General features: G+C 74.2%; 45 protein-coding genes and 3 riboswitches. Of the genes, 19 read left to right on the forward strand and 26 right to left on the reverse strand.

Features of this window, described 5'->3' with window-relative positions:
* Positions 1-1,297, reverse strand: a 1,297-nt coding sequence (locus IH44_RS41255; protein ID WP_030461265.1) for a choice-of-anchor A family protein, incomplete at its 3' end; no start/stop codon positions are given.
* Positions 1,298-2,017: 720 nt separating this feature from the next.
* Here IH44_RS41255 and IH44_RS0121355 point away from each other — a divergent pair.
* Positions 2,018-2,938, forward strand: a complete 921-nt coding sequence (locus tag IH44_RS0121355; protein ID WP_030461266.1) for a lytic polysaccharide monooxygenase — start codon at positions 2,018-2,020, stop codon at positions 2,936-2,938.
* 251 nt (positions 2,939-3,189) lie between these two features.
* Positions 3,190-4,809, forward strand: coding sequence for a cellulose binding domain-containing protein (locus tag IH44_RS0121360; protein WP_030461267.1), 1,620 nt, complete (start codon positions 3,190-3,192; stop codon positions 4,807-4,809).
* Between the two features lie 106 nt (positions 4,810-4,915).
* On the opposite strand, the gene IH44_RS0121365 is transcribed toward IH44_RS0121360, so the two are convergent.
* Positions 4,916-6,442 (reverse strand): MFS transporter, encoded by a 1,527-nt coding sequence (locus IH44_RS0121365; protein WP_030461268.1) that lies wholly within the window; start codon positions 6,440-6,442, stop codon positions 4,916-4,918.
* Positions 6,443-6,752: 310 nt separating this feature from the next.
* Between IH44_RS0121365 and IH44_RS0121370 the strand changes: the two genes are divergently transcribed.
* Positions 6,753-7,463: a TetR/AcrR family transcriptional regulator gene (locus IH44_RS0121370; RefSeq protein ID WP_035955877.1), complete on the forward strand. Its 711-nt coding sequence runs from the start codon at positions 6,753-6,755 to the stop codon at positions 7,461-7,463.
* Positions 7,464-7,742: 279 nt separating this feature from the next.
* Positions 7,743-9,059 carry a carbohydrate-binding protein gene (locus tag IH44_RS0121375; protein ID WP_081967029.1) on the forward strand — a complete coding sequence of 439 codons (1,317 nt, stop codon included), beginning with the start codon at positions 7,743-7,745 and terminating at the stop codon, positions 9,057-9,059.
* Positions 9,060-9,221: 162 nt separating this feature from the next.
* Here IH44_RS0121375 and IH44_RS0121380 read toward each other — a convergent pair whose 3' ends face one another.
* Both IH44_RS0121380 and IH44_RS0121385 read right to left on the reverse strand, forming a co-directional pair.
* On the reverse strand, positions 9,222-9,713 hold the full coding sequence (locus tag IH44_RS0121380) for an ATP synthase F0 subunit B (RefSeq protein WP_030461271.1): 492 nt from the start codon (positions 9,711-9,713) through the stop codon (positions 9,222-9,224).
* A 98-nt stretch (positions 9,714-9,811) separates the two neighbouring features.
* Complete coding sequence (locus tag IH44_RS0121385; RefSeq protein WP_030461272.1) at positions 9,812-10,327, reverse strand: DinB family protein; 516 nt, start codon at positions 10,325-10,327, stop codon at positions 9,812-9,814.
* A gap of 245 nt (positions 10,328-10,572) precedes the next feature.
* Positions 10,573-10,678: riboswitch (ZMP/ZTP riboswitch) on the forward strand.
* A 31-nt stretch (positions 10,679-10,709) separates the two neighbouring features.
* Between IH44_RS0121385 and IH44_RS0121390 the strand changes: the two genes are divergently transcribed.
* The 4 genes from IH44_RS0121390 to IH44_RS0121405 all read left to right on the forward strand — a co-directional run bounded on the left by IH44_RS0121390 (position 10,710) and on the right by IH44_RS0121405 (position 14,290).
* Positions 10,710-12,158 (forward strand): glycine hydroxymethyltransferase, encoded by a 1,449-nt coding sequence (locus tag IH44_RS0121390; RefSeq protein ID WP_030461273.1) that lies wholly within the window; start codon positions 10,710-10,712, stop codon positions 12,156-12,158.
* Between the two features lie 250 nt (positions 12,159-12,408).
* Positions 12,409-13,140 carry a tyrosine-protein phosphatase gene (locus IH44_RS0121395; RefSeq protein ID WP_051817153.1) on the forward strand — a complete coding sequence of 244 codons (732 nt, stop codon included), beginning with the start codon at positions 12,409-12,411 and terminating at the stop codon, positions 13,138-13,140.
* A gap of 117 nt (positions 13,141-13,257) precedes the next feature.
* Positions 13,258-13,539: a pyrimidine/purine nucleoside phosphorylase gene (locus IH44_RS0121400; protein ID WP_030461275.1), complete on the forward strand. Its 282-nt coding sequence runs from the start codon at positions 13,258-13,260 to the stop codon at positions 13,537-13,539.
* A 142-nt stretch (positions 13,540-13,681) separates the two neighbouring features.
* Positions 13,682-14,290, forward strand: a complete 609-nt coding sequence (locus IH44_RS0121405) for a hypothetical protein (RefSeq protein WP_030461276.1) — start codon at positions 13,682-13,684, stop codon at positions 14,288-14,290.
* Between the two features lie 130 nt (positions 14,291-14,420).
* Here IH44_RS0121405 and IH44_RS0121410 read toward each other — a convergent pair whose 3' ends face one another.
* Together IH44_RS0121410 and IH44_RS0121415 are read right to left on the reverse strand one after the other, a co-directional pair.
* Positions 14,421-15,746 (reverse strand): MFS transporter, encoded by a 1,326-nt coding sequence (locus tag IH44_RS0121410; RefSeq protein WP_081967030.1) that lies wholly within the window; start codon positions 15,744-15,746, stop codon positions 14,421-14,423.
* A 119-nt stretch (positions 15,747-15,865) separates the two neighbouring features.
* Positions 15,866-17,203 (reverse strand): MFS transporter, encoded by a 1,338-nt coding sequence (locus IH44_RS0121415; protein WP_107066587.1) that lies wholly within the window; start codon positions 17,201-17,203, stop codon positions 15,866-15,868.
* Between the two features lie 442 nt (positions 17,204-17,645).
* A riboswitch (cyclic di-AMP (ydaO/yuaA leader) is annotated at positions 17,646-17,813 on the forward strand.
* Between the two features lie 3 nt (positions 17,814-17,816).
* Between IH44_RS0121415 and IH44_RS42950 the strand changes: the two genes are divergently transcribed.
* A complete protein-coding gene (locus IH44_RS42950) occupies positions 17,817-19,073 on the forward strand; it encodes a transglycosylase family protein (protein WP_051817148.1) in 1,257 nt (418 codons plus the stop codon).
* 22 nt (positions 19,074-19,095) lie between these two features.
* Here the strand turns inward: IH44_RS42950 and IH44_RS0121430 are convergent, their stop codons facing one another.
* From IH44_RS0121430 to IH44_RS0121440, 3 genes are all read right to left on the reverse strand, one after another.
* Entirely contained in the window at positions 19,096-20,310 is a 1,215-nt protein-coding gene (locus tag IH44_RS0121430; protein ID WP_030461279.1) for a CapA family protein, read from the reverse strand.
* 167 nt (positions 20,311-20,477) lie between these two features.
* On the reverse strand, positions 20,478-21,392 hold the full coding sequence (locus tag IH44_RS0121435; protein WP_030461280.1) for a diiron oxygenase: 915 nt from the start codon (positions 21,390-21,392) through the stop codon (positions 20,478-20,480).
* 208 nt (positions 21,393-21,600) lie between these two features.
* Positions 21,601-22,560, reverse strand: coding sequence for a pseudouridine synthase (locus tag IH44_RS0121440; RefSeq protein WP_030461281.1), 960 nt, complete (start codon positions 22,558-22,560; stop codon positions 21,601-21,603).
* Positions 22,561-22,694: 134 nt separating this feature from the next.
* Between IH44_RS0121440 and IH44_RS0121445 the strand changes: the two genes are divergently transcribed.
* Together IH44_RS0121445 and IH44_RS0121450 are read left to right on the forward strand one after the other, a co-directional pair.
* Positions 22,695-25,811, forward strand: a complete 3,117-nt coding sequence (locus IH44_RS0121445) for a SpoIIE family protein phosphatase (protein WP_232795036.1) — start codon at positions 22,695-22,697, stop codon at positions 25,809-25,811.
* Positions 25,812-26,037: 226 nt separating this feature from the next.
* Positions 26,038-26,445 carry a hypothetical protein gene (locus tag IH44_RS0121450; protein ID WP_030461283.1) on the forward strand — a complete coding sequence of 136 codons (408 nt, stop codon included), beginning with the start codon at positions 26,038-26,040 and terminating at the stop codon, positions 26,443-26,445.
* 64 nt (positions 26,446-26,509) lie between these two features.
* Here the strand turns inward: IH44_RS0121450 and IH44_RS0121455 are convergent, their stop codons facing one another.
* From IH44_RS0121455 to IH44_RS0121465, 3 genes are read right to left on the reverse strand one after another with little or no spacing between them, the layout of a single operon-like run.
* Positions 26,510-27,289 carry a 3-oxoacyl-ACP reductase gene (locus tag IH44_RS0121455; protein ID WP_030461284.1) on the reverse strand — a complete coding sequence of 260 codons (780 nt, stop codon included), beginning with the start codon at positions 27,287-27,289 and terminating at the stop codon, positions 26,510-26,512.
* Positions 27,286-28,662: an aldehyde dehydrogenase gene (locus IH44_RS0121460; protein ID WP_030461285.1), complete on the reverse strand. Its 1,377-nt coding sequence runs from the start codon at positions 28,660-28,662 to the stop codon at positions 27,286-27,288. The genes IH44_RS0121455 and IH44_RS0121460 overlap by 4 nt, the downstream gene beginning before the upstream one ends.
* Before the next feature lie 38 nt (positions 28,663-28,700).
* Entirely contained in the window at positions 28,701-30,059 is a 1,359-nt protein-coding gene (locus IH44_RS0121465) for a glutamine synthetase family protein (protein ID WP_030461286.1), read from the reverse strand.
* Between the two features lie 277 nt (positions 30,060-30,336).
* On the opposite strand from IH44_RS0121465, the gene IH44_RS0121470 reads away from it, so the two are divergent.
* On the forward strand, positions 30,337-31,215 hold the full coding sequence (locus IH44_RS0121470; RefSeq protein ID WP_030461287.1) for a GNAT family N-acetyltransferase: 879 nt from the start codon (positions 30,337-30,339) through the stop codon (positions 31,213-31,215).
* Positions 31,216-31,308: 93 nt separating this feature from the next.
* On the opposite strand, the gene IH44_RS0121475 is transcribed toward IH44_RS0121470, so the two are convergent.
* Entirely contained in the window at positions 31,309-32,676 is a 1,368-nt protein-coding gene (locus IH44_RS0121475) for an acyltransferase (RefSeq protein WP_081967032.1), read from the reverse strand.
* A 285-nt stretch (positions 32,677-32,961) separates the two neighbouring features.
* Positions 32,962-33,134: riboswitch (M-box (ykoK) riboswitch) on the forward strand.
* A gap of 613 nt (positions 33,135-33,747) precedes the next feature.
* Here IH44_RS0121475 and IH44_RS0121480 point away from each other — a divergent pair.
* The 3 genes from IH44_RS0121480 (at position 33,748) to IH44_RS0121490 (ending at position 37,026) form a co-directional block, all read left to right on the forward strand.
* Positions 33,748-35,115 (forward strand): magnesium transporter MgtE N-terminal domain-containing protein, encoded by a 1,368-nt coding sequence (locus IH44_RS0121480; RefSeq protein WP_030461289.1) that lies wholly within the window; start codon positions 33,748-33,750, stop codon positions 35,113-35,115.
* Positions 35,112-36,506, forward strand: a complete 1,395-nt coding sequence (locus IH44_RS0121485; RefSeq protein ID WP_232795037.1) for an NRAMP family divalent metal transporter — start codon at positions 35,112-35,114, stop codon at positions 36,504-36,506. Before IH44_RS0121480 ends, IH44_RS0121485 begins: the two co-directional genes overlap by 4 nt.
* A 187-nt stretch (positions 36,507-36,693) precedes the next feature.
* On the forward strand, positions 36,694-37,026 hold the full coding sequence (locus IH44_RS0121490) for a DUF2087 domain-containing protein (RefSeq protein WP_081967033.1): 333 nt from the start codon (positions 36,694-36,696) through the stop codon (positions 37,024-37,026).
* Here IH44_RS0121490 and IH44_RS0121495 read toward each other — a convergent pair.
* The 4 genes from IH44_RS0121495 to IH44_RS0121510 form a co-directional block, all read right to left on the reverse strand.
* Positions 37,008-38,153 (reverse strand): serine hydrolase, encoded by a 1,146-nt coding sequence (locus tag IH44_RS0121495; RefSeq protein ID WP_051817150.1) that lies wholly within the window; start codon positions 38,151-38,153, stop codon positions 37,008-37,010. The genes IH44_RS0121490 and IH44_RS0121495 overlap by 19 nt on opposite strands.
* Before the next feature lie 610 nt (positions 38,154-38,763).
* Positions 38,764-40,869 carry a xanthine dehydrogenase family protein molybdopterin-binding subunit gene (locus tag IH44_RS0121500; RefSeq protein WP_030461293.1) on the reverse strand — a complete coding sequence of 702 codons (2,106 nt, stop codon included), beginning with the start codon at positions 40,867-40,869 and terminating at the stop codon, positions 38,764-38,766.
* Entirely contained in the window at positions 40,866-41,870 is a 1,005-nt protein-coding gene (locus tag IH44_RS0121505) for a xanthine dehydrogenase family protein subunit M (RefSeq protein ID WP_030461294.1), read from the reverse strand. Before IH44_RS0121505 ends, IH44_RS0121500 begins: the two co-directional genes overlap by 4 nt.
* Positions 41,867-42,454: a (2Fe-2S)-binding protein gene (locus IH44_RS0121510; RefSeq protein WP_030461295.1), complete on the reverse strand. Its 588-nt coding sequence runs from the start codon at positions 42,452-42,454 to the stop codon at positions 41,867-41,869. Before IH44_RS0121510 ends, IH44_RS0121505 begins: the two co-directional genes overlap by 4 nt.
* A 310-nt stretch (positions 42,455-42,764) precedes the next feature.
* Between IH44_RS0121510 and IH44_RS0121515 the strand changes: the two genes are divergently transcribed.
* Positions 42,765-44,564, forward strand: coding sequence for an acyl-CoA dehydrogenase (locus IH44_RS0121515; protein WP_030461296.1), 1,800 nt, complete (start codon positions 42,765-42,767; stop codon positions 44,562-44,564).
* Between the two features lie 20 nt (positions 44,565-44,584).
* Here IH44_RS0121515 and IH44_RS0121520 read toward each other — a convergent pair whose 3' ends face one another.
* Entirely contained in the window at positions 44,585-45,613 is a 1,029-nt protein-coding gene (locus IH44_RS0121520) for a DUF6777 domain-containing protein (RefSeq protein ID WP_051817151.1), read from the reverse strand.
* A 723-nt stretch (positions 45,614-46,336) separates the two neighbouring features.
* Between IH44_RS0121520 and IH44_RS0121525 the strand changes: the two genes are divergently transcribed.
* A complete protein-coding gene (locus IH44_RS0121525) occupies positions 46,337-47,692 on the forward strand; it encodes a streptophobe family protein (RefSeq protein WP_063759659.1) in 1,356 nt (451 codons plus the stop codon).
* A gap of 7 nt (positions 47,693-47,699) precedes the next feature.
* On the opposite strand, the gene IH44_RS0121530 is transcribed toward IH44_RS0121525, so the two are convergent.
* The 4 genes from IH44_RS0121530 to IH44_RS0121545 form a co-directional block, all read right to left on the reverse strand.
* Positions 47,700-49,559 (reverse strand): M1 family metallopeptidase, encoded by a 1,860-nt coding sequence (locus tag IH44_RS0121530; protein ID WP_030461299.1) that lies wholly within the window; start codon positions 49,557-49,559, stop codon positions 47,700-47,702.
* Between the two features lie 123 nt (positions 49,560-49,682).
* Positions 49,683-50,660: a serine/threonine-protein kinase gene (locus IH44_RS0121535; protein ID WP_030461300.1), complete on the reverse strand. Its 978-nt coding sequence runs from the start codon at positions 50,658-50,660 to the stop codon at positions 49,683-49,685.
* 4 nt (positions 50,661-50,664) lie between these two features.
* On the reverse strand, positions 50,665-51,162 hold the full coding sequence (locus tag IH44_RS0121540; RefSeq protein WP_030461301.1) for a hypothetical protein: 498 nt from the start codon (positions 51,160-51,162) through the stop codon (positions 50,665-50,667).
* A gap of 3 nt (positions 51,163-51,165) precedes the next feature.
* Entirely contained in the window at positions 51,166-53,550 is a 2,385-nt protein-coding gene (locus IH44_RS0121545; RefSeq protein ID WP_030461302.1) for an FHA domain-containing protein, read from the reverse strand.
* 145 nt (positions 53,551-53,695) lie between these two features.
* Here IH44_RS0121545 and IH44_RS0121550 point away from each other — a divergent pair, with 145 nt between their 5' ends.
* Positions 53,696-53,974: a hypothetical protein gene (locus tag IH44_RS0121550; RefSeq protein ID WP_030461303.1), complete on the forward strand. Its 279-nt coding sequence runs from the start codon at positions 53,696-53,698 to the stop codon at positions 53,972-53,974.
* A 179-nt stretch (positions 53,975-54,153) separates the two neighbouring features.
* Here the strand turns inward: IH44_RS0121550 and IH44_RS0121555 are convergent, their stop codons facing one another.
* Genes IH44_RS0121555 through IH44_RS0121565 form a run of 3 tightly spaced genes read right to left on the reverse strand, consistent with a single transcriptional unit; the run spans position 54,154 to position 55,210 of the window.
* Positions 54,154-54,462, reverse strand: coding sequence for a dsRBD fold-containing protein (locus IH44_RS0121555; RefSeq protein ID WP_232795038.1), 309 nt, complete (start codon positions 54,460-54,462; stop codon positions 54,154-54,156).
* The gene (locus tag IH44_RS0121560; RefSeq protein ID WP_030461305.1) at positions 54,459-54,638 is read right to left on the reverse strand and encodes a hypothetical protein; all 180 of its coding nucleotides are present in this window, start codon (positions 54,636-54,638) and stop codon (positions 54,459-54,461) included. The genes IH44_RS0121555 and IH44_RS0121560 overlap by 4 nt, the downstream gene beginning before the upstream one ends.
* 59 nt (positions 54,639-54,697) lie before the next feature.
* Positions 54,698-55,210: an HD domain-containing protein gene (locus IH44_RS0121565; protein ID WP_030461306.1), complete on the reverse strand. Its 513-nt coding sequence runs from the start codon at positions 55,208-55,210 to the stop codon at positions 54,698-54,700.
* A gap of 217 nt (positions 55,211-55,427) precedes the next feature.
* Here IH44_RS0121565 and IH44_RS0121570 point away from each other — a divergent pair, with 217 nt between their 5' ends.
* Positions 55,428-56,060, forward strand: a complete 633-nt coding sequence (locus IH44_RS0121570) for a uridine kinase (protein WP_030461307.1) — start codon at positions 55,428-55,430, stop codon at positions 56,058-56,060.
* Between the two features lie 91 nt (positions 56,061-56,151).
* Here IH44_RS0121570 and IH44_RS0121575 read toward each other — a convergent pair whose 3' ends face one another.
* Positions 56,152-56,943, reverse strand: coding sequence for a DNA-formamidopyrimidine glycosylase family protein (locus tag IH44_RS0121575; protein ID WP_030461308.1), 792 nt, complete (start codon positions 56,941-56,943; stop codon positions 56,152-56,154).
* Positions 56,944-56,979 lie beyond the last annotated feature (36 nt).

Genomic DNA, 56,979 nt, shown 5'->3' on the forward strand with positions numbered 1-56,979 from the left:
CGGTGAGGGGGAGGGCGGGGTTGGGGCCGGTCGCGGGGAGTTCGCCGCCCGGGCCGGTGGGGGTCGGGACGGGCAGGGTGGTGGAGGGGCTGGGCGAGGGGCCGGTGCTGGGGCTCGCGCTGGCGGACGGCGAGGGGCTGGGTGCCGGGCTGCCGGTGGGGCTGGGCGTGGGGCTGGGCGAGGGGCTGGTGTCCTCGCAGGCGATGGCGGCGTCGAACGGCCAGTAGTGCAGTTCCCCGGCGACCACCGACGTGCCGTGGACCAGCGGCCCGGCGTCGTAGGCGCGGGCGATGACGTCGCCCTCGATGTTGGAGGCGTTGAGGTCCTTGAGGTGGGCGCTGGGCGCGTAGATGGTGCCTTCGAGGGAGTCGCCGCTGGACATGGTGAGGTCGGTGGCGTCGGGGAAGTCCCACAGCACGTACGGGGCCTGCGGTCCGCTGATGCCCGCGGTGTTGGGGTTGTGCCAGTCGAACACACCGTTCTCGGCGGTGGTGTCGGTGACGATCAGCAGCGGGGTGTCCTTGGTGGGCTGGTTGTGGAAGTTGATCTCGCCGAGGGCGTTCATCTGCTGGCCCGTCAGGTGCAGCACGTTGGTGCGGCCCGGGGTGAGGGTCAGGTGGCCGGTGGTGCCGGGCGGGTAGGGGCCGTCGGGCAGCGGGTGGCCGGCGTCGTCGAGCAGGGTGACGTTCTGCGCGCAGCCGGCCATCACCCGGGCCCGTTCGCGGAAGACCTCGAACGCGGTGGTGAAGTCGATCAGGCCGGGGGCCGGTCCGACCGAGGCGGTGGGCTGGTGCAGCGTCATCTCGATCCGCGGCACCGAGTTGTGGGCGGTGCCGGCGGCCACCACCTGGGTGTTGACCTGGGCGTTGTTGGCGTCCCGGTCGACGGCGAGCGAGCCGGTCATGTCGCCGATCTTCGTGTAGCCGCCGCTGAGCACCTTCAGCACGCCGTCCGGGGAGCTCCCGGCGTAGTCGATCCGGCCGCCGACCACCAGCGCGGCGGGCTGGTCGTCGCCGGGGGCGGTGAAGGTGCCGGGGTTGTGCAGGCTGACGTTGTAGCCGGAGCCGAAGGAGAGGTTCCCGCCGGTGGCGACCGGGCCTTCGGCCTCGGTGCTCCCCAGCGTGGTGTCGTGCTCCACGAAGGCGTTGTAGCCGAGGTTCCCCTCGACCGGGTTTCCGATCGAGGCCCGCTTGGATCCGGCCGCTGCGGCGGTCGGCGACAGCAGGGCCGGGGCGAGCAGAGGGGTGGCGGCGAGGCCGAGGGAGAGGGCCGCGAGGGCGAGGGGGCGTACGGGCATAGCGGGAGATTAGGCAGACGAAACGGTCGATCCGGCACCGCCACGCGGCACCCCTCGGACGGCTGCACCCACTTGACGTAGCGTCGGCAACTCCCCGCACCGGGGCCGCGCCGCCTGCCGGACGGACGCCGACCGAACGCCAACCGAACGCCGGACGGATACCGGACGGACGCGCTCGGCGGGTTCCCGGCCGTCTCGGAGCCGGCCCTCAGGAGCCCCGGCACCGAGCGCCCCCACATGCCACGCACCGCAGCCGACGGCCCGCCCCCAGCCCGTCCCCCACCGCCGTCCGGCTTATCGCAGCATTATCCGCGGCTTGGATTCTGCCTAACCTTCCCGCCCGCCACCTGCGCCGAAGCGCCCCCGGACGCCCCGCACCCACCCCCGGACGCGCCCCGACCGACGCCCCGGCGGCCCGCCGCCGACGCCCGGCGAGCAGTGTTTTCCCCGCCGTTCCGGGGCCGCCGCCGATCGGCCGGAACCTGACGTCACGCCAGGTCGGCACCGTCGGACGGACAGTGACGGTGGCCGAATGCCGCCATTCGCCAACTGCTCCCCGTTGGCCGACACTTGTCAATTGGTATAGGCCAATCGTAGCCTTCGGACGGCTCGTGGTGTGCCGGGTCCACACCACACCGTCCCGGGGTCGCTCCCCGTGGCTCGCGGGCAGACGTGCCCGTTTTTCCCCCACGATCGGCCCGACCTTTCCCGAGGAGAACCATGTCTTGGTCCCGCCGTCTGCTCGCCGCCTCCGCGGTGGGCGCGGGTGCCCTGGTCGCCACCACCGTCGCCGCCGGCACCGCCAACGCGCACGGCGCCATGTTCGGCCCGCCCAGCCGCATCGCGGCCTGCTACGCGGAAGGCCCGGAGACCCCCAAGTCCCAGGTCTGCAAGGACCTCGTCGCGGACAGCGGCACCCAGCCGCTGTACGACTGGAACGAGGTCAACATCGCCAGCGCCAACGGCCAGAGCCAGCAGATCATCCCGGACGGCCACCTCTGCTCGGCCAACCGCGACAAGTACCGCGCCCTGGACTGGGCCCGCACCGACTGGCCGGCCACCTCGGTGGCGGCCGGCGCGAAGACCTTCGACTTCCGGGTCACCGCGCCGCACCAGGGCACCATGAAGCTGTACCTGACCGGCGCGGGCTACGACCCCACCAAGCCGCTGAAGTGGTCCGACCTGGACCTGGCGAACCCGGTCGCGGTCTACGACACCGCCCGCACCTCGGACAACGGGTACTACCACGTCAACGTGAACCTGCCGCAGCGCACTGGCCGGCAGCTGGTCTACATGGTGTGGCAGCGCTCGGACAGCCCCGAGGCGTTCTACGGCTGCTCGGACCTCGACTTCGGCTCCACCACCGCCGCGGCCGCCGCCCCGCCGGCCGCGAACGCCCCGTCCGCGCCGACCCAGGCGCAGCTCGACGCGGGCGCGGCCCGCTCGACCGTCTCGCACCACGGCCACGGCGGCGACCTCACCGCCGCCGAAGCGGTGGTGGCCTCCTCCGGCACCGTCGCGGTGGACCGGCCCGGCCAGGACAACCTGCTGCTCGGCCTGGCCGGCGCGGGCCTGCTGGCGGCCACTGCCTCGGGCGCGTACCTGGCCCGCCGGATGCGCGGCACCGCCGTCTCCGCCTGACGGCCCATGGACGCCTGACTTCGGGTCAGGCGGGCGGCGCGGCCCCCTCCCCCACGTTTCGGGGGCCGCGCCCTCCGTCGTCCGATGGCTCCCCCATGGCCTTAACTGCTCCTGATTGAACCGTCAACTCCTTGTAAAACCACAGGACTTGACCTTGACGGCCCGGATTGGTCTGGACCATCTTGAGTGCGCCCCACGCACTCCGTGCCCGGCCCCCACCCATCCCCCACACCGTCAAGGAGGACTCGCCCATGAGGCGCGTCACCCTCTCCCTCGCCGCCGCGGCGGCGTTGATCGCCGCCCCGCTGGGCGCCACCGCCGCCGGTGCGGCAGGCGTCTCCGGCCTGACCGCCGACTACGCGGTCACCCAGAGCTGGTCGAACGGCTTCCAGGCCACGTACACCGTGACCAACCACACCAACGCCACCGTCAACAGCTGGTCGCTCTCCTTCGACCTGCCGACCGGCGAGAGCGTCTCCAGCCTGTGGAACGGCACCCTGAGCTCGACCGCCACCCCGACCGGCACCCACTACACGGTGACCTCGCCGAGCTGGGCCGCTCCGCTCACCCCCGGCGCCGCCGCCCCCGCGGTCGGCTTCGGCGTCACCACCGGCGCCACCCAGAGCGCCCCCGTCAACTGCACGATCAACAACCAGCCGTGCGCGGGCGCGCCCGCCGACACCGTCGCGCCGTCCGTCCCCGGCAGCCCGCACTCGACCGGCACCGGCCCGGGCAGCATCACCCTCGGCTGGACGGCCTCCACCGACAACACCGCGGTGGCCGGCTACCACGTGTACGAGGGCACCACCGCGGTGGCCACCGTGACCGGCACCTCCGCCACCGTCCGCGGCCTGCTCCAGGGCAGCAGCCACACCTTCACCGTGACCGCCTTCGACGCGGCGGGCAACGAGTCGGCGGCCTCCGCGGCCGTCACCGCCACCGCGGGCACCGGCACCAGCGCGGGCACCGCCGCCCCCTACGTGGACCTCGGCGCCTACCCGACGCCCAGCCTGCCCGCGCTCTCCGCCGCCAGCGGCATCAAGGAGTTCTCGCTGGCGTTCATCATCAACGGCAGCCAGCCGTGCACCGCCAGCTGGTTCGGCGCCTACGACCCGGCCACCGGCTGGAACAAGGCCGACATGGACGCGATCCGGGACGCGGGCGGCGACGTCCGCCCGTCCTTCGGCGGCGCCAACGGCACCGAACTCGCCCAGTCCTGCACCACGGTGGCCGCGCTGGCCGCGCAGTACCAGAAGGTCGTGGACGTCTACGCGCTCGACCGGGTCGACTTCGACATCGAGGGCACCGCCGTCACCGACCACGCCTCGGTCGACCGCCGCTCGGCCGCGCTCGCCCAGGTCCAGGCCGCGCAGCGGGCCAAGGGCCGCGACCTGAAGGTCAGCCTGACCCTGCCGGTGCTGCCCAGCGGCCTCACCGCGGACGGCGTCTACATCCTGCAGTCCGCCAAGAACGCCGGCCTCTCGGTCGACCTGGTCAACGTGATGGCGATGGACTTCGGCGACTGGGCCGCACCGAGCCCGGCCGGCAAGATGGGCGCCTACGCGATCCAGTCCGCGCAGTCCACCCAGGCGCAGATCCGCTCGGTGTGGACCGACCTGACGGACGCCCAGGCGTACGCCAAGGTCGGCGTCACCCCGATGCTGGGCCAGAACGACACCGCCTCCGAGGTGTTCGGCCTCACCGACGCCCAGCAGCTGGTCTCCTTCGCCCAGCAGAACCACCTCGGCGAGCTGGCCTTCTGGGAGATGACCCGGGACGCCAACGCGTGCACCGGCTCGCTGCCCAAGTGCACCAACGTCCCGCAGACGCCGTACCAGTTCTCGAAGCTCTTCGCGGCCTACCAGGGCTGATCCTCCGTCCTTCCGCGGGGCGCGTCCCCGCGCGGGAACGGGGCCGGTGGCCCCGGAGCGCACTGCTCCGGGACCACCGGCTCCGCACTTGCGCCCCGACGGGGCGTCAGGCGGGCTGGTGCTCGCCCTCCTTGCGGAGCGCGCCCTCCTCCCCGGGGCCGCCGTCCTCGCCGCCCTCGCCGCCCTCGTGCTCGGGGCGACCGTGCATCGGCAGCAGGAAGATCGCGGCGAAGACCACCACCAGCAGCCCGACCTCGGCCCACAGGGTGACCTGCTCGGCACTGGCGAAGTCCGCGCTCTTCAGCCGCTCGAAGAAGACCGTGCCCAGGATCGCGCTGCCCAGCGCCGCGCCGAGCTGCTGCACGGACGTCAGCGTGCCGGAGGCGGAACCGGTCTCGTGCGTCTCGACCGAGGCCAGCACCATCCCGAAGAACGGGGCCATCACCAGGCCCATGCCCAGGCCGCTGACCGCCAGCGAGGGCACCATCTCCCAGGGCGTCACTCCGGCGCCCTGGCTGTGCAGGGTGTACATCAGGCCCAGCACGCCGGCCAGCATCACCACCAGGCCCGCGTGCATCACCTTGCGGCCGTACTTCTGCAGCGCCTGGGCGGCGCCGAACGCGATCACCATGCCGATCGAGGACGGGATGCCCGTCAGGCCGGACTTGAAGGCGCTGTAGTGCAGGCCGAGCTGGGTGTACAGGCTGAACGTCAGCCAGAAGCCGGTCATCGCGGTGAAGAAGACCAGGCCGAGCGCCATGCCGCCGCTGAAGCCGCGCTTGGCGAACAGGCTGGGCTCGACCAGCGGGTCCGCCCCGGCGGCCTTGCGGCGGGCCTCGTACCAGCCGAACAGGCCGAACACCGCCACGCCGACCGCCAGCAGCGCGAACGCCCACAGCGGCCAGTCGTGCTCGCGGCCCTGGACCAGCGGGTAGATGACCAGCGCCGCGCCGAGGGCGGCCAGCAGCGCGCCGAGCAGGTCGAGCCGGACGGTCGGGCCGTGGCCCTGGGCGGGCAGGAAGACCCGGCCGCCGACGAAGGCGAACAGGCCGAGCGGGATGTTGATCAGGAAGATCATCCGCCAGCCGGTGCCCCCGAAGTCCGCGTCGATCAGCCAGCCGGCCAGGATCGGGCCGCCGACCGTCGACAGGCCCATCACCGGGCCGAACATGCCGAAGGCCGCGCCCTGCTCCTTGGGGGAGAAGATCTCCTTCATGATGCCCAGGCCCTGCGGCAGCATCACCGCGCCGAGCAGGCCCTGGAGCACCCGCGCGGCGACCAGCTGCCAGGGCTCCTGGGCCAGGCCGCAGGCGAGCGAGCCGAGGGTGAACCCGGCCGCGCCGATCATGAACATCCGGCGGCGCCCGAAGATGTCGCCGAGCCGGCCGCCGGTGATCAGGCCGATGGCCATCGCCAGCGTGTACGCCGCGCCGAGCCACTGGATGGTGGACTCGCCGCCGCCGATGTCCGCCCGGATCGCGGGGGCGGCGATGTTGGTGACCAGGGAGTCGAGCAGGTCCATCACCTCGGCGGCGAGGATGACGAACAGCGCGACCCAGCGCCACCGGTAGGGTTCGGCGGCGCCGCCGCCGGAGGGCGGTGCCGATGTCGTGGGGCCGACCGCGTCGGTCATGACAGCTCCTGTTTGCTACCAGGCGCGGTGGACGGGGGCCGCGCGATTGAACGGTGTTTGCTTGGACGAACACTGTTCTACGAGTCGAGCGGCGTTCCCGTCAAACGGATTAACCCTGATTTCCCCCTTACTCCTCCCCTACTCCTCCCCCACCTCCACCCCGACCCCCGTCCGCCCTCGCCCCTTCCGCACCCGCCCCCAGCTGCGCCGATCCCCCGCCGGACGGTGATCGCTTCGCACCCGCTTCGAACGGCGTTCGTCCGGAGTACGATGATCGCCGGTGGAACGTTCAGCGAAAGCAGGTGGCCCGATGCCCGCGCAGATGCCCGAGAACCCGTGGCACAAGCCCCGCAAGGCCGAGCCCCGGCAGCCGCTCAGCCGCGCGCTGATCGTGGAGACCGCGGTCCGGGTGCTGGACACCGAGGGCCTGTCCGGGGTGACGATGCGCCGGGTCGCGCAGGAGCTGGGCACCGGCCCGGCCTCGCTGTACGCGCACGTCTCCAACAAGGAGGAGCTGCTCGACCTGGTGCTGGAGCGGGTGGTCTCCGAGATCCGGCTGCCCCGCCGCCCCGAGCCGGCCCGCTGGAAGGAGCAGGTCACCGAGATCTGCTTCGAGGCGCAGCGGGTGCTGACCTCCCACCGGGACGTGTCGCTGGTCTCGCTGGGCAACATCCCGCTGGGCGAGAGCCAACTGGCCGTCACCGAGTTCCTGCTCGACCTGCTGCTCCGGGTCGGCCTGCCGCCCCAGGTGGCGGCCTGGGCGCTGGACGGGCTCGGCCAGCTGATCGACACGGACGCGTACGAGGCGTCGGTGTACGCGGAGCGGATCGCCCGCGGCACGGACATCGGCGAGTACTTCGGGCAGCTGCACAGCTACCTGGAGGCGCTCCCGGAGGACCGCTTCCCGAACCTCCAGGCGATGGCGGACACCATGGTGACGGGCGACGGGGACGAGCGCTACGCCTTCAAGATCGAGGTGTTCCTGCGCGGCCTGGAGTCCTACCTCCCGACCGGGAACTGACCCCGCCCGCACGCCCTCGCTCCACCCCTCCCCGCCCTCCTGACGTCCCGTCAGCGAATCCACGACACCTGCCTTGACCTGCAATTTACCGGCATTTGACCGCCCCATGAACCGCTCCGCCGCGGCTCCGGCCGGAAGGGTTGACGGCCGCCCGGCACAGGTCTATACCAGTGGCAGTCACGTCAACCTCGGCTAGGTACCCGACCGTTGGCCCGGCCGCGCACCCCCACTTCCGCGCGTCCGGGCTGCCGTCCTCGCCGCCTCCTGGAGAGGTCCTCGATGGAACGCGCACTTCCCCCACACCCCCCTGCCGACACCCCCGCCGCCACCGCCCCGGTGCGGCACCGCCGTCCGCGCCGCGCCGTCGCGGTCGCGCTGTCCGTGTTCGGCCTGCTGGCCGGCGGCGTCTCCGCGATCGCCGCGTCCGGCTCCGCCAGCGCCGCGACCACGGGCGGGCTCGGCTCCAACTGGTACGCCTCCGCGCCGTACCTGATGCCGGAGGACAACAGCCCGCCGGACGCCGCCGCCGTGATGGACGCCACCGGCCAGAAGGCGTTCCAGCTCGCGTTCATCCTGGCCCAGGGCAGCACCTGCAGCCCGTCCTGGGGCGGGACGTCTTCGATCGACACCGACACCACGATGCCGGCCGTCATCCAGACCATCCGCAACAAGGGCGGCGACGTCTCGGTGTCGGTGGGCGGCTACGGCGGCACCAAGCTCGGCCAGACCTGCGGCACCCCGGAGGCGACCGCCGCCGCGTACCAGAAGGTCGTCACCAAGTACAACCTCAAGGCGATCGACTTCGACCTCGAGGAGCCGGAGTACGAGAACACCGCCGCCATCCACAACGAGATCGGCGCGGCCCGCATCCTGCAGCAGAACAACCCGGGGATCTACGTCTCCATCACCACCGCGGGCACCAACGCCGGCACCGGCTGGTTCGGCACCCAGATGCTGCTGGAGGCGAAGTCCCAGGGCTTCACCCCGAACAACTACTCGATCATGCCGTTCGACGGCGGCTTCAGCGGGGCGGCGGCGCAGACCGACGCGCTGGTGAAGTTCAACCAGATCCTGCAGAGCACCTTCGGCTGGAACGAGGCCACCGCGTACGCCCACGAGGGCGTGTCGATGATGAACGGCCGCACCGACGCCGCCGAGTACTTCAAGCAGGCGGACTTCCAGACCGTGCTGGACTTCGCCACCGCGCACAAGCTGGCCCGCTACACCTACTGGTCCGTCAACCGCGACCGCCAGTGCCCCGGCACGGTCGACCCGGGCCTGTCCGGCGCCTGCTCCAGCGTGGCGCAGAACGACTGGGACTTCACCAAGTACACGGTGAAGTTCGCCGGCGCGACCCCGCCCACCAGCTCGCCGTCCCCCTCGCCGAGCACCGGCACCAGCACCTCGCCGAGCCCCTCTCCCAGCACCGGAACCGGCACCTGCAGCCCCGCCTGGTCGGCGACCACCACCTACGTGGCCAACGACAAGGCCAGCTACAACGGTCACAACTACCACGCCAAGTGGTGGACGCTGAACGAGAACCCGGGCAGCAGCGGCCAGTGGGGCGTGTGGGCCGACGACGGCCCGTGCTCCTGACCGCTCCCGACCCGAACGACCGACGGGCCGCCCGGTCCACGAGCCTCGAGCTCGGGACCGGGCGGCCCGTCCGCCGTACCACCTGCCCGGCCTGCCAGCCGGCCGACCCGTTCGGCCCGCTGCCGGGCCGTCGGTGCCGGCGTCGGTGCCGGTGACGGGGTGTCAGACCTCGGCGCGGTTGCGGAACTCCTCCGCCACGGCGCGGGTGGAGGGCAGGTCGGCGAGCGGTTCGCCGACCACCCGGGAGGCCAGCTCGGACGCCAACTTGATGACGTCCTCGCGCAGTTCGGCCTCGGCCAGCACCTTGTCGGCGGCCAGCTGCACCTGCGCCTCGGCCACCAGCTGCTCGCGCTGCTGCAGCGCCTCCGCCCGCAGGGCCGCGACCAGCGCCGCGCCCTCCTCGGCGGCGGTCTGCCGGATCGCGGCGGCCTCGTGCCGGGCGGCGGTGAGCTCGGCCTGGAACTCCTGGCGGATGTGTTCCGCCTCGGCCCGGGCCGCCTCCGCGCGGGCGATGCCGCCGTCGGTCTTGTCGTGGCGTTCGGCGAGGGTGCGTTCGATGCGGGGCAGCAGCACCTTGCCGAGCGCCCAGAAGAGGGCGAAGAAGACGATCAGTCCGAGGATCAGCTCGGGCACGTTCGGTTCGAGAGGTCCCATACTCAGTATGCTATCCGCTCATCCGACGAATCATTCGGCCGCCCCCTGCCCAGCGCCCTTGCCCCGCAAGGAACTTCGCCCCGCGCTCCCCCACCCGGTCAGCCGCCGGTCACCCCGTCGGTGTGCTCGCGCAGCAGGTCGGCGTGCCCGTTGTGGCGGGCGTACTCGGTGATGACGTGCAGGTACGTCGTCCGCAGGGACTGCTCCTCCCCGTACACGGCCAGCGTGGCGTCCAGCGAGGCGCCGGCCACCGCGAGGTCGGCGAGCCGCTGCTCCTCCAGCAGCGCCAGGTACTCCTGCTCGGCCCGCTCGGGCTCCAGCAGGTCGAAGTCCGCGTCCTTGTGGCCCTCCACCGCGTGCAGCGGCGGCACGTCCTGCCCGGCGAAGCGGATCCGGAACCACGTCCGCTCCACCTTGGCCAGGTGGCGCATCAGCCCGAGCAGCGAGAGCGAACTCGCGGGCAGCGGGCGCAGCGCGAGCTGCTCGCCGGTCAGGCCGGCGCACTTGTGCAGGAAGGTGGCGCGGTGCCAGGCGAGGTAACCGGGCAGCAACTCGGTCTCCGGGGCGGTGAGCGAGCCGCCGGCGCGGGTGGTGGCGGGAACGGTCCATGTCATGTGCCCGATCATGCCCAGACCGGCTCGGACCGCACCAGGGGATTTCCCCCGCCGCAGGGGCCGCCGGCCGAACTTCCGGGACCCGCCCGAGCCCACGCGCCCGCCCCCGGCCCGGGATACGGCCCTGGGCCCGGCCTTGGATCCGGTCCGAGGTCCGGCCCGGGGGCCGACCCGAGGTCCGGTCCGGGGTCAGGTCCGGGTGATCCGGGATCCGGCGCGGGTCCGGCTCGGCGGTTGGTAGCATCGCGGTGAGCCGTGACTGGCGCGCTGGGATGGAATCACCATCGGGGAGCGGCTCCGTGCGGTGCCCTCGGGCACCGTCTGCTGTCGCCGTGCGCCTGGGCCGTCCGAATCGTCGCCGTTCCGTACGAGGAGACCGCCCGTGGCCGAGTCCCTGCCCGCACACACCTTCGGCAGCCCTGCCGCCGACACCGCCTTCCGCAGCGCCCTGAACGTGGTGCGCGCCGTCGAACCCCGGATCGCCGCGGCGATCTCCGGGGAACTGGAGGACCAGCGCGCCTCGCTGAAGCTGATCGCCAGTGAGAACTACGCCTCGCCCGCGGTCCTGCTGGCGATGGGCAACTGGCTGAGCGACAAGTACGCGGAGGGCACCCCGGGCCGCCGCTTCTACGCGGGCTGCCGCAACGTGGACACCGTGGAGGAGCTGGCCGCCGAGCACGCCCGCGAGCTGTTCGGCGCGGAGCACGCGTACGTGCAGCCGCACTCCGGGATCGACGCCAACCTGGTGGCGTTCTGGGCGGTGCTCTCGCAGCGGGTGGAGAGCCCGGCGCTGCAGCGCGCCCAGGTCCGCAACGTCAACGACCTGAGCGAGCAGGACTGGGCCGAGCTCCGCCGCGAGCTGGGCAACCAGCGGATGCTGGGCATGTCGCTGGACGCGGGCGGGCACCTCACCCACGGCTTCCGGCCGAACATCTCGGGCAAGATGTTCGAGCAGCGCAGCTACGGGACCGACCCGGCGACCGGGCTGGTCGACTACGACGAAGTCCGGCGGATCGCCCTGGAGTTCAAGCCGCTGATCCTGGTGGCCGGGTACTCGGCGTACCCGCGGCTGGTGAACTTCCGCCGGATGCGGGAGATCGCGGACGAGGTCGGCGCGACCCTGATGGTCGACATGGCGCACTTCGCGGGCCTGGTCGCGGGCAAGGTGCTGACGGGGGACTTCAACCCGGTCGCGCACGCGCAGATCGTCACCACCACCACGCACAAGTCGCTGCGCGGCCCGCGCGGCGGCATGGTGCTGTGCACCTCCGAGCTGGCGGAACACGTCGACCGGGGCTGCCCGCTGGTGCTCGGCGGCCCGCTGTCGCACGTGATGGCGGCGAAGGCGGTGGCCTTCGCGGAGGCGCGCCGCCCCGAGTTCCAGGTGTACGCCCAGCAGGTGGTGGACAACGCCCGGGCGCTCGCCGAGGGCCTGCTGAAGCGCGGCGCCCGGCTGGTGACCGGCGGCACCGACAACCACCTGGTGCTGGCGGACGTCTCCTCCTACGGGCTGACGGGCCGCCAGGCGGAGGCGGCGCTGCTGGACTCCGGCATCGTCACCAACCGCAACGCCGTCCCGCAGGACCCGAACGGCGCCTGGTACACCTCCGGCATCCGGCTCGGCACGCCCGCGCTGACCACCCGCGGGCTGGGGGCGGCCGAGCTGGACGAGGTCGCCGAGCTGATCCACACCGTCCTGACGGCCGCGGCTCCGGTCGGCTCCTCGAAGGCGCAGTACACCCTGGACGCGGCCGTCCGCGACGCGGTCGCCAAGCGCGCGGTCGACCTGCTCGCCGACCACCCGCTCTACCCGGGCATCGCGCTCACCTGATCCGCCCTTCCCCGCGTCCCCGTCCGGACGCCCCTCGGCCCGGCCCGCCGCCACCCCGGCGGGCCGGGCCGCCGGCTGCCCGCCCACCTCCACCGACCGCCCGGGAAGAGGGCGCCGAAGTCCGTTGCGGAGGTTGCGAAGACCGTCACGGAGACGGCACCGCAACCCCTCACCGAGGCAGCCGCGGAGGCAGTCGCCGGAACCACGGTGGAGGCTGCCTAGGATGACCGCCATGGATGCCGTAACCTCCGTGAACACCGGAACCCGCGACGGCGGACCGCTCGACCCGGTCGGCGTCCCCGGGGTGCGCAACTTCCGGGACGCGGGCGGCACCGGCGCGCTCCCCCGCGGGGTGCTGTACCGCTCCGGCGCGCTGGACCGGTTGACGCCCGACGGCGCGCGGGCACTGCACGGCCTGGGCGTGCGCACCGTGCTGGACCTGCGCAGCACGCCGGAGGTCGCCGCCCGGCCGGACGCGCTGGTCGGCGGCGGCATCCGGTACTTGCACGTCCCGGTGTTCCCCGAGCAGCGCTGGCCGCAGGAGCAGGCCGAGCTGTACCCGCTGATGGCCGAGCTGGCCGGGCGGCCCGTGGTGGCCGCGGTCCGGCAGTTGCTGGTGGCCGAGCAGCGTGCCGTGCTGGTGCACTGCGCGTCCGGCAAGGACCGCACCGGGGTGGTGGTCGCGCTGCTGCAGTCGCTGCTCGGTGCGCCGGAGGCCGAGGTCACCGCCGACTTCCTCCGCTCCAACGCCGCGCTCGGCCTGACCGTGGCCGACCCGGCCGTGCCCGGCCACGCCACCCGGCCGGTCGCGGCCGGCCACCTGCGCCGGGCCCTGCTCTCCGTCCGCTCCCACCACGGCGGCCTGGACGAGCACCTGCGCGCCCACGGGGCCGAGGTCTCCGAACTCGCCGCGCTGCGCGCCGCGTTCCGGGTCCCGCAGGGCCAGGGGCCGTCGGCACCGGGTGCCGCCACCGGCCGGTGACCAACCGGCGGACACTCCCGGCGGCCGGGCTGCCCGCGCCGATAGGCTCGCCCCCGCCGCGGCCGGGTGCACGACGCACCGGCTGCCGTTCCGCACCCCTTCCGCAGGAGAACAGCCATGCTCAAGGTCAACGAATACTTCGACGGCACGGTCAAGTCGGTCGCCTTCACCTCCGCGGACGGCCCGGCGACCGTCGGTGTGATGGCCCCCGGCGAGTACGAGTTCGGCACCTCCGCCCCGGAGATCATGCACGTGGTCAGCGGCGCCCTGACCGTGAAGCTCCCCGGCTCCGACGACTGGCAGACCTTCTCCTCCGGCGAGCGTTTCTCCGTTCCGGGTGACAGCAAGTTCCACCTCCAGGTCTCGATCGACACGGCCTACTTCTGCGAGTACTGCTGACCCCAGGGCCCACTCACCCTCCGTCACGGGCGCGCCGGGCCGCCTCCCCCCTCGGTCCGGTAAAGGCCCGGCCAACCCGGCCACGGCCGGAACGGCGCGCCCTACGGTGGACCGATCAACCACCGACCGACGGGGGACCACCATGGGCAGAACCGGACCGCACCGCCCGGACCGGCCCGCACCCGGGCCGCTCCGCGCCCGTGCCAAGACCGGCTGCGCGGCCGTCATCGCACTGCTCGGACTCCTCCTCGTCTCCCTGCTCGGTGGCACCCTCGCCTACGACGCGGCCGGGGACCTCGGCTACCAGACCGGATGGCGGGGCACTCCGCGCCTGGCGATGACCATCGACTCCTGCTCCGCGCACGGCAGTGGACGGACCCGGATGTACGCCTGCTTCGGACACGGCGACCGGGGCAGCGCCGACACCGTCGACGGCGAGTGGCTGCTCGACGACCTCAGCCGCAGCTACCACGGGGGCACCGTCCTGAGCGTCCGCTGCTCCCCCACCGGCGGCTGCGTCGAGATCGCCGCAGACCGGATGGCAGGGGACACCGCCAAGCTCCTGTTCGGCCTGTGGTTGGTCACCGCCACTCCCGGCCTGGGGCTCGCCCTGCTGTCCGTCCGCCGCAACGAACGCCCCGGCCGGACCCCGAGGACCGGTCTCAGCCTGCCGTTCCGCCTGGGCCTGGTCTGGTTCGCCGCCCTACCGGCCCTGGCCCTGCTGTCGGGCATCCTCGCCGTCTTCCTCTGACTCTCCCCATGAGCGGCCCCTCTCCATGTCTCCCGTTCGTCGCGATCGGTCCGGCCCTGACCGGCCCCGGCCCCATCCCGGCCGGCCCCGTCCCGGCCGGTGGCGGCCCCGCATCGACATTGACAGTGCGTCAGCTCTGCGGGTGCGTCTCGTACATCCGCACCGCCACGGTGACGCCGGCCGCCGCGGTGAGCGCGGCGACCGCCCAGATCGCGGTGGTCAGGCCGTAGGCATCGGCCAGGATGCCCGCGACCAGTGCGCCGACCGCGAACCCCCCGTCGCGCCACAACCGGTAGACACCGACGGCCCGGGCCCGCCAGGCCGGATGGGCCACGTCCCCGATGACGGCGAGCAGGGTCGGGTAGACCAGTGCGGTGCCCGCGCCGAGCAGGGCCTGGGCCGCTGCCCACACCGGGAAGGTGCTGCCGACCGCGACCAGGCCGAGCGCAGCGGCCTGGAGCAGCATTCCGACGGTGATCAGGTGCTTGCGGCCGATGTGGTCCGACCACCAGCCGGTGAGCATCTGCCCGGCGCCCCAGACCGCCGGGTAGAGCGCGGCGAGGATGCCGATCCGGCCCAGGTCCAGCCCGTGAGCGGCGTACAGCAGCGGGAAGATGCCCCAGGCGAGGGCGTCGTTCAGGTTGTTGACCATGCCCGCCCAGCTGGCGGCGGACAGCGCCCGGTCGTCGAGGCTGACGGCGCGGGCTATCCGGGCGGTGCCGAGGGCGGCCGGTTCACCGGCCCCGGCTGGGTGCGCGGCAGCCTCGGCGCGGGCGTGCTCGCGGGTCTCCCGGACGGCGGCCGCGGCCAGGCCGAGGCCGAGTGCGACGTAGGCCGCGCCGAGCAGGAAGGGGGCGGGGCGCAGCCCCCAGTGCGCGGCGATCGCGCCGGTGGCGGTCGCGGTGACGGCCAACGCGAGGTATCCGGCGGCCTCGTTGAGGCCCATGGCCAGGCCTCGGCGGGCCGGACCGACCAGGTCGATCTTCATGATCACTGTGGTGGACCAGGTGAGCCCCTGATTGACGCCGAGCAGCACGTTGGCCGCGACGATCCACCCCCAGTTCGGGCCCCAGGCCAGCATGGCGGGGATCGGCAGGGCGATCAGCCACCCCGCGACCAGCACCGGTTTGCGGCCGTACCGGTCGGAGAGGGTGCCGGCGAAGAAGTTGGTGACCGCCTTGGTCGCGCCGAACGCCAGGATGTACGTCAGTGCGCCGGTGTAGGCGGACAGGTGGAACGTCCGGTCCGCGAGCAGCGGCAGTACGGTCCGCTCCTGTCCGAGCATGCCGCCGACCAACGCGTTCACCGCGACCAGCAGGCCGAACTGGGCCAGGTTGGCGCGCAGGCCGAGCCGGATCGGAGGGCTACCGATCCGGGCGGGTCCGGCAGGTCCGTCCGGCGCTGCGGGCCCGGGAGGTAGGGGGTGCTGCGGCGGACGCCGGGTTTCGAGGGTCATGGGCGGTGCTCCTGGGTGGGCATGTACGACAGCGCGCGGGCAGGGCGGGGATCGGCCCGTCCACGAGCCAGGATATTCCAATGTTCTGTGGATCATTAGATCAATGGATGGGTTCACCGTCACACCACCGCTTCCACCGCAGCCCCCCGCCCGGCCCCGGATCCAGGTCCAGCCCCGGATCCAGGCTCGGACTCGGACTCGGACTCGGACGGCAGGCTCGCCGGCAGGTGGCGGACGGCGGGCAGCGCGAGGAGGGCGAGTGCGGCCGGAACCGCGAGGACGGTCATTCCGAACAGCGTGGGGCGCACGCCGAGGCTGTCCGAGAGCGGGCCGGCCAGCACCAGACCGAGCGGCATCAGGGCGACGGAGATCAGGTGGTCGTAGGAGCTGACCCGGGAGAGCACCCGCTCCGGTATGTGCACCTGGAGCGAGGTCTCCCAGAGCACGAAGCACAGGGACACGCCCACACCCGTGACCGCCTCCAGCGCGGCAATCACCCAGACCGGCGCGCCGGACCCGATGATCGCGGCCTGGCAGGAGGCGACCGCCATGGCCACGGCCGCGACGGCCATCGGGCGGGCCGGTTTCAGGCGGTAGGAGCACACGTCCCCCACGATCGAGCCGAGGCCGAACGCGATGACCACCACCGTCCACGCACCGGCGCCGCCCCACTCGCGCTCCGCCAGCACCGGCCCGAGCACGAACACCGAAGGAAGCACCACCACGTGGTAGACCGCTATGGCCAGCATCCCCGACCACACCCACGTCCGGCTGCGCACCTGCTGCCAGCCGACCCGGAGTTCGGCCAGGAAGCCGAGCCGCTCGGCCCGCTCCGCCCCGCCGTCGGCGCCGCCCGCGGCGGCCGCACCGTCCACCGTGCCCAACCGGGCCAGCACGGCGGCGCTGACCGCGAAACTCGCGGCGTCCACCGCCAGCGCGCCACCGGGCCCGACCGCCGCGATCAGCAGGCCGGCCAGTGCGGGCCCGACCACCAGCCCCGTCGACTGCACGAAGCCGCGCAGCGCGTTCGCCTCGCGGAGCCGGTCGGCGGGGACGAGCAGGGGCAGCAGCCCGGTGGAGGCGGGGAGGAAGAAGGCATCCGCGACACCGAACACCGCCATCAGCAGCGCCAGCAGCCCGACCCGGGCGGTGCCGGTGAGCAGCAGCACCGCGGCGGCGGTCTGGACGGCGCACCGCAGCAGATCGGAGGCCAGCATGATCCACTGTCTCGGCATCCGGTCCGCCCAGACGCCCCCGGCGAGCGTGAACACCAGCAGCGGGAGCAGTCCGGCGGCCGTGACCAGCCCGACGTCGGCGGCCGAGCCGCCGATCGACAGCACGGCGAAGGGCAGCGCGACGAACGACACCCGGTCTCCCAGCACCGACAGCGACTGGCCGACGAACAGCCTGGCGAACCGGCGCTCGGTGCGGAGCACTTCAGGAATCAGGGCACCCACGGAACCTCCCCAACAAATTCGACGGATCCGACCACGCACCCACCGGAACAGCGAGCACGGCGATCGTAGGAAGCCCGCCGACCCCCTGTCGCATCATTTATCCGCAACGCCGCGAATGCCCCAATTCCATCCAACTCGCCACCCCAGCAAGCAGGTTGGCGGCCATCGACCATCCCCACCGACAGATCGGGGCCCCCGCCTTCCCCACTCCCCTCCACCCCAATCCCACCGATCGGCCAGACTTCTCCAGCCGATCCGCCGACCGCTCCCCCGTCCGATCCACCGTCAACAGGTCGTTCACACACCACGCAGGGCCCGGCGTGACGAAGGCGTGATCCGGGCGCGACGCGCTTGTGATTGCCACGTTCGAGTGAATAGGCTCGTCCCGGCCCGCACCGCCGGGCCCCCGCGCGCGACAACGCCGAGCCCTGTCCACCGCGTTGCGGGTCGACCACCACAACCCTTGGGCAGGGACGGGGGAACCACGTTAGTTGCCGTCCCCCACGGCTAGGGGTGAAGCCGTCCGCGCCGGATGACCGGAGCGCGACGGCCGGGCCTCCCTCCCGGCCCGAACCCGACAGCTCACCCCGTAGGCGTGCGGAGAGGATCTCGCATGCTCTTCACGGGTTCGGGACGTCACCGCCGGCAGAGCCCGACGGAGAAGGCCGCCGAGCGGGCGATCGCCGCAGCCGGTGTGGCCGGTGTCGGCATCGCCCTGCCGCTGCTCGCCGTGACCGGTGCGCACGCCGCCCCCAGCGCGGTCTGGGACCGGGTCGCCGACTGCGAAAGCGGCGGGAACTGGAACTCCGACCAGGGCAACGGCAGCTACGGCGGCCTGGGGATCAACGCCCAGCGCTGGACCGACTACGGCGGCACCCAGTACTCGGCGCTGCCGAACGGGGCCACCCGCAGCCAGCAGATCGCCGTCGCCGAACGCATCCTGGCCACCGAGGGCCCGTCCCCCTGGTCGGCGTGCGCGGACGACGCGGGCCTGAACACCGCCAGCGCGCCGGGCGTCGTCGACGACAACGACTCGGCGGACGAGACGGGTTCGCTGCGCGGCGCCCGCGGCGTCGCGGCGGTCAACGCCGCCGCGGACGGCAGCACCGTCCCGGACGGGAAGAGCGCGCCGGTGTTCTCCGGCCTCCCCGGCTACGACCCGGTCTCGCACGTGTACTGGTACGAGAAGAACGGCGCCTGGTTCTGGACCAGCCACCAGAGCCTGTACGAGCGCTACATGCAGCTGGCGCACCCCCAGCCGCAGCCCAGCGCGCCCGCCACGGAGACCCCGGTCGCCCCGGCCCCGACCACCCCCGCCCCGGACGCCTCGGCCACCCCGACCGTCCCGCCGGTCTCCCCCGGCCTCCCGCTGCTGCCGACCGACCCGACCGCCACGCCCAGCCCGGGCACGCCCACCACCCCCAGCCCGAGCACGCCCGCCGACGGCAGCAACGGCAACGGGACCGGCCTGCTGCCCACCCTCCCGGGCACGGGAACGGGAACGGGCACCGTCTCGCCCAGCCCGTCCACCGGCACCGGTACCGGCAGCACCGACAGCGCCACCGCCACCCCCGGCGCGACGCCCACCACCGGCAGCCCGACCACCCCGGGCACGAGCACGGGCAGCGGAGCCACCGCCCCCGCGGACGCGTCCGCCACGCCGGCCGCCCCGGCCGAGTCGGCGCCCCCGGCCCAGGCCCAGGCGCCGACCGCGCAGCCGTACACCGTGGGCCCCGGCGACACGCTGGCCTCGATCGCCCGCAACCACGACCTGGGCGGCGGCTGGTCCGAGCTCTACAAGTCGAACCAGCAGACGGTCGGGGAGAACCCGGACCTGATCCGTCCCGGCCAGGTGCTGAACCTGGGCTGACCGGTGCCCGGCCTGGCCGCCGTCACTTCGGGACGGCGGCCAGGCCGGTGCAGCCGCGCAGGCCGTCGCGGCGCTGCTGGGCGGCCTTAGCCGCGCTGCCGCCCTGCGGGACGGGCACGCCGCGGCCGTCGATGTGCGCGGGGGTGAAGGTCTCGCCGGTGACGCGGCCGTCGGCGGTGACGGTGATCGTGGTGACGCCGGTCTCGTCGGAGGCGGTGTAGTTCGAGGTGCCGTACCAGAGGAAGTTGCCGAAGCCGTACGACACGTAGGTCTTCCCGAGCATGCCCGCGCCGAGCATGGTGTGGGCGTGGGTGCCGACCACGGCGGTCGCCCCGGCGTCGGCGAGCTTCTTGGCGAGCGAGGTCTGCGCGCGGGTCGGGCAGGCCACGCCCTCGTCGCCCCAGTGCAGGTAGACCAGGACCACCGGCGCCTGTGCCTTCGCCCCGGCGACGGCGCGCAGCAGCGCGGCCTCGTCGAGGGCGGACGCGATGCCCGGTTTGTGCGCGCCGGCCCGCCACTTCTGGTTGGTGATCTCGTTGACCTGGCTGGCCGCCAGCACGGCGACCTTCACGCCGCGCACCGTGGTGACGTGGGGGGCGTACGCCTCCTCGGCGTCCTTGCCGATGCCGATCACGGGTATCGGGGAGGCGGCCTTGGCGGCGAGGGTGTCGGCGAGCCCGTCGGGGCCGAAGTCGACGGCGTGGTTGTTGGCCTGGGAGACCACGTCGACGCCGGCGTCCTTGAGCGCGCCGAGCGCCTTGGGCGTGGTGCGGAAGGTGTAGGTCTTGGGCTCGGCCCTGCCGCGGGAGGTGATCGCGGTCTCCAGGTTGAGCACCGCCAGGTCGGCGGCGGAGAGCGTCGCGGAGATCGGGCCGAGCGCGGTGTCGGCCTTGGTCGCACCGAGCCGGGCGGCGGTCCGGCCCTCGAAGTGGACGTCCCCGGCGAACGCCACCGTGATGCTGCCGCCCGCGCCGGCGCTCTCCGGCGCCCCGCTCCCCGTTCCGGCGGACGGCCCCGGCGTCGGCTGTCCCTCCGTCGGCTGCCCTGCCGTCGGCAGCTCGGACGGGGCAGCCGAGGTGGGCGAACCGGGCGGGGTGGAGACCGGCGTGCCCCCGGCGGTGGGGGCGGCGCGGTCCGCGGACGGCTCCGGGCCGCCGCATCCGGCGACGGTGCCGAGCAGCAGGACGGCGGTGGCGGTGACGGTGGCGGCGGTTGAGCCGGCCGTGGTGCGGCGCATGAACGGACCCCCCGGCGGTTCGGTGATGACGCACTGTATCCGCGCCACTCGAACACCGGAAGGCCACATCACCACCGGACGGTCACAATTCCCGTCCGCCTCGAGCCGCCGTCCGGCCCGCAGACCGTCGACCAGCGACCGTCGACCGGCGCCCTGCGGCCGTCGGCTCAGGCCACCACTCCGGCGGCGCGCAGCAGCCAGCGGTTGGTCCGGCCGACCAGTCCGGCCCGGTCCAGGACGGAGACCACCTTCTGCGCCATCTCGACCTTGGTGGCCCGCCAGTGGGGGTTGGCCCGGGCGACGGCCCGGCCGGTCTTCGGCTCGATGCCGACGGCGGCGTACAGCCGGGGGTGGATCAGCGCGGTGGTGGCGTAGTAGACGATCAGTCCGATGAACAGCTGCTCGTACCGGCGGCGGACCGGGCCGAGGCGCTTGCGGACCAGTTCCTCGCGGGCGTAGCTGATGTGCCGGGCCTCTTCGATGACGTGGATCCGGGAGACCTGGCGGGTGAGCGGCTGGAGGGTGTCGTCGTTCATCACCTCGCGCTGGAAGGCGTCCAGGATCTCCTCGACGTACATGGTGCCGCCGAAGGTCTGGCTGTGGGTGGAGATCGCCTTGAACAGCCGGCCGAGGTTGTGCGCGACGAATCCGGCGCCGTACGCGGGGACGCCCATCTTGGCGATCATCCGGGCGAACATGATCGAGTGCCGGCACTCGTCGGCGATCTCGGTGAGCGCGTACTGGACGTGGTTGCTGGTCGGGTCCCGGTCGAAGGCGTGGCGCAGCAGCATCTGCATGAGGATCTCCTCGAACCAGATGCCGACGCTGGCGATGGAGGCGACCTCGTGCTTGGAGAGCTCGATCCGCTCCTCGTCGGTCATCCGCTCCCAGAGGTCGGTGCCGTAGAGGGAGAGGTGGCGGGGCGGGCAGTAGTAGGCCCCGGGGACGGGATCGGCGTCCCAGTCGACGTCCTTGAGGGGGTTGAACGAGAGCTTCGCGGAGGAGGCGAGCAGGCGTTCGGCGGTGCGCTCCCGGTCGGGGGCGGTGCGGGCGGACTGGGTGGAGGCGGGCTGGGGCGGCATGCCGGCTCCTTCGCGGTGGGGGCGTGGAGGGTGGAGTGGTGGCACTGCCGTGAAGGTAGAAGTTATTAGACTTCCCGTCAATACACCGCGCGCAAAGCGGCCGTCGCCGACCCCGCGGCATTCCGTCCTACCGCGCGGGAGCCCGTCCGACCACGCGCGAGCCCATGCCGGACGGTCAACCGCCCCGCCGCCCCGCCGCCCAGCTGCCCTACCCCGCCGCCGCCCAGCCCTCGGGGTCCTGCCAGGCCGCCAGCGCCCGTCCGCTGACGAAGCGCCGCCGCTCCCCGCCCACCGGGTCGGTGAACTCCAGCGAGCGGGCCAGCAGCTGGAGCGGGCGCCGGTAGTCCTCGGGAACGTCCCCGGCCAGCACCTCGGGGTAGAGCGGGTCGCCCAGGATCGGCAGCCCCAGCCGGTTCATGTGCACCCGCAGCTGGTGGGTGCGCCCGGTGCGCGGGGCGAGCCGGTAGCGGCCCAGGCCGCCGCGGGCCCCGACCAGTTCGATCCGGCTCTCCGCGTTGGGCTCGCCGGGCTCCTCGTACGCGTCGAGCCGGCCGCGGTCCTTGCGGATCCGGCTGCGCACCACGGTCGGCAGCAGCGCCGCCGCGGCCTCCTCGTGGCGGGCGACGGCCTCGTACTCCTTGACCGCCTCGCGGCGTTCGAACAGGCCCTGGTAGGCGCCGCGCAGCGCGGGGTCGGCGACGAAGAGCACCACGCCGGCGGTGAGCCGGTCCAGGCGGTGGGCGGGGCTGAGCCGGGGCAGGTCGAGGTCGCGGCGCAGCCGGGCGAGGGCGGTCTCGGTGGCGTGGCTGCCGCGCGGGGTGGTGGCGAGGAAGTGCGGCTTGTCGGCGACCACGATCCGCTCGTCGCGGTACAGGACCTCGACCGGGAAGGGCACCACGGGTTCGGGCGGTCCGGGTTCGCGGTGGAACCAGACGTGGCCGCCGGGCCGGTAGGGCGTGCCGTCGGTGACCGGTCCGTCCGGGGCGACGAACTCGCCGGCCGCGAGCATGGCGGCGATCCGTCCGTCCCCGGCGGCGGCGCCGTAGCGCTCCTCGAGGTAGGCGCGCACGGTGGGCCAGCCGCCCTCGAGCGGCAGCCTGACGTGGACGGGGTCGATGCCGTCGCGCTGCGGCAGCGGGCTGACGGGGGCGGGTTTCCTACGCACCACCGTGTGCCGCCCCGGGGTGCCTCCGGCGGGTGTCCATCCGGGTCACCCTAGCGGCAAGTCACCCGTCTGGGCTCGGGCGGCCCGCCGTGCGACGATGGCAGGGCGGTACCCGCCCCCGAACGGTAGGTGGCCGGATGGACGCCGAGAACCAGATGGACGCCGGGCAGCAGCGCACGATCCCCCGGAGCCGTCCCACCTCCCCGCTCGCGGCGGGCGGTGCGCCGGTGCCGGACGGCCTGCTGGCGATCCCGGTCGCCACGGCCCTGATCGCCGCGGACGGCCGGATCCTGCACTGGAGCCCGGACGCGGAGACCCTGCTCGGCTTCCCGGCCGACCTCGCGGTGGGCACCCGCGCGGCGGACATCCTGGTCGGCCCGGAGCGGCGCCCGGCGGCGCTGGAACTGTTCGCCCGGATCCTGAGCGGCCGCGCCTGGTCGGGGGTGTTCCCGGTGCGGCACCGGGACGGGCACCTGGTGCGGCTCGACTTCCGGACCTTCCCGGTGCTGGACCGGGAGGGCTCGCCGATGGTGCTGGCGGTGGCCTCGGACGTCAGCGAGGTGCGCCGGCTGGCGGCGGACCTGGCGGTGCTGGACGGGTTCTTCACGCAGTCGCCGGTCGGGATGGCGGTGTACGACACCGATCTGCGCTTCGTCCGGCTGAACGAGGCGCTGGCCCGGATCAACGGGCTGCCGGTGGAGCAGCACCTCGGGCGGCGGCTGAGCGAGGTGCTGCCGGGGATCGACGGCCGGGCGGCGGAGGAGACGATGCGCCGGGTGCTGGCCGACGGGCAGCCGGTGGTGGACGCCCGGACGCACGGCTGGACGGCGGCCGACCCGGATCACGAGCACGCCTGGTCGGTGTCGAGCTTCCGGCTGGAGCAGCCGGACGGCACGGTGCTGGGGGTGAGCACCACGGTCGTGGACATCACCGAGCGCTTCGAGGCGGAGGGCGCCGCCGAGGCCGCCCAGCAGCGGCTGGCGCTGCTGAACGAGGCGTCCACCCGGATCGGCACCACGCTGGACCTGGCCACCACGGCCCGGGAGCTGGCCGAGACGGCCGCGCCGAGCCTGGCGGACACCGTGGTGGTGGAGGTGCTGGACGCCCTGGTGCGGGGCGAGCCGGCCGCGCTGCCGGGCCACGGGGACCGCTCCGCGGTGCTGCGGCGGCTGGCGTTCCACACCGTGCCGGGCAGCGGGATGTCGTCGATCGCCCCGACCGGCACCGTGCAGCGGCTGCACCCGAGCACCCCGTACGCCTGGGCGCTGTCGCACGGCCGGCCGGTGCTGGTGCCGCGGACGGACGGGGCGGCGATGAGTTGGTTCACGGACGACCCGGTGCGGGGCGGGGCGATCCGGGCCCAGGGGGTGCGTTCGCTGATGGTGGTGCCGCTGATCGCGCGGGGTGCGGCGATCGGCACGGCGACGTTCTTCCGGTCCCGGACCGAGACGCCGTACGGGCAGGCCGACCTGGCGCTGGCCGGCGAGCTGGCGGCCCGGGCGGCGGTGTCGATCGACAACGCGCTGTTGTACACCCGGGAGCGGGACGCGGCCGAGCAGCGGCAGCGGGCGCTGGAGGCCGCCGAGGCCGCCCAGCAGCGGCTGGCGCTGCTGAACGAGGCGTCCACCCGGATCGGCACCACGCTGGACCTGACGATCACCGCCCAGGAGCTGGTGGACGTGGTGATCCCGCGGTTCGCGGACTTCGTGACGGTGGACATCCGCGAGGCGGTGCTGACCGGCGAGGACCCGGAGCCGGTGCCGGAGTCCGGTTCGGTGCCGCTGCGGGCGGTCGCGGTGGGCGAGCGGGAGGACGGCACGCTGCTGACGGGGGCGGCGGACGAGGTCGGGGAGACCACGCACTCGGCCAAGCTGTACGCGCAGGCGCTGCGCACCGGCCGGTCGATCCTGGTGCCGCACGTGGACGAGTTCGAGCTGCGCCGGATCGTGGCGCACCCGGACCGGGTCCAGCCGGGGCTGGACGCCGGGATCCACTCGTACCTGATGGTGCCGCTGCTGGCGCGCGGCCAGGTGCTGGGCGGGGTGGAGTTCATCCGGCTGGCCAATCCGGAGCCGTTCACCCCGGCGGACCGGGCGCTGGGCGAGGAGCTGGCGGCGCGGGCGGCGGTGTGCATCGACAACGCCCGGTTGTACCGGCGGGAGCGGGACACCGCGCTGACCCTGCAGCGCAGCCTGCTGCCGCAGGACGTGCACCGCACGCCCGGGCTGGAGATCGCGCACCGCTACCTGCCCTCGACGGTGGGCGACGAGATCGGCGGCGACTGGTTCGACGTGGTGCCGCTGACCGGCGGGCGGGTGGCGCTGATCGTCGGCGACGTGATGGGGCACGGCATCCGGGCCGCCGCCACGATGGGCCAGTTGCGGACGGTGGCGCGGACGCTGGTGACGCTGGACCTGGATCCGGCGCGGGTGCTGCGGCGGCTGGACGAGGCGACCGCGCAGCTCGGCGAGGGCCAGTTCGCCACCTGCGTGTGCGCGGTGTTCGACCCGGTGGACGAGGAGTGCATCCTGGCCTCGGCGGGCCACCTGCCGCCGGTGGTCTCGGAGCGGGACGGCCAGGCCCGGCTGGTGACGCCGCCGCCGGGCGCGCCGCTGGGCGTGGGCGGGGTGCCGTTCGAGTCGGTGCGCTTCCCGCTGCGCACGGACGGGCTGCTGGTGCTGTACACGGACGGCCTGGTGGAGCGGCGCGGGCAGGACCTGGACGAGGGCCTGGAGCTGCTGCGGGAGACGGTGACGCACCGTCAGTCGACCCTGGAGCGCGGCTGCGACGCGGTGCTGGGGGCGCTCGGGGCGACGATGGGGCAGGACGACGTGGCGGTGATCATGGCGCACGCGGGGCCGGTCGGCGCGGACCGGCTGGCGACCCTGGCGCTGTCGGGGGATCCGGCGCTGCTGCGGCACGCCCGGGAGTTCACCCGGCGGACGCTGGCCGACTGGGGGCTGGGTTCGCTGGTGGAGCCGGTGGTGCTGCTGGCCGGGGAGTTGCTGGCGAACGCGGTGCTGCACGCGGGTTCGCCGCTGCAGTTGCGGCTGTTCCGGGGCTCGCTGCTGACGGTGGAGGTGTCGGACGCGGACAGCCGGGAGCCGCGGCTGCGGCCGGTGGGCGAGCACGACGAGGGCGGGCGGGGCATGCTGCTGATCAACGAGTTGGCGCACCGCTGGGGCAGCCGGGCGACCCGGGACGGCAAGGTGGTCTGGTTCGAGATGGAGCTGCCGGTCCGATCGTCACACTGATACGGCGTCAACTCCCTTGACCCGCAGGGGCGTCAACCCGGCGTGCCGCCCGGTACGGCATCCGGCGGTACGGCGCTCACCCGTCGCGGCGGTGGATGTGCCCCGGCCGGGTGACCGACCGGCCCGCGGCGTGCGGCCGGGGGCTCCGGGTGCCGATGATCGTCGCGTCCGGCCCCCGAAACCGCGCGCGACGCCACGGCGTTCAGCGCCGAGCATGGAGAACTCGATGCGTTCCAGCCTTGCCAAGGTCACCACCACCGCCTTCCTCACCGGGCTCGCCCTGCTCGGCACGGTGGGCACCGCCTCCGCCCACTCCCACCACCACCACACGCACCCGCACGGGGCACTGGCCGTCGGCGGCGACGCGGCGGCCCGGGGCGGCGACGCGGGCGCGGTCGGCGGCGACGCCTGGGCCGAGGACGGGAACGCGGGCGCGGTCGGCGGGGACGCGGGCGCGCTGGGCGGCAGCGCCCTGGCGACGGGCGGCGACGCCTGGGCCGAGGGCGGCGACGCGGGCGCGATCGGGGGCGACGCCGAGGCGCTGTGCGGCTCCGCGCTGGCCGTCGGCGGCGACGCGCTGAGCGACGGGGGCGACGCCCTCGCGGTCGGCGGGGACGCGTCCTCCTCGCGCTGACCTCCCCCGGGTGCGCACGGCGGCCGGGCGGTGTCCTCGCGGACCCGCCCGGCCGTCGCGTCCGCTACGGGAGCGGGGTGACGTACGCGCCGGAGATGCCGCCGTCCACCAGGAAGGTGCTGGCGGTCATGAAGGAGGAGTCGTCGCTGGCCAGGAAGGCCACCGCGGCGGCGATCTCCTCGGGTTCGGCGAACCGGCCGAGCGGGATGTGCACCAGCCGGCGGGCGGCGCGCTCCGGGTCCTTGGCGAACAGCTCCTGCAGCAGCGGGGTGTTGACCGGGCCGGGACACAGCGCGTTGACCCGGATGCCCTCGCGGGCGAACTCCACGCCCAGCTCGCGGCTCATCGCCAGCACGCCGCCCTTGGAGGCGCTGTAGGAGATCTGCGAGGTCGCGGCGCCCATCACCGCCACGAAGGACGCGGTGTTGATGATCGAGCCCCTGCCCTGCCGCCGCATGTGGCCGATCGCGTACTTGCAGCACAGGTACACCGAGGTCAGGTTGACGTCCTGGACGCGCTTCCACGCCTCCAGTCCGGTGACCAGGATGGAGTCGTCGTCCGGCGGGGAGATGCCCGCGTTGTTGAACGCCACGTCCAGGCTGCCGTAGTGCTCGACGGCGGTGTCGAACAGGGCCCGGACCTGCTCCTCGTCGGTGACGTCGGTGCGCACGAACAGGCCGCCGGCCTCGTTGGCGGCCTTGGTGCCGGTCTCCTCGTCGATGTCGGCGCACACCACCTTCGCGCCCTCGGCGGCGAAGCGGCGCACCGTGGCCAGGCCGATGCCGCTGCCCGCGCCGGTGACGACCGCCACCCGGCCCTCAAGTCGCTTGCTCATCTGGCTCATTCCTCCGTGGCGATGAAGACGTTCTTGGTCTCGGTGAAGGCGTGCAGGGCGTCCGGTCCGAGCTCGCGGCCCAGGCCGGACTGTTTGAAGCCGCCGAACGGCGTCCAGTAGCGCACCGAGGAGTGCGAGTTGACGGACAGGTTGCCCGCCTCCAGCGCCCTGGCGACGCGCAGCGCCCGGCCCACGTCGCGCGTCCAGACCGACCCGGACAGGCCGTACTCGGTGGCGTTGGCGATCCGCACCGCGTCGCTCTCGCCGCGGAACGGGACCACGGTGACGACCGGGCCGAACACCTCCTCGGTGAACGCCCGGTGGTCGGGGGCGATCGGCGCCAGCACCGTCGGCGGGTACCAGAAGCCGGGCCCGTCGGGCGCGCCGCCGCGGAACGCCACCTCGGTGTCGCCGTCCACGTAGGAGGCCACCCGGGCCCGGTGCGCGGCCGAGATCAGCGGCCCCATCTCGGTCTTCTCGTCCGCCGGGTCACCGACCCGCACCCCCCGGACGGCGCGCTCCAGCCGCTCCATGAACTCCTCGTACACGCCCGCCTCGACCAGGATCCGGGAGCGCGCGCAGCAGTCCTGCCCCGCGTTGTCGAAGACCGCGTACGGGGCGGTGGCGGCGGCCTTGTCCAGGTCGGCGTCGGCGAAGACGATGTTGGCGCTCTTGCCGCCGAGTTCGAGCGTGACCGGCTTGACCTGGGCGGCGCAGCCCGCCATCACCGACTTGCCGACGGCGGTGGAGCCGGTGAACACCACCTTGCGGACGTCGGGGTGGGTGACGAAGCGCTGCCCGACCACCGGGCCGCGGCCGGGCAGCACCTGCAGCACGCCCTCGGGCAGGCCCGCGCGCAGGGCGAGTTCGGCCAGCCGCAGCGCGGTGAGCGGGGTGAGCTCGGCGGGTTTGACGATGACGGTGTTGCCCGCGGCCAGTGCGGGGGCCAGCGCCCAGGCGGCGATCGGCAGCGGGAAGTTCCACGGGACGATCACGCCGACCACGCCCAGCGGCTCGTGGAAGGTCACGTCGAGGCCGCCGGCCACCGGGATCTGCCGGCCGAACAGCCGCTCGGGGGCGCCCGCGTAGTACTCGATGACGTCGCGGGCGTTGCCGGCCTCCCAGCGGGCGTTGCCGATGGTGTGCCCGGCGTTGGCGACCTCCAGGAGGGCCAGCTGCTCGCGTTCGGCGTCCACTTCGGCGGCGAAGCGGCGCAGCAGCCGGGCCCGGTCGCCGGGGGCCACGTTCCGCCAGCTCTCGAACGCCGCCCTGGCGCGGGCGATCGCGGCGTCGGCGGCGGCCGGACCGGCCAGGTCGACGGTGGCGATCACCTCCTCGGTGGCGGGGTTGACCACCTGGTACGGCTCGGACTCCTCGGACACCTGCTCCTCCTCGCTCTCGTGCGCCTGCCGCGCCCGCCTCACAGCCGCTCGAAGCCGCGGCGGCGCTCCCAGTCGGTCACCGCGGCGTCGTACGCGGCGAGTTCGACCCGCCCGGCGTGGGCGTAGTGCCGCACGACGTCCTTGCCGAACGCCTCGGTGGCGGCCTCGCTGCGCTCGAACCGGTCGACGGCCTCGCGCAGCGTCGCGGGCACCCTGGGCGCGTCGGAGGCGTACGCGTTGCCGGTGAACTCGGGCTCCAGCGGCAGCTGGTGCTCCACTCCGTGCAGCCCGGCGGCGATCAGCGCGGCCACCGCCAGGTACGGGTTGACGTCACCGCCGGGCACCCGGTTCTCGAACCGCAGCGAGGCGCCGTGCCCGACCACCCGCAGCGCGCACGTCCGGTTGTCGCGGCCCCAGGCGATCGCGGTGGGGGCGAAGCTGCCCGGCACGTAGCGCTTGTAGGAGTTGACGGTCGGGGCGAGCAGCAGCGCGAACCGGTCGAGGCAGGCGAGCTGCCCGGCCAGGAAGTGCTCCATCGTCCGGGAGAAGCCGTGCGGGCCCTCACCGGGGAAGACCGGGCGGCCCCGCTCGTCGCGCAGGCTCAGGTGCACGTGGCAGGAGTTGCCCTCGCGCTGGTCGTACTTGGCCATGAAGGTGAGGCTGACGCCCTCCTGGGCGGCGATCTCCTTCGCGCCGGTCTTGTAGACGGCGTGGTCGTCGCAGGTGGTCAGCGCGTCGGCGTAGCGGAACGCGATCTCGTGCTGCCCGAGGTTGCACTCGCCCTTCGCGGACTCCACCGTCAGCCCGGCCCCGGCCATGCCGGTGCGCAGGCGGCGCAGCAGCGGTTCGATCCGGGCGGTGCCGAGGATCGAGTAGTCGACGTTGTACTGGTTGACGGGCGTGAGGTCCTGGTAGTGCTTCGCCCAGGCGTGCTCGTAGCTGTCCCGGAACACCATGAACTCCAGCTCGGTGCCCACGTACGCGCCCCAGCCGTAGCCGGCCAGCCGCTCCAGCTGGCGGCGCAGCACCTGGCGGGGCGAGACCGCGACCGGGGTGCCGTCGTGGTGGGCGAGGTCGCACTGGACCATGGCGGTGGCCGGGTGCCAGGGCACCATCCGCAGGGTGGCCAGGTCGGGGGCGAAGACCAGGTCTCCGTAGCCGTTCTCCCAGGAGGAGACGGTGTAGCCGTCGACGGTGTTCATCTCCACGTCCACCGCCAGCAGGTAGCCGCAGCCCTCGGCGCCCGCGGCCAGCACCTCGGTCAGGAAGTACCCGGCGTCCAGGCGTTTGCCCTGCAACCGGCCCTGCATGTCGGTGACGGCCAGCACGACCGTCTCCACCGCGCCCTCGGCCACCAGTTCCCGCAGCCGCTCCACCGTGAGCCGTGCCTCGGCCATCCGCCCACCACCTCCGCCACCCGGCCCGCCGCACGCGGACCGGTCCGCCACGACGACGATGATCCCGCTCCGGGCCCGGGCGCACCAGTGGCCGCGCGGGTGCCGGTCGAACCTGATCAACCGTCAGAAGATCACTCCTCCCGAGGAACTGACTGATCATCAGTTTTTCCACCTTCGTTCCATTCGCCGTCCGATCCGAAATGCGATTGCCCCGGACGTCCGGACCTGCTTCGGTGGCGCCTGCCCGCCCGCCCCGCCCTCCTGGAGTCCACCGCCCGTGACCTTCCGCCTGACCGCCCTCGCCGATCCCGCCGACAGCCCCTTCTCCCACCGCCTCGCCTGGCTGGCCTCCGCCCCGGACGGCAGCCCGCTCGGCAGCGCCTTCCTCCGCCTGTTCGACTCCTCCGAGCAGGCCCATCTCTGCGAACTCGCCCTGGACGTCCACCCCGCCGAGCGACGCCGCGGCGCCGGGTCGGCGCTGCTCGCGGCCGCGGTCGCCGCGGCCCGGGCGGACGGGCGAGGCGCCCTGCTCGCCCAGGCCGTCGAGGGCTCCCCGGGCGACGCCTTCCTCTCCGCCCGGGGCTTCGAACGGGCCCTCGTCCTCGATTTCGCCCGGCTGGACCTGACCGCCGAAACCTCCACCGGTGGAACGGCGGCGGCCGGGCTCCCGTCCGGTTACCGGCTGGTCTCCTGGCTCGGCCGCTGCCCCGAGGAGTGGCTGCCGGCCTTCACCCGCTCGCGCAGCGCCATGGACGACATGCCGATGGGCGACACCGGGTTCGGCCCGCTCCGGTGGGACGAGGCCCGGGTGCTGGCTGCGGCGAAGGCCGTCGCCGACCGGGGCGAGCTGCTGCACACCGTCGCCGTGCTGGAGAGCGCCACCGGCGACCTGGTCGGGTTCAGCGAGCTGGTGCTGCCCGCCGACCGGTCCGGCGACGGCCAGCACTACGGCACCGCCGTCCAGCCCGCCCACCGCAGGCGCGGCCTGGCCCGGGCGATGAAGGCCGAGGCGATCCGCTGGACGCGGGCCGAGCACCCCGCGATCACCGGCCTGCTCACCGACACCGCCGACCACAACACCGGCATGCTGGCGGTCAACCGCGCCCTGGGCTACCGGAGCACCCACCGCTCCGTCGAGTTCCGCCTCCCGCTCTGATCCGCGCGCCCTGACCCGCGCCTGTCCTCCCGCTCCGACCCGGCGCCCGCCGCCCCGGACAGCCACGCACCCGCCGCCCGGGGCGGCGCGCCCTCAACTGCCCTGTTCCACCGGCTGCCCCGCGGTCCGTTCCGCCGCGGCCGCTGCCGGGCTCCGCGTCCGCGGGCCCGCCGCGCCGCCGACCAGCACCGCACCGGCGGCGAAGGCGAGCAGGACCCGCCAGTCGGGCGATCCGCTCCGGGCCAGGCCCTGGACCGCCCAGCGGGCCAGGGCCCAACCCACCGCTGCCAGCCCCGCGAGCAGCACGGCGGCCCGCCCCGCGCCCGCCGTCCGGGCCTGTGCCCGGAGGCGGACGGCCAGCCGCAGCAGCAGGCCGTCGACCGGGCGCAGGGCGGCCAGCAGCGCGACGAGCAGCGCGGCCAGCACCAGCACCCACGCCGGGCGCCAGGCCCACCAGGCGGCCGAGCCGACCTCCGGTTCGGGGGCCAGGTCGGTGAGGTAGAACGCGGCCCCGGCGGCCAGCACGGGCACCATGTGCCAGAGGTACAGCGACATGCTGGCCCGGCCGAGCGGCGCGATCAGCCGGCCGGGACCCCGCCGGGCGTTCAGGGCGCGCTCGGCGTAGGGAGCCAGCAGCAGGCACAGGCCGCACTGGGCGAGCAACCAGGCCAGCATCGCCAAGGACGGCGGGTCGGTGTTCGAGACCTCCTCGCCGCTGACCAGGACCAGGCTGACCGGGAACGGCCCGAACCCGACCAGCGCCGCGTACCCGGCCGCCCCGCCCACCGCCAGGGCCGCGCCGAACACCGGGCGGGCCACCGCGCCGCCCGCCCGCCAGGCGAAGCCGAGCTGGTAGGCGACGGCCCAGACCAGCAGGTAGTTCAGCAGGCCGGCCCGGTACGCCCAGTCGGCGTCCACCTCGATCACCAGCAGACCGACCGCCGCCCCCGCCGCGGCGAGGGCCGCGACCGAGCCCAGGCCCCAGCGCCGGTGCAGCGCGGCCAGCCACGGCGTCAGCACGCTGATCGCCAGGTACACGGGCAGGAACCAGAACTGCATCGCCAGCGCCCACCCGATCATGCCGAGCAGTGCCGGATCGGCCCCGCACGCCCCCGCGATCGCCAGACCGCCCAGCGTCGGCACCAGGTAGGCGGCGGTGGGTAGCAGCAGCCGCAGGGCGCGGCCGCGGATCCAGCCCGCTGCCGTGCCGCCCTCGGCCCGGCAGCGGTTCCAGGAACCGGCCGCCGCGTAGCCGCCGGCCAGGAAGAACACCGGCATGATCTGGAAACCAAGGGTCAGCCACTGCGTCCACGGCACGGCCACCATCAGCTCGGGCGCCGCCAACGCACCGTCAGGTGCCCGTACCAGTGCGGTGATCAGCCAGTGGCCGAGCACCACCAGCACGATCGCCCCCGCGCGCAGCAGGTCCACGTACCTGCTGCGACCCGTTCCGCCGTCCATGGTCCTCCCCCGTCTCCCCGTGCCGGTCATCATCGCCACCCGCCTCTCACGATCACGTCACCCGGCGCGTTGCGGTTCGGCCACAACCCGCCCTTCCCCTGCACGCCCCGCCGCGCCCCCGCTGCTCCACCGCCCCGCCCCGCACCACTCCCCTGCACCGGCCCGGACCCGTCCCGTACGGCCGGGGGCCGGGCCGCTCTGAACGGAAGGTGATCGAGAAGTCAAACCCTGGTCAAGGATGAGGTGATGGGGGTGACGGGGGGCCTATCCTGGTCGCGCAACGACAAGACACCTCGTTCGGTGAGGCGTCTTCACGGACACAGGCCACTGATCCCACCCGTCGAGAGACGCTCCGGATCAGGACAGGTCTCCCCGGCCCAAGGGGTGATCCCAAGTGGCTTCCCCGCTGCCGGGGACACGCCGTGGAGTGCCAAAGCTCTGACGAGTTGGGGTGTGCCGGGCCGCCGCGGCCCGGTCGCCTGCCGTGCGGCCGCGAGCTGAACTCGTCGGCCAGGACCGGGAGGAGGCGGGATGGACAGTAGTAGTCCGGGGCACAGTCGGCCCCTCCCCGTTTCGTCCTCGCCGCTGTTCCGCGGTTCGAGGCAGTTCCTCCTCCACTGATTCCGCCGGACTCTCCGATTCCGAACGGCCGGGTACCCCGGTTGTCCGTCGTGTCGGCCGCCTTCCCTGCGGCCGGTTCGTCGGACCGCCGACGCCCCGCCGCACCGGAGTGGGACCGGCGCCGCCTCCCGGCAGCAGCCACCGTTGTCCGCTGCCCGGAGCCGGCCGCCACCACCCGCCGGACGACCTCGCCGGACCGGCCCCGAGCCCGGGTCCGCGCCCGACGCCACCGCGCCACGCCCCCGTGCCCGCCTGCCCTTCACCGGGGCGGGCTGCCTGCCGGAGTGCACCGACGGGGTGTCGGCGGACCTCGGCTGGCCGTCGTCCGGTGACCGGTGCCGCTGGTCGGTGACCGGCCTCGGCGGGGCCGCCCGTCGGCCGGAGCGTGGAAGGAACTGTTGCGAGCCGCTCGTCGGCCCCGTCCTGTCGGGGCAGAGGAGGTGTTTCCTCATGGCCACCAACACACTGTTCAGTTCGACCACGGCCCGGCTGCGCGACCGCCGGGTCAACCTCGACCACCGGGCCACCGCCAGCCGTGCGGTGCGCGCCTCCCTGGTCTCGCTGGCCGGGCTGATCGGGGCGCCGGTCACCAACCAGGCCGGGGCGGAGGTCGGCCGGCTGGCCGACGTGGTCGCCCGGCTGTACGGCCCGGACCCGTACCCGCCGATGACCGGGCTGATCCTGCGGATCGGGCGGCGCCGGGCGTTCCTGCCCGCCGAAGCGATCGGACGACTCGGTGCCGGGCACGTCCGGCTCCGGGCGTCCCGCGTCGACCTGCGGGACTTCCAGCGACGCCCCGGTGAGGTGCTGCTGGCCCGCGACGTGCTGGACCACCAACTCGTCGACGTCGACGGCGTCCAGGTCACCCGGGCCGCCGACCTGTACCTGGCGCCGCTGGTCGGCCGGGTCGTGCTGGTCGGAGTGGACGTGTCGCTGCCGACCCTGCTGCGCCGGCTGGGCCCGCGCCGCTGGCAGGCCCGGCCCACCCCGGAACGCGTGCTGGACTGGCAGTCGTTCGCCCCGTTCGGCGAGCAGGCCACCGAGGGACCGGCCGAAGTCCGGCTGCGGGCCTCCCGCTCGGCCCTGCACCAGCTCCGCCCCGCGGACCTGGCCGACATCCTGGAGGACCTCGGCCGCAACGAACGGCAGCAGCTGCTGGGCTGGTTGGAGCCCGAGCAGGCGGCCGACGCGCTGGAGGAGATGGAGCCCGCCGAGCTGGAGAACCTGCTGCGCGAGGCCAGGCCGGAGCACGCCGCACGACTGGTCGACGAGATGGAGCCCGACGAGGCCGCCGACGCGCTGCGCGACCTCCAACCGGGCGAGCGGGAGCGACTGTTGGAGCGGATGCCCCACGGGGAGGCCGCCGAGCTGCGCGGGCTGCTCGCCCACCGGGAGGGCACCGCCGGTGGCGCGATGACGACCCGGCTGGTGACCGCCCGGCTGGAGCAGACCGTCGCCGAGGTACGCGCCGAACTGGCCGCGCAGGCCGAGCACCGCACCGAGATCGACGCCGTCGTGGTGCTGGACACCGCCGGGCGGTTGGTCGCCGACGTGCCGCTGTTCGACCTGGCGGTGGCCGAGGACAGCACGCCGGTCACCGATCTGGTGGCCTGGCTGGCCCAGTTCGGTCCGCCCGTCACGGTCTCCCCCGACGCCCGGCTGGCCAAGGTCGCCGACCGGCTGGTGGCCGCCCGCAAGTCCTCCCTCCTGGTGGTCGACGAGGAGGACCGGCCGCTCGGCCGGATCCTCGCCGACGACATCCTCGACGCCCTGCTGCCCGAGCGCGGGCGCCTGCACTTCCGGAGGTTCCTCCAGTGAACGCCCGCACCGGCCTCGGCCCGACCGACCCCGCAGCCACCCCCACCGCTGCCGGCCCCACCACTGCCCTCCCTTCCTCCGACCACCTCCCTTCCCGGTCCGGCCCCTCCGCGGCCGGGCCCGTCACCGGGGCCGGGCGCCCGGCCCCGGCCCGTCGGCGCGGACTGCGCCGGATCGCCGCGGTGGCGATGATCGCCGGCCCCGGGCTGGTCGCCGCCAACGCGGGCAACGACGCCGCCGGCATCGCCACCTACGCCTCGGCCGGCTCCCAGTACACCTACGGCACGCTGTTCTTCATGGTGCTGGTGACCATCGCCCTGGTGATGGTCCAGGAGATGGCCGTCCGGCTCGGCGCGCACACCGGCAAGGGGCTCGGGGCGCTGATCCGCGAGCAGTTCAGCCTCCGGTTGACCGCCCTGGCGGTCGGCTGCCTGCTGCTGGCGAACACCGGCCTGGTGGTCAGCGAGTTCGCCGGGATCGGCGCGGCCTTCGAGCTGCTGGGCATCCCGAAGTGGGCGGTGGTGCCGCCCGCCGCCGTGCTGCTGTGGGCGCTGGTGCTGTTCGGCTCCTACCGGTGGGCGGAGCGGATCTTCCTGGTGATGTCGCTGGCGTTCTTCTCCTATCCGATCGCCATGGTGCTCGGGCACCCGCACTGGGGGGAGGTCGGCCGGAACCTCGCGGTGCCGCACATGCAGCCCTCCAGCGACTTCATCCTGCTGGCCGTCGCACTGATCGGTACGACCGTCAGCCCGTACATGCAGTTCTACGCGGCGGCCGGCGTCGTGGACCGGGGCGCGAAGCCGGAGGACTACCGGCTGATCCGGGCGGACGCCGTGCTCGGTGCGGTGTTCGCCTGCGTGATCAGCCTGACCATCATCATCGCCACCGCGGCGGCGATCGGCGGGACGGGGCCGCTGCAGTCGGCCTCCGAGGCCGCCCGGGCGCTGGAGCCGGTGGCCGGGCCGGGCGCGGAGCTGCTGTTCGCCTTCGGGCTGCTCGGCGCCTCGGCCCTGGCCGGGGCCGTGGTGCCGCTGTCGGCGAGCTACGCGATCGGCGAGGCGGCCGGGGTGGAGCGCTCGGTCTCCCGCCGCTTCCGGGACGCCCCGCTGTTCCTCGGCGTGTTCACCGCGCAGATCGCCCTGGGCGCGATCGTGGCACTGACCCCGGTCGACGTCATCCAGCTGCTGATCGGCACCCAGGTGCTCCAGGGGCTGATCAGCCCGATCGTGCTGGTGTACCTGCTGGTGCTGACCAATCGGCGTTCCCTGCTCGGTGCCGCCGCGAACGGCCCGTGCTACCGGATCGCCGCGACCGCAGTGGTCGTCGGGGTGGCGCTGATGTCCACCGTCCTGCTGGTGCAGACCGTCCTCGGCTGGTTCGGCCTGGCCTGACCCCGTGCCCCACCGGGGGCGGCGGAGCAGCAGCGCCCGCACCGCCGCCCACCGGGCCCGTCCCCTCCCCGTGTCCCGCACACCCATGCGTTCCCTCCTCCCGGGGCGCCGTCCCGACCGACCGGGACGGCGCCCCCGCTGGTTAATCCGTTTGTCTCCCGGCAACCGCCCTGCCAGGCTCCCTGCCATGTCTGCTCACGAACCGCCGGCCGATCTCGCCGCCTTCTTCTCCGACGGCCGTCTGGTCTCCGTCCCGCGCCGGCCGGCCCGCCGCGCCGCCCTGCTCGAGCACCTCGTGCGCACCCTCTTCGACCCCGAGCGCTCGTACACCGAGCGGGAGGTCAACGAGACGCTGCTCACCGTCCATTCCGACAGCGCCATGCTCCGGCGCTACCTGGTCGAGGCCCGGTTGCTGACCCGTGCCCGGGACGGGTCGAGCTACCGGCGGGCCGTCGCCGACGACTGCGACGCCCCGGCTGCCCGGACCGGCCCGGCGAGCGCTCAGCCGCCCGCCGCGTAGCTCCAGAACTCGCGCATCAGCGGTGGCGGGGTGGGCCCCGTCATCTCCCGCTGGGTGAGCAGCACCGTCACCAGCCCGGTGCGCCGCACCACGTGGGCGGCGGTGCCGGTGCCGCCGACCCAGCCGTAGCGGCCCGGCGCGTTCCACGGGTCTCGGCGGACCACGTCCACCGAGCCGCCGTAGCCCCAGCCCTGCCCCTCCAGGAACAGCTCGCTGTCCTTGCGTTGACCCTCCGTCAGGTGGTTGGTGGTCATCAGCCGGACCGCGCCCAGCGAGAGCACCCGCCGCCCGTCCTCGGCGCGGCCGCCCGCGCGCAGCATCCGCAGGAACGTGAACACGTCGTCGAGGGTGGACACCAGGCCGCCGGCCCCGGACGGGAACGGGGGCGGGGTGCTCCACTGGCCGTCCGGTGGGTCGGCCACCGTCAGGGTGCCGTCCGGGTCCGGGTGGTACAGCGGGGTCAGCCGCCCCGGTGGCGCGTGGAAGGCCGTGTCGGGCATGCCCAGCGGTTCGAACAGCCGCTCCGTCAGGACTCGGTCCAGCGGCTGCCCGGCCGCCCTGGCGATCAGGACGCCCTGGATGTCGGAACAGGTGTTGTAGAGCCAGGCCTCGCCCGGCTGGTGGAGCATCGGGATGCCCGCCAGGGTGGCCGTCCACTCCTCGGGCGGCGCCGCCTGCTGCGGCCGGGGCGGTGCCTGGGCCAGCTCCGCGAACAGCGGGGCCAGCGCCGGCAGGGTGAAGTCCGTCGAGAAGCCGTAGCCGGCCCGCGACTCCATGACGTCCCGTACCGTGACGGGCCGGTTCGCCGGGACGGTGTCCGTCACCGGGGCGCGTGGTGTCCGCACCACGCGCAGGTCGGCCAGCTCCGGTAGCCAGCGCTCGACCGGGTCGTCGAGCGCCAGCACCCCGTCGTCGACCAGTTGGAGCGCCGCCGCGGCCGTGACGGGCTTCCCGACCGAGGCGATCCGTACCGGCGACTCCCTGCTCAGCTCGCCCGCGGCGGCCGTCTCGACCTGCCCCTCGCGGGCGACCAGGGCGACCGCCCCCGGCACCGTCCCGTCCGCGACCCGGCGCTCCAGCAGTGCCTGCAGTCCGCCCGCGCCGCGCGGCTCGTCCGTCGTGCGCATCCCGCTCGTCCTGCGCGTCCCTCGCATCGTGCTCCCCTTTCGTCGCCGGTGCCCGATCCGCACCGTACGCCCCTTCTGTCTCCTGCTGTTTGAAGTGTGCCCCACCCTCTCGGCCCGCCCACCAGACGATCGGCTGGCTTTGGCGCGCCGATCAGTTGACGCCCCGTCAGCCGATCGGTTGACCCCGGTATCGACCACCGGTTGGTTTTCCGCAGGGCGGGCGATTTCCGGCGTCGGAACCCGTCGCCCGGGTACTGTCCTCGAGTAGCGTGGCCCGCAGCCTGGACCACGCCGACTGGAACACCACGATCGCCCGCAGCGTCGATCCGGAGGACGTCACCGCCCTGAAGTCCTCCGCCGGGTCCGGCCTCGCCGCCGGGCTGTGCCGACCGGACCTGATCGACTCACTGGGGGACACCCCCACCTGGCGCGGAAGACGAGCAAGTCGCAGTCCCACACGCCGACGGCCTCCGCGAGGTTCCGGTCGGTTGTCGGGTGCTCCAACAGCCCGCCCGCCGATCCGGACGAAACCGCCCGGCGGCGCGCCGCCGTACGGGCCCGTTCACCGTGCAAGCCATTCACCGTACGGGCCGTTCACCGTGCAAGCCGTTCACCGCCCGGGCAGGTCCTCCAGGGCGGGCAGCACCTTGTCCAGCGTGACGGGCAGGTCCCGCACCCGGACGCCGCAGGCGTGCCACACGGCGTTGGACACCGCGGCGGCCGTGCCGACGATGCCGATCTCGCCGATGCCCTTGGTCCCCATCGCGTTGACGTGGGGGTCGTGTTCGTCGAGCCAGTGGGCCTCGACCTCGGTGACGTCGGCGTTGGCCGTGATGTGGTAGTCGGCGAGGTCGTGGTTGACGACGTGGCCGGTCCGGGGGTCGAGGACGCTGTGCTCGTGCAGCGCCATGGACAGCCCCATCGTCATGCCGCCGATGAACTGCGAGCGCGCCGTGCGCGGGTTGACGATCCGTCCGGCGGCGAAGACGCCCAGCAGGCGCGGCACCCGGATCTCTCCCGTGTCCAGGTGGAACCGGGCCTCGGCGAACTGGGCGCCGAAGGCGTGCATCGCCCAGCGGTCGTCCGCCGGTCGGACGGAGCCGGACGCCTCGGCCCGCTCCGGCGGCTCGGCGCCGTACCGGGCGCGGAGGGCGCGGGCGGCCTCGACCACGGCCGAGCCCCAAGTCGACATGCCCGAGGAGCCGCCCGCCACCGACGCCGTCGGGTAGGCGGTGTCGCCGATCCGCACCTCGACCCGCTCGACGTCGACGCCGAGCGCGTCCGCGGCGATCTGCGCGAGCGTGGTCCAGGTGCCGGTGCCGAGGTCGGCCGCGCCGATCTCGGCGACGTACCGCTCGCCCTCCCGCCGGATCACCGCCGTCGACTTCGACATCCGGTGCACCGGGTAGGTGGAGGCGGCCACGCCGGTGCCGACCAGCCAGTCGCCGTCGCGGCGCACGCCGGGCCGCGGATCGCGCCCGCTCCAGCCGAACCGCGCCGCGCCCTCGCGCAGGCAGCCGACCAGGTTGCGGCTGGAGAAGGGCTTGCCGGTCTCCGGGTCGGTGGCGGGTTCGTTGCGGATCCGCAGCTCGACCGGGTCGAGGCCGAGGCGCTCGGCCAGTTCGTCCATCGCCATCTCGGGCCCGAACATGCCGGGGCACTCCCCGGGCGCGCGCATCCAGGACGGCACGGGGACGTCGAGGGCGGCGAGGCGGTGGGTGGTGCGCCGGTTGGCGACGGCGTACATCATCCGGGCGGGCACGCCGGTCTGCTCGGCGAACTCCTTGATCCGCGAGGTCTGTTCGACGACGTCGAGCGCGAGGGCGGTCAGCGTGCCGTCGGCCGAGGCGGCGAGGACGCAGCGCTGGATGGTGGGGGTGCGGTAGCCGGCGAGGGAGAACATCTGCTGCCGGGTCAGGGCGAGGCGCACCGCCCGGCCGGGGACGGCGCGCGCGGCCATCGCGGCGAGCACCACGTTGACGTGCGGGGTGCCCTTCGACCCGAAGCCGCCGCCGACGTACGGGCAGACGACCCGGACCTTCGCCTCGTCGAGGCCGAACACCGACGCCACGGCGCTCCGGGCGGGGTGGACGCCCTGGGTGGAGTCCCACAGGGTGAGGAAGCCGTCGCCGGGCTCCCAGCGGGCGGTGGTGGCGTGCGGCTCCATCGGGTTGTTGTGGTACATCGCGGTGCTGTACGTCTGCTCGACCACCACTGCCGCGGCGGCGGTGGCGGCCGCGACGTCGCCCTCGACGGTGTCGGTGGCGAAGTCCGGGTTCACCCGCTCGGGCGCGTACAGGTCGTCGCGGTCGGCCCGCAGTTCGCTGTCGTGCGCCGCCCGCGCGTAGCTCACCCGGACCAGGTCGGCGGCGTGCCGGGCCGTCTCGGAGCTGTCGGCGACGACCAGCGCGACGACCTGGCCGCGGAAGGCGACCTCGTCGTCCTGGAGGGCCGCCAGCTCCCGGTCCTCGGTGGAGGCCAGGCGTTCCGCGGTGGCGGGGGTGAGCACCGCGAGCACGCCGTCGAGCGCCTCGGCGGCGGCGGTGTCCAGCGCGGTGACCCGCCCCCGGGCGACGGCGGCCTGGACGGGGTGCGCGTAGGCGGCGTGCTCCACCGGCGTCTCGTAGGCGTAGACGGCGGTGCCCAGCACCTTGGCGGCGCCGTCCCGGCGGGGCAGGTCCAGGCCGATGGCCGCGGGGCGGTCGATGAACGTCATCGGGCGTCCTCCCGGACGAGTCCGCGCAGGGTGGCGGCGAGGGTGCGGCGCAGCAGCGGGATCTTGAAGGCGTTGCCGCCGTCCAGGCCCTCGGCCGGGCGGGCGTCGGCGAGTTCGGCGTCCGCGGCGGCGCGGTAGGTCTCCTCGGTGGCCGGGGCGCCGCGCAGCACCCGCTCGGCCCGGTGCGCGCGCCACGGCACGTGGGCCACGCCGCCGAACGCGACCCGCGCGTCCGCGATCACCCCGTCCCGCACGTCCACCGCCGCGGCGACGCTGACCAGCGCGAACGCGTACGAGGCCCGGTCGCGCACCTTGCGGTAGGCCGAGCGGCGGGCGAGCGGCAGGGCCGGCAGGTCGATCGTGGTGATCAGGTCCCCGTGTTCGAGCACCGTGTCCCGCTCGGGGGTGTTGGCGGGCAGCCGGTGCAGGCCGGTGAAGGGGATCGTGCGCTCGCCGTCCGGCCCCAGCACCCGTACCTCGGCGTCGAGGGCGGCCATCGCCACGGCCAGGTCGGAGGGGTGGACGGCGAGGCAGTGCTCGGAGGCGCCGAGGATCGCGTGGTGGCGGGTCCAGCCGCCGGCGGCGGAGCAGCCCGAGCCGGGCTGCCGCTTGTTGCACGCCGTGGTGACGTCCTGGAAGTAGACGCAGCGGGTGCGCTGCAGCGGGTTTCCGCCGGTGGTGGCCATGTTGCGCAGTTGGCCCGAGGCGCCCGACAGCAGGGCCTGGGAGAGCGCGGGGAAGCGCTCGCGCACCCGCCGGTCGGCGGCGAGGTCGCTGTTGCGGACGCCCGCGCCGATCCGGAGGGCTCCCCCGTCGAGTTCCTCGATCCCGGCGGGCAGCAGGTCGGCGACGTGGACGACCAGGTCGGGGGCGGCGACGCCGAGCTTGAGGTGGTCGACCAGGTTCGTCCCGCCGCCGAGGAACACCGCGGCCGGGTTCGCGGCGACGCTGCGGACGGCCGCCGCCGGGTCGGCCGGGCTCCGGTAGTCGAACGGTTTCACTCCGCCGCCTCCGCACCCGGCGCGGCCAGGCCGGACTCGGCCGCGGCCCGCTGGACGGCGGGCACGATGTTGACGTAGGCCGCGCAGCGGCACAGGTTGCCGCTCATCCGCTCGGCCACCTCGGCCCGGTCCAGTTCCGGCGGCCGGGTGCCCTCGGTGACGGCGCTCGGCCAGCCCCGCGCGAACTCGTCGAGCATCCCGACCGCGGAGACGACCTGTCCCGGGGTGCAGTAGCCGCACTGGAACGCGTCGCAGTCGATGAACGCCCGCTGCACCGGGTGCAGCCCGTCGTCGGAGCGCTGCCCGCCGTCGGAGCGCTGCCCGCCGTCCCCCCGTCCCCGGGCGGCGAGCCCTTCGGCGGTGACGACCCGGGCGCCGTCCTGCGTGACCGCCAGGGTGAGGCAGCTCAGCACCCGCCGTCCGCCGGAGAGCACCGTGCAGGCGCCGCACTGCCCGTGGTCGCAGCCCTTCTTCGGGCTCGTCACCCCCAGCCGCTCGCGCAGGGCGTCCAGCAGGGTCGTGCGGGTGTCGACGGTCAGCCGACGCGGGGTTCCGTCGACGTGGACGGTGATCTCGCTCATCACCGCACGAAGGTTCCCGGCGCCGGTCCCGCTCACACGGGGCCGGCCGGGACTCACCCGGGCGGGCCCTGCGCGAGGATCTTGACTCGGAGTGGAGGGGAGCCTACGTTACTCGCGGGTCAACCCGGCCGGGCCGCGCCGCCGTGTGCGGCCGCCCGACCGCCCCCGCCCCGGCCGCCGACCGCGTGGGGCTCCCGTTCCGGAGAGGGCCAGGACGACGCGTTCCACCGGACACGGTCCACGGCTCCTCACCGCCGTTGCCGCGAGGAACCGGCCTCGGCCCCAGATCCCGCCGCCGATTGGACGCACCGCCATGGACTCCCTCCTGCTGTCCCGCCGCGACCTGGACTTCCTGCTCCACGACTGGCTGGACGTCACCGCCCTGACCGCGCGCGGGCGCTACGCCGAGCACGACCGGGACACCGTCGACGCGGTGCTCGACCTCAGCGCGGAGATCGCCACCCGGCACTTCGCCCCGCACAACAAGAAGAACGACGCCCAGGAGCCGGTCTTCGACGGCGAGCGGGTGCACGTCATCCCGGAGGTCGGGCAGGCCCTGCGGATCTTCGCCGCCTCCGGGCTGGCCGGCGCCGCGATGGACCACGCGGTGGGAGGCCAGCAGCTGCCGCAGGTGGTCGCCAACGCCTGCATGGCCTGGTTCCAGGCGGCCAACGTCGGCACCGCCGCGTACCCGTTCCTGACCGTGGCCAACGCCAACCTGCTGCTGGCGCACGGCAGCCCGGAGCAGGTCGACACCTACGTGCGGCCCATGGTCGAGGGCCGCTTCTTCGGCACCATGTGCCTCTCCGAGCCGCAGGCGGGCTCCTCGCTGACCGACATCACCACCCGCGCGGTGCCGCAGCCGGACGGCACCCACCGGATCACCGGCACCAAGATGTGGATCTCCGGCGGCGACCACGACCTGAGCGAGAACATCGTCCACCTGGTGCTCGCCAAGATCCCCGGCGGTCCGGCGGGCGTGAAGGGCATCTCGCTCTTCGTCGTCCCCAAGTACCTGGTGGCGCCGGACGGTTCGCTCGGCGAGCGCAACGACGTCGTCCTGGCGGGCCTCAACCACAAGATGGGCTACCGGGGCACCACCAACACGATGCTCAACTTCGGCGAGGGACGGCACACGCCCGGGGGCGCGCCGGGCGCGGTCGGCTTCCTGGTCGGCGAGCCGCACCACGGCCTGGCGTACATGTTCCACATGATGAACGAGGCCCGGATCGGCGTCGGCCTGGGCGCCGCCGCGCTCGGCTACACCGGCTACCTGCACGCCCTCGACTACGCCCGCACCCGCACCCAGGGCCGCCCGCCCACCGGCAAGGACGCCGCCGCCCCGCAGGTGCCGATCATCGAGCACGCCGACGTCAAGCGGATGCTGCTGGCCCAGAAGAGCTACGTCGAGGGCGGCCTCGCACTGAGCCTGTACTGCAGCCGCCTGCTCGACGAGGAGCGCACCGCCGAGGACGAGGCCGAACGCGCCCGGGCTCGGCTGCTGCTGGACGTGCTGACCCCGATCGCCAAGAGCTGGCCCTCGCAGTGGTGCCTGGCCGCCAACGACCTGGCCATCCAGGTCCACGGCGGCTACGGCTACACCCGCGAGTACGACGTCGAGCAGTTCTACCGCGACAACCGGCTCAACCCGATCCACGAGGGCACCCACGGCATCCAGGGCCTGGACCTGCTCGGCCGCAAGGTCGTCATGGGCGGCGGCGCGGGCCTGCGACTGCTGCTGGAGACCATCGGCGCCACCGTCCGCCGCGCCACTGCCGCCGGTGGCGAAGCCGGCACGCTGGCCGCCGAGTTGGCCGCGGCCGCCACCCGGGTCGGGGACACCACCGCCGCGCTGTGGGCGGGCGGCGACCCGGACACCGCGCTGGCCAACGCCTCCGTCTACCTGGAGGCCGTCGGGCACGTGGTGCTGGCCTGGATCTGGCTGGAGCAGTTCCTCGCCCTCCCCGATGGCAGGGACGACGGCTTCCACCAGGGCAAGCGCCAGGCCGCCCGCTACTTCTTCCGCGTCGAACTCCCCCGCACCGGACCCCAGTTCGACCTTCTGGAGGGCCTGGACCGCACGGCGGCCGACACTCGCCCCGACTGGTTCTGACCACCCGCCGGACACGACCGCTACGGCGTGCCCGACCCGGCCACCTTCGACGCGCCCGCGGACGCTCCGGCCGAGCTCGCGTGCCCCGACGCCCCGCCGGAGGACGCACCGGGCGCCGACCCGGAGCCCGCGCCACCGCCCGGCGAACCGGACGGGCCGGAGTGCCCGGGCGAGCCCGAACCGCCGGAGGACGGCGCGGACGACCCGCCGGGCGAGGGCGCCGAGGAGGAGGCGCCGGACGGCGAGCCCGTCCCGGAGTGGCTGCCGGACGACCCGGAGCCGGAGGCGCTGGGCGAGGCCGACCCGTCGTTCCCGCCCGCTCCGCCGACGGGACGGTCGAACTGACGGCCCGTCGCCTGGTCCACCAGCACGATCTGGTTCACCGGCGCCGCCGCGGGCTGCACCGTCACCACCCCGTCGGGGTGGAAGGAGGACCACGCCGTCCCGGTGTACGCACCGCCCGTCCCGCTCGGCGGGGTCAGCGGGTTGCCGCAGGCGCAGCGCACCCGCGGCACGCCCTGGCTGTCGACCAGCACGGCCGTCCCGGACTGCAGGACGGCCTGGTAGGGGGTGGCCTGCCCGTTCTGGTAGCCGTGGTTGGTGACCCGGGTGTCCTGGCGCAGCACCACGGGTGTCAGGCCGTGCAGGTAGCCGTCGATCTGCGAGCTGTCGATGCCCTCGACCCCGGCCCAGGCCTTGGCCTTGTCGGTGTTGGCGGCCAGGTAGCCGGAGAGTTTCGGCACGTCGCAACTGGCCACTTCGCGGGTGCCGCCGTACAGGCCGGGCTGCCCGCCGTCCACGGTGCCGCCGGACGCGCCGGAGCTGCCGGACGCGCCCGGGGCGGAGGCACTGCCGCCCGGGGCCGGGCCGCTGGGCGAGGCCGAGGCGGTGGCGGTGCCGTTGGCGACCGAGTCGGTGAACGGTTTCTGCCCGGTGGCGGCCACCGGCTGCATCTCGACGGCCTGGGCGCTGCTCCCGCCCGAGCCGCCGGTGGCGACCACCCCGAGCGCCACGCCCAGCCCCACGACGAGGACCGCCCCGGCGAGCACCGGCCCCTTCCGCCACCACGGCTTCCCGCCGTCCCCCGCACCGCCCCCCGCCGTCCGCCCCCCACCCCTCCGCGGCCCGCTCCCGCCCGCCGACGACACATACCCACACCTCCCGCCCCTACACCCCGCCCCGACGCCCGCCCACACCCCCCACGGCCCCGCCCCCCCGACGAGGCTCCCGGCCCGCCGGCTGCCGCTCCCCCGGCCGACGGCGACGGCCGTACCACCTCCGTGGGCTGCGCCTGCGCCGCCGGTTCCGCGGCGACCGCATCGCCCGCCCGTTCCACCAGCTCGGTCGGTGTCCCCGCCCCGTCTCCCGGATCCGTCCCCGTCCCCGGTCCGACCACTTCGGTGGGCGGGCCGGCCGTTCCGCCCGCCACCTCGGTGGGTCGGTGCGGCGGCGGGGTTTGGGCCTCGTCGTTGCGGCCGTCCGGTCCTTCGGGACGGTCGTGGTCGGGTTCTTCGGGCTGTCGGGGTGTCGGCTGCTCACTCACGGGACTGCCTCCCGGTCGGACTCCCCCGAGTCCACCTGCGCATCCACCATTGTCCGCCCGCACCACCGCCCCCGCCGCTTCGAGCACACCGCCGGACCGACCGGCCTCCCGCCCGCAGCCCGCCCCCGCACGCGGCGATTCGCCGCCCGTCCCGCCCTGTCGGAAGCTGGAGGGACCGGCCGGTCCGGGCCGGTGCCGGGGGGTCGCGCTCGAAGGGCCGGTGAGACGTGTGCCTGGTGCTGCCACTCCCGCGAACCCCCGCACCCCGCCGCCGTCGCCACCGCCCTCGTCCGGGCCCTCCGACCGGCTGGCCGCTCCCGGGTCCGTCCTGCTCTCCGTGCTGGTCACGGTGGTCGGCACGCTCGCGGCGATGGCGGCGGTGGCCGCGCTCGGCCTGTGGCTGGCGGGCGCGGACGAGTTGCCGGGCGGCGGTTTCGGCCCGGTGCTGGCCGCCACGCTGCTGATGGCGCTGGGGGCGCCGGCGCAGCTCGACGGGGGCGCCGCCTTCGTGGCGACCGCGCAGGGCGGGATCACCGCGATGCCGCTGTCGGTGACGCTGGTGGGCGCGCTGGTGGCGGCGTACCTGTTCCTGCGGCCGCTGCGCCGTCACGCGGTGGTGGGCGGGCGGCTGTTGCTGGCCCGGGTGCTGGCGCTGGCGGCGGGCTGGGCGGTGGCGGTGCTGCTGCTGTCCGCGGCGGCCCGGCACGGTTTCACGGTGTCGACGGGCGATCCGCTGCTGGACGAGCTGGGCGGGGCGTTCGGTGCGGCGCCGACGGTGGGGTTCCGGGTGGATCCGGGCCCGGCGGTGGGTTTCGGCCTGCTCTGGCTGGCCGTGGTGGTGCTGCTGGCCCTGGCGGCCTCGCGCCGCGCGCCGTTGCCGACCGGCTGGGTGCGCTGGCACGGCACGCTGCGGCCGACGGTGCACGCGGTGCTGTCGCTGCTGCTGGTGTACGTGCTGCTGGGCCTGGTGGGTGGGTTGGTGGCGACGGTGACGGGCAGTGAGCCGCGGGAGACGCTGGCGGTGGTCTGCCTGGGGCTGCCGAACCTGGCGTGGCTGGGGTTCGGGGTGGGCCTCGGCGCGTCCTGGCACGGCCACGTCACGGACAGCCTGGGCCTGCCGTTCCCGCACCCGCTGGCGGCGGTGCTGCGTTCCGGGCAGGACGTGACGCTGGACCTGCATGCGCTGGCGGCGCAGAACGGCTGGGCGTGGCTGCTGCTGCCGCTGGCGGCGCTGCTGGTGCTGGCGGCGGGCGTGGCCGCGGCGGCCCGGACGCGTCCGCCGCTGCCGGTGTGGCGCTCGGCCGTGCAGTGGGCGGTCGTCCTGGCGCTGGCGGTGCTGGCCGTCGGGTCGGTGACCCGGGTGTCGGCGGTGTACGGGCTGTCGCTGCTGGGCCTGGGCGGCGAGGGGCGGACGGTGCTGGAGCCGGACCTGCTCACCGCCGTCCCGATCGCCGCCGGCTGGGGTGCCCTGGCCGGTCTGCTGGGCGCGCTGGTCGCCCGTCGGCGCGGGGCCCCGTCCGACGCCGCCGCGAGGGCTCCGGCGGGCCGGACGGGGAGCCGGCGCCGCGGCGACCGCGGCGCCTGACCGGGCGTCAGCCGTCGATGCGGTGCTGCGTCCAGAAGGACGTCAGGTCGACCGTGGTCGCGGCCTGCGCGGCGGCCTTGAACTCGGCGGTGGTGGAGATCCCGTACCAGTGCGCCGCCGCGTAGTCGTGCAGCAGCGTGGTCATCGCGGTGTCGCCGATGGTGCGGCGCAGGTCGTGCAGGGCGCACTTGCCGTAGCCGTAGACGACCGTCGAGTAGCGGGAGGAGTGGGCGTCCCAGTAGGCCATCGAGTTGCTGATCTTCTCGGTGGAGGACGCCCAGGAGGTGCTGTTCCAGCAGTTGGTGCCGGTCTTGCCGAGGGCGAGGTCGGTGGCGTAGTCGGTGAACGCCTCGTCCAGCCACGGGCTGTTGTACTCGTCGTCGCCGACGATGCCGTACCACCACTGGTGGCCGATCTCGTGGGTGAGCGCGGTGGTGGAGACCAGGTCGAGGACGAAACCGGGGTACTCCATGCCGCCGAACCAGAAGTTGTTGTCGATCACGGCGTCGAGTTCGCCGTAGGGGTAGGCACCGAAGCGTGCGGCGTGCGCGTCGACGGCGGTCCTGGCGGTGCTCAGCATGGACTGCGCGTCGCTGGAGCTGATGCCGCTGACCGAGTAGACGTTGATCGCGGTGCCGGCCGCCGAGCTGCCGGAGACCTTGCTGAACGGGCCGGCCGCCCAGGCGAACTCGCGGACGTTCTTCGCGGTGGCCGTGGTGACGGTCCGTCCGCTGCTGCCGGGGGTGTCGACGGAGGTGCCGGTGGCGGGGACCAGCAGGCTGCCGGGGTGGTCGAGGGTGACGGTGTAGTCGGAGGCCAGGGTGTAGAAGGACTCGCCGTTGTTGGTGTAGGGGTCCAGGTGCCAGCCGCTCGCGTCGCGCACGGCGAGGACGGGCAGCGCGTTGCCGACGAAGGCGAACGCCCCGTCCCGGCCGAACCGGTCCGCGCCGGAGGGGACGGCGATGGACAGGTCGAAGCCGAGGCTGCCGCTCTGGCCCTGGCCGAGCGGCGCGGGCAGGGTGACCTTGAGCGCGGTGCAGTCGGCGCTGAGCGCGCCGGCGGTGCCGCCGGTCAGGTTGCTGACGGTGACGGGGGTGCTGGGGCAGCTGCCGTGGGCGTTGTCCCAGAGCCGCAGGTACACCTCGGTCAGCGGGGTTGCCGAGGGGTTCCCGAAGGCGATGCTCTGGTGCCCGGTCCAGGTGGCGCCGCTCGCGTCGCTGCTCAGCGCCACGGTGTACCCGGCGGGGGCCGGGGTGCGGGTGGCGTCGGTGGCGGGCGGCGGGGTGGTGGTGCCGCCGGAGGCGTCGAGCGTGACGTCGTCGAGCACGAAGCTGGTCTGCAGCCCGGAGTCCTCGGCGCCGCCGAAGGAGAGGCTGACGGTCTGCCCGGCGTACCCGGAGACGTCGATGCTCTTCTTCACGTAGCCGGCCGCGGCGTCCAGGTTGGAGTAGGTGGCGAGGGTGGTGCCGCCGAGCTTCACGGTCAGCTTGTCGTACGCCGTGGTCTTGCTGGTCTCGGCGGTGTCGACGTGCAGCCAGAAGCCGAGGGTGGCGCTGGTGCAGCCGGCCGGGAGGGTGACGGTCTGGCTGAGGGTGTCGGTGTGCACCGACCCGTAGCCGTCCAGCCAGGCGAAGGACGTTCCGCCGTGGGCGCTCTGGCCGCCGCCGCTGGTGATCACGCCGCTGGACGAGGTCCAGGACGCGCCGCCGGACTCGAACCCGCCGTCCGCCACCACCTGGGCCGCTGCGCAGGTGGCCTGCGCGGTGGGGGCGGCGGTGGCGGTGGTCGCGGTGCCGGCGGCGGCGAGCACGGTGGTGCCCAGCACGGCGACGGCGCGGGTGGCGAGGGCGCGGAGTCTGTTGCTCATGGTGCTCCTCTCGGTCGCCAGGGTCTGTGGGGGCCCTGGCCGAGGGGCAGACTGTCAGCAAACACTCAGCTTTGAAAGGTGCATGCCACCGATCGTTACACCGTGGAAACGAGGGGACCCGGTTCAGGGTTCGAACACCGGCCGCGCCCAGGCCGGCGGCCGCGGCGGCCCGTCCTCCCGCGGAACCTCCCCGACCCGCGGAGCGCCCTGCGCCGCCCCGGCCCCGGCCCGCAGCGCCGCGACGAACTCCAGGCAGCTCCCGTACCGCTCGCCGGGCCGCTTCGCCATCGCCCGCCGCAGCGCCGCACCCACCCCGGCGGGCAGGTCCGCGCGCCGCTCCCGGACGTCCGGCGGCGGGTCGTTGAGGTGCGCCCAGAGCAGGGCCAGGTCGTCGTCGCGCCGGTAGGGCGGGTCGCCGGTGAGCATCTCGAACACCACGCAGCCCAGGCTGTACACGTCGCAGCGGCCGTCCACCGGCTTGCCGGAGATCTGCTCGGGGGCCACGTAGTCGAGCGTGCCGACGAACTGGCCGACGCTGGTCAGGCCGGTCAGCGAGAGCGACTTCTTGGTCAGCCCGAAGTCGGTCAGGTAGGCGTGCTCGGGGTGGTCGGGGTCGGTGCCCTCGGCGATCAGCACGTTGCCGGGTTTGACGTCCCGGTGGACCAGGTCGTGGGCATGCGCGGCGTCCAGCGCGCTGGCCACCTGGACGGCGATCCGCAGGGTCTGGGCGCTCGTCAGCGGGCCCTCCCGGTCGAGCAGCGCGCGCAGGTCGCGGCCGCGCACGTACCGCATGGCCAGGTACAGCACGCCCTCGACCTCGCCCGCGTCGTACACCGGGACGATGTTCGGGTGATCGAGCGAGGCGGCGACGTGCGACTCGCGGACGAAGCGCTGCCGGAAGGTCTCGTTGCGCGCCAGTTCGGGGGCGAGCAGCTTGACCGCGACGGTGCGGCCGAGCCGCAGGTCCTCGGCGCGGTAGACCACCGCCATGCCGCCCCGCCCCAGCACGTGCTCCAGCCGGTAGCCGGCCAGGGTGCGGCCGTCCAGCTCGCCCGGCTCGGCGGCGGCCAGGGACGGCTGCTCCGGTGGCTCCCCTGGCATCGGGTCAGCTCCGGCCGTCGCGGTCGGCGGTCGCGTAGGTCTGCAGCTGGGCGGCGTCGCAGTAGTACCAGCGGCCCCGGTCGAGGTCGAGCAGCCAGGCGTCGGAGCCGTCCAGCACCGCGCCGAGCCGCAGGTCGCGGGTGCCGTCGCGGAAGGCCTCCAGGTCGATCCGGCCGGCCGCCCAGTCGTCGACCAGCCGCCGGTAGGTGGCCAGCGAGCGTTCCAGGGCGGCGAGCAGCGGGCGCGGGTCGTCGGTGGTGGCGAGCGGTCCGCCGGTGCTCGGGGGGCGCTGCGGGAGGGCGACCAGCAGCCGTCCGTCGACCCAGGCGGTCCAGCCGTTGGAGCAGACGATCCGGGCCCAGTTGCCGTTGGCCTCGGCGAGCGCGACCGGCAGCAGCGGGTCGAGCGGCACCCCGGCGGCGGCCGGGTCGGGCGCGGTCCAGGTCGGCAGGCCGTCGGCCGGGACGACGTGGGTGGGCCGGAAGCCGTCGGGCGGGCCCATGCGCTACCGCCGCATCACGGCGGGCTCGTGCCGGCGCAGCAGCCGGGCGACGACCAGCCCGTACGCGACGGACAGCACGACGAGCATGCCGAGGTCGAGCAGCCAGACGCCCTGCCGGTGCGCGAACAGCGGGTCGTCGGTGAGCGCGCCGGGGACGATCGCGTGCAGGTCGATGGTGGCGGCCATCGCGCCGAGCGCCCAGCGGGAGGGGACCAGCCAGGACAGCTGGTCGAGCACCGGGACGTGGTCGAGCTGCAGCAGCGCCCCGCAGAACACCACCTGGACGATGGCGACCAGCACCAGCAGCGGCATGGTCACCTCTTCCTTCCGCACCAGTGCGGAGATCAGCAGGCCGAGCATCATCGCGGTGATCGAGAGCAGCACCACGGCCAGGGTGATCTCCAGCAGCGGTGGCAGGAACACCCCGCTGCTGCGCGGTCCGAGCTTCACGCCGATCAGCGCGACCATGGTCAGCACCACCGACTGGACGGTCGTGACGGTGCCCAGCACGACGACCTTCGAGCACAGGTAGGCGGATCTGGACAGGCCGACGGCGCGTTCGCGCTGGTAGATGGTCCGTTCCTTGACGAGTTCGCGCACCGCGTTGGCGGCGCCGGTGAGCACCCCGCCGACGCACAGGATCAGCAGCGCGTTCAGCGCGCTGTTCTGGTCAAGCCTGCTGCCGGCCAGGGCGTGCGCCATCGCGCCCATGACGAACGGCAGCGCGATCATCACGGCGAGGAAGGTCCGGTCGGCGGCGAGCGCGCTGGCGTACCGGCGGCACAGCGTGCCGACCTGCTTGCGCCAGCGCCGCGGCCGGGGCGGGGCGGCGGGGGTCGCGTCCGCGGGCAGCGCGCGTTCGGCGGGGGCGGGGGCGAGCGCGCCGGGCCAGTCGCCGACGCCGCCGGCCGGGCCGCTGACGTACTTGCGGTAGGGCTCGGAGACCCGGAAGTCGCCGGCCCAGTCGCGGTCGGCCTGGTTCTCGAACGCCTCGAAGGCGTCCGGCCAGTGCGCGAAGCCGAAGTGCTCCAGCGTCTCGCCGGGCGGCCCGTACCAGGCGGTCCGGCCGCCGGGGGCGAGCAGCAGCAGCCGGTCGCACAGGTCGAGGCTGAGCACGCTGTGGGTGACCACGACGACGGTCCGCCCGTCGTCGGCGAGGCCGCGCAGCATCTGCATCACGGACCGGTCCATGCCGGGGTCGAGCCCGCTGGTGGGCTCGTCGAGGAACAGCAGGGACGGCTTGGTGAGCAGTTCGAGGGCGACGCTGACCCGCTTGCGCTGGCCGCCGGAGAGGCTGGAGATGACCTGGTCGGCGCGCTTGCCGAGGCCGAGCTCGTCGATCACCTCCTCGACCCGGGCGGCCCGTTCCTCGGGCGCGGTGTCGTCGGGGAAGCGCAGTTCGGCGGCGTACGACAGGGCCTTCCGGACGGGCAGTTGGGTGTGCAGGATGTCGTCCTGCGGGACGAGGCCGATCCGGCGGCGCAGTTCGGCGTAGTCGCGGTAGAGGTCGCGGCCGTCGTAGCGGACGGTGCCGCGGTCGGCGGGGCGCAGCCCGGTGAGCGCGTTGAGCAGGGTGGACTTCCCGGCGCCGCTGGGTCCGGCGACCGCGAGCAGGCACTTCTGGCCGACCGGGAAGGTGACCTGGTCGAGCAGCGTGCGGCCGTCGGCGACCTGGACGGTGAGGTCCGCCACGTCGAGGTCGATGTCGCCGGTGTCGACGAACTCCTGGAGTTCGTCGCCGACCAGGCAGAACACCGAGTGGCCGATTCCGACCAGGTCCCCGGGCCCGACGGGGGCCTGTCGCACGGGCCGGCCGTTCAGGTAGGTGCCGTTGTGGCTGTCCAGGTCGACGATCTCGTAGCGGCCGCCGGGCACGGCCCGCAGCTCGGCGTGGTGCCGGGAGACGGTCAGGTCGCCGACCACCAGGTCGTTGTCGGGGCCGCGCCCGATCCGCACCACCTTGGCCGGCAGCGGGCGGACGCTGGAGGGTGGCCGGAACGAGCCGGTGATGGCGGTCAGCGCGGACGGGCGGCGGCCGGGCAGCGGGTGCACGGCGGTCGGTTCGGGCAGCGCGCTGAACGTGCAGCGCGGTCCGTCGCCGGGACTTCCCAGGCAGAGCACGGTGCCGGGCCCGATCTCCAGGTGGATGACCCGGTGTCCGTCGGCGGCGTAGGTGCCGTTGGTGGAGCCGGTGTCGTCGACGATCCAGTGGCCGTCGCCGACGTGCAGTTCGGCGTGGTGCCAGGAGACCCGGGGATCGGTCAGCACGATGTCGCTGGTGGGGTCGCGTCCGAGGGCGTACCTGCGGCTCGGGGTGATGACCGTCGAGTCGCCGCCGGTTTCGAGGACCAGTTTCGGCGCGGTGAGCGCAGCCTCTCGCTCTCCCATAGGTCGATGCTAGACCGCGCGCCGAGCACCCGCCCGGGGGGCGGTTTTCGGCCCTTCGGGTGACAGTGGGAAGCGGCCGCCGCGGATCGGGTACCTGTGGGGTCGGGACCGAGAGGCCCGTTGGGCGGCGGATGGGAGCGGGCTTGTGAACACCTGGGCAACCTGGACCACTCAGGGGATTCTGTCCGGTCACGGCGGTGTGAAGACCGTGGAGATCGGCGTCATCACCGGGGACCTGACGGTGCACACCATGTGGATCGAGGGCGAGGCGCGGCTGACCGTGCAGTACAGCGGCGCGCTCGACTGGTTCACCGTGGAGGGCAGCCCCGTGCCCGCCGCGGACGAGGCAGCGGCGCGCGAGGTGCACCAGCACATGGTGGAGGCCGTGAAGACGGGCGGTGGCGCGACGGCGCCACGGGCCTGACCGGACCGCCCCGCCCGGGCCGCCGCCGACGCACCCGCCGGCCGCGACCCGGGTTTCGTGCGCCCTCCCGCCGGTGGCCCGGGTGCGGGCGGGCGGTGGTGCGCCCCCGGCCGGAGGGGTCCGGCGCGGGGGCGGGGAAGGTTGCGGTCCGGCTGTTCCGCGCGCCGGCCGCCGGGGCGTCACCAGGCGCTGTCCGCGGGCGGCACGTCGCGGCGGCGGGCGGACTCGGCGGCCTCGGCGGCGGTGGAGCCGCGGTGGATCAGCTGCTGGCCGAGGGCGGTGAGGGCCCGGCCGACGGCGAGTTCGTCGCCGATCTCCGGGTCGGCGGGGTCGGTCCGGCTGCGGTGCGCCTCGGCCTCGACCTCGATCAGGTTGACCCCGGTGTCCAGGACGGCGTGCGCCTGGGTGAGGTCGCCGACCTCGACCACCCGCAGCCGGACCGACCACTCGGTGCTGTGCGGTTCGGGCGCCGCCATGTGCCCGCTCACCGCCGCTCCTCCGGTTGCCACTCCGGCCGGTCCGTGTCCGGGTCGCCCTCCGCCCGGGACTCCTCCCACGCGTGCATCGTCTGGTAGGAGGTGACGCCCTCCTCGGGGTCGGCGGCGCGGATGTCGTCCTCGTCCCGCCGGACCTTCTCTTCGAGCCTGTCGCTCATCTCGGACATCCCGGGCTCCTCGCTCTAGAACCCCCGCTGCTCCCTCCAGCGTGCCTCCGCGGGCGGGCTCAGTCGAGTTCGGCCAGCAGGTCCGGGTTGACCGCGCCGACGATCGCCCGGACGTCCGCCGCCGCGACGGCGGGCCACAGCACCGCCCTGGCGGCCCGGTAGCGCTCGGCCAGCCGGGCCCGGTCCGCCGCCGGGAGCAGCGCGGCCCGGTCCGCGCGGGAGTTGTGCGCGTTGTCGGCGATCTTGACCAGGGTGGCGGCGTGGTCGGTGGCGACGTCCAGCAGCATCGCCCGGTAGTCCGTCCCGGCCGTCCGCGTCACCCGCCGGACGGTCGCCACCACGGCGGCGGGTACACCGGCGGCGAGCAGTTCCCCGGCGGTGACCGGGGTGTCCTCCAGGACGTCGTGCAGCAGCGCCGCCATCCGCACCCCCGTCCCGAACGGGGCGACGCCCGCGGCCACCGCGCGCACGTGCTCCACGTACGGCGCCCCGATCCGGTCGTACTGGCCGGCGTGCGCACGGGCGGCCAGGGCGTCGACCTGGTCGAGGGTCAGCTGCGGTGCGGCGGTCATGCGGTCTTCCCTTCTCCGCTTCTCCACTCCGTCCGGAGTGCTCTGTCTGGAGTGCTCTGTCTGGAGTGCTCCACCCGGGGCACTACGGGTGAAGTGCTCCGGACGGAGTGCTCCGCTGCACCGGAGTGTCGCACGGGCCGGGTCGGCGGCCGGTCGGCGGACGGTCCCTCAGGTGCCGCGACGTATAGTCCGGTTGACCGAAGGGAGTGATCGTCCGGTGCGGGTGACCCCGATCTCCCCGGAGCGGCTGGCCGAGCTGCTCGCGGGGCGGATCCACGAACTGGCCGACGACGACCGGCGGCTGCGGGTCGCGATCGACGGCGCGGCGGCCACCGGGCCGGACCGGTTGGCGGACGCCCTGGTGGAGCCGCTGCGCCTGCTCGGGCGGCCGGTGCGGCGGGTGTCGGCGGACGACTTCCTGCGCCCGGCGTCGGTGCGCTTCGAGTACGGCAAGGAGGACCCGGACGCCTTCCACGACCTGTGGCTGGACCAGGGCGCGCTGCTCCGCGAAGTCCTCGACCCGCTCGAACCGGGCGGCGACGGCCGCGTCCTGCCCACCTACTGGGACCGGAAGACCGACCGCGCCACCCGGGCCCGCTACGTGGAACTCCCGCCGCGCGGCGTGCTGTTGCTGGACGGGCCGTTCCTGCTCGGCCGCTGGCTGCCGTTCGAGCTGACGGTGCACCTGACCCAGTCCGCCGCCGCACTGGCCCGCCGCACCCCGGAGGCCGAGCGCTGGACGCTGCCCGCGTTCGAGCGCTACCGCACCGAGACCGGCCCGGACGAGCTGGCCGACCTGACGGTGCGGGTCGAGGACCCCCGGCACCCGGCGCTGGTGGAGCGGGACTGAACTGGTGGAGCGGGACCGAACCGCCTTCGCCCCGCGTTCCGGCCGGGGAGCCTGCTCCCACCGGGGAGCCCGGGCGGGGGCCGGGGGCCCGTCAGGCGGTCGGCGCGGGGCCGCGCTGGCAGCGCGGGCACCAGTAGGCGGTGCGGTCCCGGTCGTGCTTGGCGGTGCGGATCGGGGTGCCGCAGCGCACGCAGGTGCGGCGGGCCCGGCCGTACACCCAGTGCTGGCAGCCGGGCCGGGTGTCGCCGGTGGTGATGTGCCCGGGGCGCAGCTTGTTGGCGTCCAGCAGCTGCCGGGCGCGGTGCAGCAGCCGCTCCGGGTCGGACAGTTCGCCGACCGGCAGCCAGGGGGTGACACCGGCCAGGAAGGCCAGCTCGTTGGCGTACACGTTGCCGAGGCCGGCCAGGTTGCGCTGGTCGAGCAGGGCCGCGCCGACCGGGCGGCGCGGGTCGGCGAGCAGGCGGCGGCGCGCCTCGTCGGCGTCCCAGTCCGGGCCGAGCAGGTCGGGGCCGAGGTGGCCGACCACCCGGTGCTCCTCGTCGCTGCGCAGCAGTTGGACCACCGGCAGCCGGTAGCCGACGGCGGTGCCGTGCTCGGTGCCGAGGACCGCCCGGATCTGGAACGCGGGGCCGCTGCGCCAGCGCTCGCCGGGCCGGAAGGTCTGCCAGCGGCCGTCCATCCGCAGGTGGGTGTGGAGCGTCACGCCGCCCTCGAACCTGGTCAGCAGGTGTTTGCCGCGCGGCACCGTCCGCAGCACTCGGCGCCCCGCCAGGTCGGCGGTGGCGTGGGCGGGAACGCGGAAGTCCGTCACCGTCAGCACGTGACCGGCGAGCGCCTGGTTCAGCTGGGTGGCGACGAGGTAGATGCTGTCTCCTTCGGGCACGCCCCCATCATGCCGTCCGCCTGCGACAGCGCCACC

The sequence above is a fragment of the Kitasatospora sp. NRRL B-11411 genome (genome assembly GCF_000721345.1).
In the GTDB taxonomy this organism is placed as follows: Bacteria; Actinomycetota; Actinomycetes; order Streptomycetales; family Streptomycetaceae; genus Kitasatospora; species Kitasatospora cineracea.

Bases quoted from the DNA above. Each gene is read 5' to 3' on its own strand.
- IH44_RS0121355 (WP_030461266.1), top strand. From the start codon at position 2,018: ATGTCTTGGTCCCGCCGTCTGCTCGCCGCCTCCGCGGTGGGCGCGGGT.
- IH44_RS0121360 (WP_030461267.1), top strand. From the start codon at position 3,190: ATGAGGCGCGTCACCCTCTCCCTCGCCGCCGCGGCGGCGTTGATCGCC.
- IH44_RS0121365 (WP_030461268.1), bottom strand. From the start codon at position 6,442: ATGACCGACGCGGTCGGCCCCACGACATCGGCACCGCCCTCCGGCGGC.
- IH44_RS0121370 (WP_035955877.1), top strand. From the start codon at position 6,753: ATGCCCGCGCAGATGCCCGAGAACCCGTGGCACAAGCCCCGCAAGGCC.
- IH44_RS0121375 (WP_081967029.1), top strand. From the start codon at position 7,743: ATGGAACGCGCACTTCCCCCACACCCCCCTGCCGACACCCCCGCCGCC.
- IH44_RS0121380 (WP_030461271.1), bottom strand. From the start codon at position 9,713: ATGGGACCTCTCGAACCGAACGTGCCCGAGCTGATCCTCGGACTGATC.
- IH44_RS0121385 (WP_030461272.1), bottom strand. From the start codon at position 10,327: ATGACATGGACCGTTCCCGCCACCACCCGCGCCGGCGGCTCGCTCACC.
- IH44_RS0121400 (WP_030461275.1), top strand. From the start codon at position 13,258: ATGCTCAAGGTCAACGAATACTTCGACGGCACGGTCAAGTCGGTCGCC.
- IH44_RS0121405 (WP_030461276.1), top strand. From the start codon at position 13,682: ATGGGCAGAACCGGACCGCACCGCCCGGACCGGCCCGCACCCGGGCCG.
- IH44_RS0121410 (WP_081967030.1), bottom strand. From the start codon at position 15,746: ATGACCCTCGAAACCCGGCGTCCGCCGCAGCACCCCCTACCTCCCGGG.
- IH44_RS42950 (WP_051817148.1), top strand. From the start codon at position 17,817: ATGCTCTTCACGGGTTCGGGACGTCACCGCCGGCAGAGCCCGACGGAG.
- IH44_RS0121430 (WP_030461279.1), bottom strand. From the start codon at position 20,310: ATGCGCCGCACCACGGCCGGCTCAACCGCCGCCACCGTCACCGCCACC.
- IH44_RS0121435 (WP_030461280.1), bottom strand. From the start codon at position 21,392: ATGCCGCCCCAGCCCGCCTCCACCCAGTCCGCCCGCACCGCCCCCGAC.
- IH44_RS0121445 (WP_232795036.1), top strand. From the start codon at position 22,695: ATGGACGCCGAGAACCAGATGGACGCCGGGCAGCAGCGCACGATCCCC.
- IH44_RS0121450 (WP_030461283.1), top strand. From the start codon at position 26,038: ATGCGTTCCAGCCTTGCCAAGGTCACCACCACCGCCTTCCTCACCGGG.
- IH44_RS0121455 (WP_030461284.1), bottom strand. From the start codon at position 27,289: ATGAGCCAGATGAGCAAGCGACTTGAGGGCCGGGTGGCGGTCGTCACC.
- IH44_RS0121465 (WP_030461286.1), bottom strand. From the start codon at position 30,059: ATGGCCGAGGCACGGCTCACGGTGGAGCGGCTGCGGGAACTGGTGGCC.
- IH44_RS0121475 (WP_081967032.1), bottom strand. From the start codon at position 32,676: ATGGACGGCGGAACGGGTCGCAGCAGGTACGTGGACCTGCTGCGCGCG.
- IH44_RS0121480 (WP_030461289.1), top strand. From the start codon at position 33,748: ATGGCCACCAACACACTGTTCAGTTCGACCACGGCCCGGCTGCGCGAC.
- IH44_RS0121490 (WP_081967033.1), top strand. From the start codon at position 36,694: ATGTCTGCTCACGAACCGCCGGCCGATCTCGCCGCCTTCTTCTCCGAC.
- IH44_RS0121495 (WP_051817150.1), bottom strand. From the start codon at position 38,153: ATGCGCACGACGGACGAGCCGCGCGGCGCGGGCGGACTGCAGGCACTG.
- IH44_RS0121500 (WP_030461293.1), bottom strand. From the start codon at position 40,869: ATGACGTTCATCGACCGCCCCGCGGCCATCGGCCTGGACCTGCCCCGC.
- IH44_RS0121515 (WP_030461296.1), top strand. From the start codon at position 42,765: ATGGACTCCCTCCTGCTGTCCCGCCGCGACCTGGACTTCCTGCTCCAC.
- IH44_RS0121530 (WP_030461299.1), bottom strand. From the start codon at position 49,559: ATGAGCAACAGACTCCGCGCCCTCGCCACCCGCGCCGTCGCCGTGCTG.
- IH44_RS0121535 (WP_030461300.1), bottom strand. From the start codon at position 50,660: ATGCCAGGGGAGCCACCGGAGCAGCCGTCCCTGGCCGCCGCCGAGCCG.
- IH44_RS0121540 (WP_030461301.1), bottom strand. From the start codon at position 51,162: ATGGGCCCGCCCGACGGCTTCCGGCCCACCCACGTCGTCCCGGCCGAC.
- IH44_RS0121545 (WP_030461302.1), bottom strand. From the start codon at position 53,550: ATGGGAGAGCGAGAGGCTGCGCTCACCGCGCCGAAACTGGTCCTCGAA.
- IH44_RS0121560 (WP_030461305.1), bottom strand. From the start codon at position 54,638: ATGTCCGAGATGAGCGACAGGCTCGAAGAGAAGGTCCGGCGGGACGAG.
- IH44_RS0121565 (WP_030461306.1), bottom strand. From the start codon at position 55,210: ATGACCGCCGCACCGCAGCTGACCCTCGACCAGGTCGACGCCCTGGCC.